The sequence below is a fragment of the Clostridioides sp. ZZV14-6009 genome (genome assembly GCF_020658095.1).
Classification (GTDB): Bacteria; Bacillota; Clostridia; order Peptostreptococcales; family Peptostreptococcaceae; genus Clostridioides.
Window position 1 is genome coordinate 1 of record NZ_JAGWDG010000003.1, and the last position, 57,671, is coordinate 57,671.

The 57,671-nt window shown below is 28.4% G+C and carries 50 protein-coding genes and 1 rRNA gene (1 of these 51 running past the window's edge); 8 read left to right on the forward strand and 43 right to left on the reverse strand.

The window, feature by feature from the left end:
* Positions 1-469 (reverse strand): 16S ribosomal RNA (locus KGF36_RS06135); the annotation flags it as partial.
* 341 nt (positions 470-810) lie between these two features.
* Here KGF36_RS06135 and pdaA point away from each other — a divergent pair.
* A complete protein-coding gene (pdaA, locus tag KGF36_RS06140) occupies positions 811-1,752 on the forward strand; it encodes a delta-lactam-biosynthetic de-N-acetylase (RefSeq protein WP_227854607.1) in 942 nt (313 codons plus the stop codon).
* A 235-nt stretch (positions 1,753-1,987) separates the two neighbouring features.
* On the opposite strand, the gene KGF36_RS06145 is transcribed toward pdaA, so the two are convergent.
* The 7 genes from KGF36_RS06145 to glyA form a co-directional block, all read right to left on the reverse strand.
* Positions 1,988-3,361, reverse strand: a complete 1,374-nt coding sequence (locus tag KGF36_RS06145) for a hypothetical protein (protein ID WP_227827489.1) — start codon at positions 3,359-3,361, stop codon at positions 1,988-1,990.
* Positions 3,362-3,483: 122 nt separating this feature from the next.
* Positions 3,484-4,806, reverse strand: a complete 1,323-nt coding sequence (locus tag KGF36_RS06150; protein ID WP_227854608.1) for a sensor histidine kinase — start codon at positions 4,804-4,806, stop codon at positions 3,484-3,486.
* Entirely contained in the window at positions 4,799-5,503 is a 705-nt protein-coding gene (locus tag KGF36_RS06155) for a response regulator transcription factor (RefSeq protein ID WP_227854609.1), read from the reverse strand. The genes KGF36_RS06150 and KGF36_RS06155 overlap by 8 nt, the downstream gene beginning before the upstream one ends.
* 178 nt (positions 5,504-5,681) lie before the next feature.
* Positions 5,682-6,746 (reverse strand): lysylphosphatidylglycerol synthase transmembrane domain-containing protein, encoded by a 1,065-nt coding sequence (locus KGF36_RS06160; RefSeq protein WP_227842606.1) that lies wholly within the window; start codon positions 6,744-6,746, stop codon positions 5,682-5,684.
* A 2-nt stretch (positions 6,747-6,748) separates the two neighbouring features.
* On the reverse strand, positions 6,749-7,447 hold the full coding sequence (locus KGF36_RS06165; RefSeq protein WP_227840502.1) for a polysaccharide deacetylase family protein: 699 nt from the start codon (positions 7,445-7,447) through the stop codon (positions 6,749-6,751).
* On the reverse strand, positions 7,438-8,535 hold the full coding sequence (locus KGF36_RS06170; protein WP_227827494.1) for an MGDG synthase family glycosyltransferase: 1,098 nt from the start codon (positions 8,533-8,535) through the stop codon (positions 7,438-7,440). The genes KGF36_RS06165 and KGF36_RS06170 overlap by 10 nt, the downstream gene beginning before the upstream one ends.
* Before the next feature lie 247 nt (positions 8,536-8,782).
* Positions 8,783-10,027 carry a serine hydroxymethyltransferase gene (gene glyA, locus KGF36_RS06175; RefSeq protein ID WP_227827495.1) on the reverse strand — a complete coding sequence of 415 codons (1,245 nt, stop codon included), beginning with the start codon at positions 10,025-10,027 and terminating at the stop codon, positions 8,783-8,785.
* A 317-nt stretch (positions 10,028-10,344) separates the two neighbouring features.
* Between glyA and KGF36_RS06180 the strand changes: the two genes are divergently transcribed.
* A complete protein-coding gene (locus tag KGF36_RS06180) occupies positions 10,345-11,133 on the forward strand; it encodes a threonine/serine exporter family protein (RefSeq protein ID WP_227827496.1) in 789 nt (262 codons plus the stop codon).
* Positions 11,133-11,606, forward strand: a complete 474-nt coding sequence (locus KGF36_RS06185; RefSeq protein WP_227434511.1) for a threonine/serine exporter family protein — start codon at positions 11,133-11,135, stop codon at positions 11,604-11,606. The genes KGF36_RS06180 and KGF36_RS06185 overlap by 1 nt, the downstream gene beginning before the upstream one ends.
* Positions 11,607-11,694: 88 nt before the next feature.
* On the opposite strand, the gene KGF36_RS06190 is transcribed toward KGF36_RS06185, so the two are convergent.
* Genes KGF36_RS06190 through KGF36_RS06200 form a run of 3 tightly spaced genes read right to left on the reverse strand, consistent with a single transcriptional unit; the run spans position 11,695 to position 12,887 of the window.
* On the reverse strand, positions 11,695-12,135 hold the full coding sequence (locus tag KGF36_RS06190; RefSeq protein ID WP_227827497.1) for a SoxR reducing system RseC family protein: 441 nt from the start codon (positions 12,133-12,135) through the stop codon (positions 11,695-11,697).
* Positions 12,136-12,149: 14 nt separating this feature from the next.
* Entirely contained in the window at positions 12,150-12,443 is a 294-nt protein-coding gene (locus KGF36_RS06195; RefSeq protein WP_227434509.1) for a metal-sensitive transcriptional regulator, read from the reverse strand.
* 42 nt (positions 12,444-12,485) lie between these two features.
* Positions 12,486-12,887, reverse strand: coding sequence for a hypothetical protein (locus tag KGF36_RS06200; RefSeq protein WP_227827499.1), 402 nt, complete (start codon positions 12,885-12,887; stop codon positions 12,486-12,488).
* Between the two features lie 224 nt (positions 12,888-13,111).
* Between KGF36_RS06200 and KGF36_RS06205 the strand changes: the two genes are divergently transcribed.
* The 3 genes from KGF36_RS06205 (at position 13,112) to nhaC (ending at position 18,089) form a co-directional block, all read left to right on the forward strand.
* On the forward strand, positions 13,112-15,223 hold the full coding sequence (locus tag KGF36_RS06205; protein WP_227827500.1) for a sigma 54-interacting transcriptional regulator: 2,112 nt from the start codon (positions 13,112-13,114) through the stop codon (positions 15,221-15,223).
* A gap of 232 nt (positions 15,224-15,455) precedes the next feature.
* Positions 15,456-16,622 (forward strand): MalY/PatB family protein, encoded by a 1,167-nt coding sequence (locus tag KGF36_RS06210; RefSeq protein WP_227850193.1) that lies wholly within the window; start codon positions 15,456-15,458, stop codon positions 16,620-16,622.
* 24 nt (positions 16,623-16,646) lie between these two features.
* Positions 16,647-18,089, forward strand: a complete 1,443-nt coding sequence (gene nhaC / locus KGF36_RS06215) for a Na+/H+ antiporter NhaC (RefSeq protein ID WP_227827502.1) — start codon at positions 16,647-16,649, stop codon at positions 18,087-18,089.
* Between the two features lie 361 nt (positions 18,090-18,450).
* Here nhaC and KGF36_RS06220 read toward each other — a convergent pair whose 3' ends face one another.
* The 3 genes from KGF36_RS06220 to KGF36_RS06230 form a co-directional block, all read right to left on the reverse strand.
* Positions 18,451-19,878 carry a cell wall-binding repeat-containing protein gene (locus tag KGF36_RS06220; protein ID WP_227850194.1) on the reverse strand — a complete coding sequence of 476 codons (1,428 nt, stop codon included), beginning with the start codon at positions 19,876-19,878 and terminating at the stop codon, positions 18,451-18,453.
* Between the two features lie 109 nt (positions 19,879-19,987).
* The gene (locus tag KGF36_RS06225; RefSeq protein ID WP_227854610.1) at positions 19,988-20,923 is read right to left on the reverse strand and encodes a DUF1177 domain-containing protein; all 936 of its coding nucleotides are present in this window, start codon (positions 20,921-20,923) and stop codon (positions 19,988-19,990) included.
* A 299-nt stretch (positions 20,924-21,222) separates the two neighbouring features.
* The gene (locus tag KGF36_RS06230; RefSeq protein WP_227850196.1) at positions 21,223-22,284 is read right to left on the reverse strand and encodes a DUF917 domain-containing protein; all 1,062 of its coding nucleotides are present in this window, start codon (positions 22,282-22,284) and stop codon (positions 21,223-21,225) included.
* 171 nt (positions 22,285-22,455) lie between these two features.
* On the opposite strand from KGF36_RS06230, the gene KGF36_RS06235 reads away from it, so the two are divergent.
* Positions 22,456-23,325, forward strand: a complete 870-nt coding sequence (locus KGF36_RS06235; protein WP_227827506.1) for a LysR family transcriptional regulator — start codon at positions 22,456-22,458, stop codon at positions 23,323-23,325.
* A 122-nt stretch (positions 23,326-23,447) separates the two neighbouring features.
* Here KGF36_RS06235 and KGF36_RS06240 read toward each other — a convergent pair whose 3' ends face one another.
* The 22 genes from KGF36_RS06240 to KGF36_RS06345 all read right to left on the reverse strand — a co-directional run bounded on the left by KGF36_RS06240 (position 23,448) and on the right by KGF36_RS06345 (position 48,386).
* Positions 23,448-24,254, reverse strand: a complete 807-nt coding sequence (locus KGF36_RS06240; RefSeq protein ID WP_227840493.1) for a nitrilase-related carbon-nitrogen hydrolase — start codon at positions 24,252-24,254, stop codon at positions 23,448-23,450.
* Positions 24,255-24,267: 13 nt separating this feature from the next.
* Complete coding sequence (locus tag KGF36_RS06245; protein ID WP_227434502.1) at positions 24,268-25,500, reverse strand: cytosine permease; 1,233 nt, start codon at positions 25,498-25,500, stop codon at positions 24,268-24,270.
* A 704-nt stretch (positions 25,501-26,204) separates the two neighbouring features.
* Positions 26,205-27,047: a PTS system mannose/fructose/sorbose family transporter subunit IID gene (locus KGF36_RS06250; RefSeq protein ID WP_227854611.1), complete on the reverse strand. Its 843-nt coding sequence runs from the start codon at positions 27,045-27,047 to the stop codon at positions 26,205-26,207.
* Positions 27,031-27,789: a PTS mannose/fructose/sorbose/N-acetylgalactosamine transporter subunit IIC gene (locus KGF36_RS06255; RefSeq protein WP_227827510.1), complete on the reverse strand. Its 759-nt coding sequence runs from the start codon at positions 27,787-27,789 to the stop codon at positions 27,031-27,033. Before KGF36_RS06255 ends, KGF36_RS06250 begins: the two co-directional genes overlap by 17 nt.
* A 17-nt stretch (positions 27,790-27,806) precedes the next feature.
* Positions 27,807-28,277: a PTS sugar transporter subunit IIB gene (locus KGF36_RS06260; RefSeq protein ID WP_227434498.1), complete on the reverse strand. Its 471-nt coding sequence runs from the start codon at positions 28,275-28,277 to the stop codon at positions 27,807-27,809.
* Entirely contained in the window at positions 28,277-29,020 is a 744-nt protein-coding gene (locus tag KGF36_RS06265) for a BtpA/SgcQ family protein (RefSeq protein WP_227854612.1), read from the reverse strand. The genes KGF36_RS06260 and KGF36_RS06265 overlap by 1 nt, the downstream gene beginning before the upstream one ends.
* Positions 29,021-29,023: 3 nt before the next feature.
* The gene (locus tag KGF36_RS06270; protein ID WP_227434496.1) at positions 29,024-29,437 is read right to left on the reverse strand and encodes a PTS sugar transporter subunit IIA; all 414 of its coding nucleotides are present in this window, start codon (positions 29,435-29,437) and stop codon (positions 29,024-29,026) included.
* A 24-nt stretch (positions 29,438-29,461) separates the two neighbouring features.
* Positions 29,462-30,214, reverse strand: a complete 753-nt coding sequence (locus KGF36_RS06275) for a GntR family transcriptional regulator (RefSeq protein ID WP_227850199.1) — start codon at positions 30,212-30,214, stop codon at positions 29,462-29,464.
* Positions 30,215-30,550: 336 nt separating this feature from the next.
* Complete coding sequence (aspS, locus tag KGF36_RS06280) at positions 30,551-32,338, reverse strand: aspartate--tRNA ligase (RefSeq protein ID WP_227854613.1); 1,788 nt, start codon at positions 32,336-32,338, stop codon at positions 30,551-30,553.
* Positions 32,339-32,411: 73 nt separating this feature from the next.
* Complete coding sequence (hisS, locus tag KGF36_RS06285) at positions 32,412-33,674, reverse strand: histidine--tRNA ligase (protein ID WP_227827514.1); 1,263 nt, start codon at positions 33,672-33,674, stop codon at positions 32,412-32,414.
* Positions 33,664-35,223, reverse strand: a complete 1,560-nt coding sequence (locus KGF36_RS06290; RefSeq protein ID WP_227854614.1) for a coproporphyrinogen III oxidase — start codon at positions 35,221-35,223, stop codon at positions 33,664-33,666. Before KGF36_RS06290 ends, hisS begins: the two co-directional genes overlap by 11 nt.
* 91 nt (positions 35,224-35,314) lie before the next feature.
* Positions 35,315-35,929 carry an MBL fold metallo-hydrolase gene (locus KGF36_RS06295; RefSeq protein WP_227827516.1) on the reverse strand — a complete coding sequence of 205 codons (615 nt, stop codon included), beginning with the start codon at positions 35,927-35,929 and terminating at the stop codon, positions 35,315-35,317.
* A 14-nt stretch (positions 35,930-35,943) separates the two neighbouring features.
* Positions 35,944-36,393: a D-aminoacyl-tRNA deacylase gene (dtd, locus tag KGF36_RS06300; protein WP_227827517.1), complete on the reverse strand. Its 450-nt coding sequence runs from the start codon at positions 36,391-36,393 to the stop codon at positions 35,944-35,946.
* A 24-nt stretch (positions 36,394-36,417) separates the two neighbouring features.
* Entirely contained in the window at positions 36,418-38,625 is a 2,208-nt protein-coding gene (locus tag KGF36_RS06305; protein ID WP_227827518.1) for a RelA/SpoT family protein, read from the reverse strand.
* Positions 38,626-38,698: 73 nt separating this feature from the next.
* The gene (locus tag KGF36_RS06310; RefSeq protein WP_227827519.1) at positions 38,699-39,211 is read right to left on the reverse strand and encodes an adenine phosphoribosyltransferase; all 513 of its coding nucleotides are present in this window, start codon (positions 39,209-39,211) and stop codon (positions 38,699-38,701) included.
* A gap of 12 nt (positions 39,212-39,223) precedes the next feature.
* Complete coding sequence (gene recJ / locus KGF36_RS06315) at positions 39,224-41,674, reverse strand: single-stranded-DNA-specific exonuclease RecJ (RefSeq protein ID WP_227827520.1); 2,451 nt, start codon at positions 41,672-41,674, stop codon at positions 39,224-39,226.
* A 12-nt stretch (positions 41,675-41,686) separates the two neighbouring features.
* Positions 41,687-43,351: an ABC1 kinase family protein gene (locus KGF36_RS06320; RefSeq protein ID WP_227827521.1), complete on the reverse strand. Its 1,665-nt coding sequence runs from the start codon at positions 43,349-43,351 to the stop codon at positions 41,687-41,689.
* Positions 43,352-43,632: 281 nt separating this feature from the next.
* The gene (locus KGF36_RS06325) at positions 43,633-44,127 is read right to left on the reverse strand and encodes a gamma carbonic anhydrase family protein (protein WP_227824277.1); all 495 of its coding nucleotides are present in this window, start codon (positions 44,125-44,127) and stop codon (positions 43,633-43,635) included.
* Positions 44,128-44,155: 28 nt separating this feature from the next.
* Positions 44,156-45,535, reverse strand: coding sequence for a thioether cross-link-forming SCIFF peptide maturase (gene scfB / locus KGF36_RS06330; protein ID WP_227854615.1), 1,380 nt, complete (start codon positions 45,533-45,535; stop codon positions 44,156-44,158).
* Between the two features lie 356 nt (positions 45,536-45,891).
* Positions 45,892-46,038 carry a cyclic lactone autoinducer peptide gene (locus KGF36_RS06335; protein WP_227434483.1) on the reverse strand — a complete coding sequence of 49 codons (147 nt, stop codon included), beginning with the start codon at positions 46,036-46,038 and terminating at the stop codon, positions 45,892-45,894.
* A 3-nt stretch (positions 46,039-46,041) separates the two neighbouring features.
* Positions 46,042-46,650 (reverse strand): accessory gene regulator ArgB-like protein, encoded by a 609-nt coding sequence (locus tag KGF36_RS06340; protein ID WP_227827523.1) that lies wholly within the window; start codon positions 46,648-46,650, stop codon positions 46,042-46,044.
* Positions 46,651-46,955: 305 nt separating this feature from the next.
* Positions 46,956-48,386, reverse strand: coding sequence for a DUF4116 domain-containing protein (locus KGF36_RS06345; RefSeq protein WP_227827524.1), 1,431 nt, complete (start codon positions 48,384-48,386; stop codon positions 46,956-46,958).
* A 343-nt stretch (positions 48,387-48,729) separates the two neighbouring features.
* On the opposite strand from KGF36_RS06345, the gene KGF36_RS06350 reads away from it, so the two are divergent.
* Entirely contained in the window at positions 48,730-49,395 is a 666-nt protein-coding gene (locus KGF36_RS06350) for a hypothetical protein (RefSeq protein ID WP_227840118.1), read from the forward strand.
* 442 nt (positions 49,396-49,837) lie between these two features.
* Here KGF36_RS06350 and KGF36_RS06355 read toward each other — a convergent pair whose 3' ends face one another.
* The 7 genes from KGF36_RS06355 to KGF36_RS06385 all read right to left on the reverse strand — a co-directional run.
* Positions 49,838-51,115, reverse strand: a complete 1,278-nt coding sequence (locus KGF36_RS06355) for a DUF4830 domain-containing protein (RefSeq protein ID WP_227854616.1) — start codon at positions 51,113-51,115, stop codon at positions 49,838-49,840.
* A 311-nt stretch (positions 51,116-51,426) separates the two neighbouring features.
* Positions 51,427-53,139, reverse strand: coding sequence for a phosphoenolpyruvate--protein phosphotransferase (gene ptsP / locus KGF36_RS06360; RefSeq protein WP_227842596.1), 1,713 nt, complete (start codon positions 53,137-53,139; stop codon positions 51,427-51,429).
* Between the two features lie 261 nt (positions 53,140-53,400).
* Complete coding sequence (locus tag KGF36_RS06365; protein WP_227827528.1) at positions 53,401-53,661, reverse strand: HPr family phosphocarrier protein; 261 nt, start codon at positions 53,659-53,661, stop codon at positions 53,401-53,403.
* Between the two features lie 191 nt (positions 53,662-53,852).
* Positions 53,853-55,064, reverse strand: a complete 1,212-nt coding sequence (locus KGF36_RS06370; RefSeq protein WP_227827529.1) for a patatin-like phospholipase family protein — start codon at positions 55,062-55,064, stop codon at positions 53,853-53,855.
* A gap of 230 nt (positions 55,065-55,294) precedes the next feature.
* Positions 55,295-57,028: an Eco57I restriction-modification methylase domain-containing protein gene (locus tag KGF36_RS06375; RefSeq protein ID WP_227827530.1), complete on the reverse strand. Its 1,734-nt coding sequence runs from the start codon at positions 57,026-57,028 to the stop codon at positions 55,295-55,297.
* A 39-nt stretch (positions 57,029-57,067) separates the two neighbouring features.
* Positions 57,068-57,466, reverse strand: coding sequence for an RrF2 family transcriptional regulator (locus tag KGF36_RS06380; RefSeq protein ID WP_227434474.1), 399 nt, complete (start codon positions 57,464-57,466; stop codon positions 57,068-57,070).
* Positions 57,466-57,671, reverse strand: partial view of a GGDEF domain-containing phosphodiesterase gene (locus KGF36_RS06385; protein WP_227827532.1) — the final stretch only. It continues 1,345 nt past the right edge of the window; the window shows 206 of its 1,551 coding nt (coding positions 1,346-1,551); its start codon lies beyond the right edge, outside the window; it ends in the stop codon at positions 57,466-57,468. The genes KGF36_RS06380 and KGF36_RS06385 overlap by 1 nt, the downstream gene beginning before the upstream one ends.

Below are 57,671 nucleotides of genomic sequence, written 5' to 3' on the forward strand. Positions count from 1 at the left end.
GCCGGGGCTTCCTCCTCAAGTACCGTCATTATCTTCCTTGAGGACAGAGTTTTACGACCCGAAAGCCTTCATCACTCACGCGGCGTTGCTGCATCAGGCTTTCGCCCATTGTGCAATATTCCCCACTGCTGCCTCCCGTAGGAGTTTGGACCGTGTCTCAGTTCCAATGTGGCCGATCACCCTCTCAGGTCGGCTACTGATCGTCGCCTTGGTAAGCCGTTACCTTACCAACTAGCTAATCAGACGCGGGTCCATCCTGTACTGGCTCACCTTTGATATTCAAGAGATGCCTCTCAAATATGTTATCCCGTATTAGCATACCTTTCGGTATGTTATCCGTGTGTACAGGGTAGGTTACCCACGCGTTACTCACCCGTCCGCCGCTCTTTACCGAAGTAAATCGCTCAACTTGCATGTGTTAGGCACGCCGCCAGCGTTCATCCTGAGCCAGGATCAAACTCTCAAATAAAAGTTTATCAGGCTCAGATACTATTGTTATCAAAATATCTGGCTTTATGGTTTGTTTCTTGTTTTATAAATTAACCTACTGTTTAATTTTCAAAGTTCATTTTATTAAATCAATCATTTTGTACTCATTATTTTCTTGTTCCTTGTTGAGCACATTTATTATAATAACACCTTATCATAATATGGTCAACTACTTTTTTACATTTTTTTTTAAATTTATTAATTATTCATATTTTATAATACTATTGCGACTTTATTTTCAAATATGTAACTATTATTAATAACAATTTCCAACTATAATAATACTATATAATTACTATTAATTTAGAAGGGAGCTATAAAATGCTTAGAAAGATACTCTACTTTTTGACAATACTTTCTATATCTATTTTTTTCATTGTTGGATGTTCAAACTCACAAAAAAAACAAAACACAGACCAGAATAGGGAAATATCAACGCAAGAAGATTCTCAAAATGTTGATGATAATAAATATACTTCCAATATAACTGTTTCAGATGGAACAGACAGTCTATCAAATAAAGATACTGTGAACAATGATAATGAAAAATTAGACGTGTCATCTTTGGACAATACCGCTCTTGATTGGTTTTATATACCAAATACTAAACATCAAACTCCAGAAGTAAATACTGATATCAAATTTAATTTTTCTGACTATAGTGCTATATATAATGGTCCCATCAAAGATGGTCAAAAAACATTATATCTTACATTTGATGAAGGTTATGAAAATGGATATACATCAAAGATACTAGATGTTTTAAAAAAAAATAAAGTAAAGGCTGTTTTTTTCGTTACATCTCCATACATAAAAGAAAATAAAGATTTGATAAAAAGAATGGTTGCAGAAGGTCACATAGTTGGAAGCCACAGTAAAACGCATCCTTCTATGCCAACAAAAACAAGCAATCTAAAAAGCTTTAATAATGAATTTGAAGATGTTGAAAAACTTTATAAAGATTTAACTGGAAAAAATATAGTTAAGTTTTTCAGACCTCCTATGGGTAAGTATTCAGAAAAAAGCTTAGCAATGACTAAAAATCTAGGCTATAAAACTATATTTTGGAGTTTCGCATATAGGGACTGGGACACTGAAAAACAACCATCACATGAGGAAGCCAAGAAAAAAATAATGGATAATTTACACGATGGTTCTATCTTATTACTACATGCTGTTTCTAAAACTAGTACAGAAATTCTAAGTGATTTTATATCAGATGCTAGAAAGCTAGGATACAATTTTGAACTTCTAAATTATTAACATTTAGAAGTATATTTAAAAGCTATACTTTAAGTATAATATTTATATATTAATTTACATAAACGATTTCAAATTAAATACTTCCAATAAAAAATAGATGTATAGTTTTTACATAAACAAAAGTCTTTTGATAGGTAATAACTGTGCATCTATTTTTAATTTATATAATCTTTTATTTTTAATTTATATATAAGTTTTGTTAATCTACAAGTAAAATAATATTAGTTTTTATTTGCTAAATAATGAATACTGCTACTATAGTTGTTACAATGAGTCCTGTTATAACAGGAATAAAATTCCTTTTTGCCAACTCAATAGGACTAACTCCACAAATTGCGGCTGCTGAAATAAGCCCCCAAGGAACTAGACATCCTCCACCAACCCAAATACCACTAATTTGACCTAATGCTGCTAATGCACCAACACTTGCATTAATAGCAGTTCCAAATACAGATGCAAGTGAACCAACTAATGAAATTCCAGAGAACCCAGAACCATCAAGCCCAGTTATTGCACCTACTACAGTTTCTATACCTGATACTGCAAATTTATTAAGTGGTATCGTTTGAGAAAGAGCTATCCCTATATCTGATAATAATCCTTGAGAACCAGGGGTTAATACCTTTCCAAATACACCAGTTAAAGGTGCAACTTCTCCCATGTAGAAAAACGCTGCTATTGGTATAATCGCACCAAATATCTTTATACCAAACACAAAACCATCTATTATATTTTCACACACATTTTCAAGACTATCTTTGCCGAAATTTATAGTATTTATAATAATTATTAGAAACACTGCTGTTCCTCCTAAAAGAGCTGATGCATCTCCTCCTTTTAGGTCAAACATATACATAGCAATTATATCAGCAAGAAATCCTAAAGCTACTAAAATAGTTGCTATCTTAGATTTTCCATTAAATTCTTTTACTTCTTCACTTTCAAAATCTTTAAGCTCTTCTCTAAACATTCCTTTATTGATATCCCTTTTTAATGTATAAAATGCCATCGATATCGTTACAATTCCCATTACCCAAAATAAAATCATACCATCATTTATGACATATGATACTGCTACTCCTGCTGCACCAGCTGTTATACTTGGAGCTCCCTGAATAACAAAGTCTGTAGATAAGGCAAGACCATGACCAAATAAGTTTAATGCTACTGCAACACCAATCGCTGGTAATCCAGCTCTAATAGCAACAGGTAAAAATACAGCCCCAACTAAGGCAACAGCTGGAGTTGGCCAGAAAAACCAAGAAAGAATCAACATTACAAATCCAGTTACAAAAAATGCTGTGTTAGAATTTCTTATAACTTTGGAAAATGGTCTTACCATATACTGTATGGCATTATTCGCTTCTAGAGCTTTAGATAAAGCTACCATAATCGCTATAATTAAAATAATCGGTCCCAACTCATTTAAAGATATAATAAACGAGTTAAACACTGCTGTTATAGCTCCAAAGATATTTTTTTCAAAGAATAACCCCATGAAGAAAACACCTAATATACATGGTACTATAGTATCTTTTTTCATAAGCATAGTAATTAAGATAATTACCATAAATACAATGTAAATATAATGCGCTCCTGTTAAAACCATATTATTATGTCCCCTTTTTTTAAGATAATAATATTATATGGTCTTACAAGTAAACTTGTTACTTGGTCATAGGTACATAACAATTAACATATGCAGTACTTAGCAGTACTTAATTGAGACATTTATGATTCATTTACTGGAATAGATATTTCAATAGAAAACTCTTTGTCACCTGAGTTTACATTTATACTTCCATTGTGATATGCAATTATCTTTTCACAGTTTTTTAAGCCAATTCCAAAACTTTCTACATTTTTATGAATGTTACTAACTTTGTTTTTTTGTATAATTAGCAACTTACCATCTTCAACTTTAATTAAAAATACTATTGGTCTATCCCTTCTTGCATACTTTATTATGTTAGAACATAAATTATCAAATATTCTTCTAAATTGTGTTACATCTACATAAATATGATATTGGTTATAAAGTTCATTCTCTATTTTTATATGAAACCCCTTTTCTTCCAATGTATATGAACTATCTAAAAGCAGTTGAAATATAAATTCATTTGCATTAATCTTTTCATACTTTTTAGACACTTCTTCTTCCGAATTAACAAAATGTGTAAAAAGGTCATCTGTCAAATCTTTTATCTGATATGCCTTTAATCTTACATTTTTTATATATTGCTCCAATTGCTCAGGGCTATTATACTTATGATCTTTAATTAAATCCAAATAGCAAATTACTGATGTCAATGGAGTTCTGACATCATGTGATATAGAAGTTACTATATCTTTATTTTTATTCTTCATTTCTCTTTCTTTTATAAGCTGATTATCAAGTGCTTGACTCATCTCATTAATACTAGATGCAAGTGATGATAATTCATCGTTCCCCTTAACAGGAATTCTATACTTTAAACTACCACTTTCTACTATCTTTATACCCATCTCTATTTTTCTTAGATATTTAATCTTTCTACTCAACAACAATAAAAATGTTACAATAAATGTAATTGCCATAAATGTGATAGAAACAGCATCTATAAAGTTTTGAAATCGAAATCTAAACAGTGCTACTATAACTACACTAGCTTTAATATCAGAAAATTGTATCTCATAATGTCTAGCCATAGAGCTACTATAAAATTCATTTTCTTCACTCTTATCAGGTAACTCATTTGGGTAGTACAATGTATCATAAAAAATCTTATCTCCTTCATATACTTTCATAGATACAAACCAATTGTCATTATTCCAATTTGATATATCTTCTACATCATTTGAACTTATATTTTTATCATTCACATAGATTTGAAAATCGTCCATTAACTGGTCTGCTTCTCTTTTAAAATATGTTTTACCTTCTGATACATCCTTTACTATTGACTCAACAGCAGAATAAAATGGTATATTTAAAATAAAAGCCACCCCAGCTGAGATTACTACATATACCAATAGTATGACACCCAACTTTGATGGCTTAATTTTGCTAATCAATATAGTACCCCTTTCCCCATGCAGTTTTTACATATTGTGGATTTTTCTGATCTTTCTCTAGTTTTTTTCTTAAATTTCTAATATGTACCATTATAGTATTATTTGCTGTATAAAAATATTGCTCATTCCAAATACTTTCATATATATTTTCAGACGAGAAAACTTTTTTTCTATTTTTTAGCATAAGAACTAATATGCTATATTCTATAGTTGTCAAAAATATAGTTTCTCCATCCAATATGACATCTTGAGTATCCAAATTTACACATAAACCTTTTGTTTGCAATATATTTGGCTCCTTATTCTTTTCCTTCCCCTGATATATATAATAACGTCTAAGTAGTGACTTAACTCTTGAAATTAACTCAGAATATGAAAAAGGCTTTGATAAATAGTCATCTCCTCCTGCTGAAAACCCAATAACCTTGTCGGAATCTTGAGTTTTCGCAGTTAGAAATAATATTGGAGCTGTTGTTTTTTCTCTAATCTCATTACATGCAACAAACCCTGTCTTTACTGGCATAACAACATCCAAAATAATCAAATCAATTGTACTGTCTACTAAATTTACGGCCTCTTCTCCGTTCGTCGCCATAACAACTTCATAACCTTCGCCAGTCAAAAGTATTTCTACAATTTCCCTAATTTCTGGATTATCATCAGCTACTAAAATTTTTTTTGGAATCTCTTTTATCATCGCTAAGCTCCTTTTTACTATATTTCTTAAATATTTAAAACTATATAAAATATTATACTTTATTAGTAAAAGCTTAGCAATGTCATACGTTTTAATACTTTCTACTATTGTAAGCGCTCTTAAAGTTTAATCAAAACGTATACACATATCACTTATATAAAAAATAAACTATACAATACTATCTTACATAAATAACTTCTTTTACTGACTTAACTTTTTCAGAAGACTTAACATGTGCTACAATACATACTAAACCACTTATAGCAACGAATGCATAAAAACTTATTCCTCTGCTAAGTAACATCGCTGGCACTAGTAAATGACCTGGGAAAAATATCTTAAATAATATCATAAAACTATTTTCAGATGCTCCAACAGCTCCTGGTAATGGTAAAGATGAAACAGCAATATTAAGTAATGATTGTATTGCTAATATTTCAAACACAGTATATGTTGATAGATGGAAAGCTTTGTATACAAAGAATGGTACTAAAAACATAGCTGTTATTTGCACAATAGTTATAAGTAAAATCTTAATTACTAACTTTGGATTTTGTTTTATATATTGAGCACCTTTAATATATTCTTCAATTTGAGAAGTTATCACTTTTCGTGAACCTTCAACATCTTTTATTATTCTTAGTTTTCCTAATAAATTTGTTATGGATATTATGAAGTTATTTACTAATTTTTTTGAAAATATAACTGCAATTACTCCAACAACAAGAGCAACATTCGTTATTACACCATATATCAATAAAATATTCATCCCTCTTACATTGTTTAGTATAAATTCACGTTCCATAATGAACATTATTCCGCTATATGCCAATACAACAACTTGGTGAATGACAACAATAACTAATAATATAAGTGAAGAGTAAGATATGTTTATATCATCCTTCTTCATGTAATAAACTTGTGCTGGTTGACCTCCAGATGCTGAAGGTGTAATTGAGCTAAAATAAAATCCAACAAACGCATATCCCATACATTTTAAAAAAGTAGTTTTTTGATTTAAAGCCTTCATACCTAAATATATATTTATACCTTCGCAAGCAACATATATAAACATCATTGCAAATCCAATTAATATAAACACAGGACTTGCACCTTTTAATGATTTTATTAACGATTCAATTGATTGACCTCTAAAAACAAAGTATCCAGTTATGCCCATTAGTAAAACTAAGAAGGCTACACTACCTAGGGATTTATTTCTCTTTTCAGTTTTACTTATCATAACTACATCCTTTCTGGTGTTACAAATTTGAAACCACTGGCTTTAAGTTTTGGAATAGCTATCTTTAATGCTTCAATAGTACGTTCAGGTGCTCCAACTGCCCCTCCTGAGTTTTCTCCTGCATCATGCAAACAAATTATAGAATTTTCTTTTGTTCTATCTATTAATTTATTTACTATAATCTCTACTGTGCTATCTTTACTCCAATCTTCTGCCATTACATCCCATAAGGTCATTTTTAAATTATATTTTTTAGCAAATTGATTTGAAAATATATTAGTATGCCCCCATGGTGGACGATAGTAGTTTACGTCTACACCTAAATTTTTCATTATATCTGTACTTTCAATAAAATCTTTTTTAACATAATTATAACTATAAAGCCATGCATTCTTATGTTCTAGTGAATGTAAGCCAACTATGTGATTTTCTCTTAACATTCTTTTTATAATTTCAGGCTCTTTTTCAGCATTCTTTGCCACTACGAAAAACATGGCCTTTATATCATTTTCTTTTAGTACATCCAACAATTTTTCTGTATACCTTTTGTCTGGTCCATCATCAAATGTAAGAGCAATTTCATTCTTCTCAGTCATATTTTTCAATACATCTTTATTTAATAATTTATTATAATATGTAGGTATAATTGAATGGATTAAAAAAATCAAAGCAATAACTATAATTAAACCTACTACATACATTCTCTACACACTCCTTGTCCATCAAATGAAAATAAAATATTTTCTAATGTATTATTATCAAATTGTTTTTTAAGTTTTTTCATATTCAAACTCATTTCTTTAAGTTTAACATCATCATAGATTAAGTCTTTTATCTCATCTACATAGTATTTTTTATTTTTATCAAGTATTTTTCCAATTCCATTATTTAATATAAAATCAGCATTATTTATCTCTTGTTGCAAAAATGGATTGAATGCTAATATTGGAAGCTCTGAATAAATTGTTTCAAATAATGTTATTCCACCTGGTTTAGAAATAATAAGGTCAGCATTTTCCATATATTTGTATACTTCGTTAGTATAGCCTACAACCTCAATATTTTCATATCTATTGTACAATTTATAGTACATTTTTTTATTATTGCCAGTTATTACAGTAGTTTTTACTCCTTCTAAACTATTTAGCTCTTTATAAAATTGTTCTGACTTAGGTAATAAACCTAATCCTCCACCCATTATAAGGATGTTTTTTTTATCTAAATGATTTATATGTTCTATTTTTTTAAATTCTTTTTTTACAGGTATTCCATTAACTTTTATTTTATCTTCATCTATTCCTTTTAAAATAAGTTCTTCTTTAGTAGATTCACTAGCTACTAAGTAACAATCTGTATTTTTACTAATCCATTCTGAATGGCTACTTATATCTGTTATACATGTTATCAAAGGAAGATTTGAGTTATACTTTTCTTTATATCTTGATACTACTTGAGAACAAAATGGAAAAGTTGAAATAACTACTGTTGGTTGTATTTCATTAAGTAACTTGTCTAATTTAGTTAAGAAATAATCTGAAAAGGTAAATTTTATATCCTTTTTTCCATTTTCAGTACACTTGTAAAATAAATTATAAAGACTGCTTCCCCGATTTACAAGAATAGAAAAAGTTTTATACATTTTATCTGAGTAGTTAGGCATAATATATTCAAATATATCTTTAATTATTATTTCAGAATTATTAAATTTTGTTTTTATATCTTCACTTAAAGAGTTTGATGCTGAGTAATGACCCATACCAAATTTTCCTGTAAGAATTAATACTTTCATAAGATTCCCTCCTCATTAGAGCCTTTAAATACCTTTAATTACTATATTTATAAGTATAAACTTTAAATCTTTAGAAAAACCTAGTATAATTCTTAAGAAATCTTAAAGTTTTAATTAAAAAATACAAAACCCAATTAATATTGGAAGCTATCTCCTAATTAATTGGGTTTTATCTTTATATATATATTTAAATATAAATACTATTATTGTAATTATTTAAATATCTCTTATTTAATTATACTTTTAATTAATCCATAATATTATATTCTTCATATAGAGGATAATTTTCAGTTAAACCAACAACCAGTGTTCTTGCTTTAGATTCTTCATCATAAGTTAAACATAGGTCTATAGCCTCGGCAATTATTGCCATATCTTCCTCTTTCATGCCTCTAGTAGTTACAGCTGGAGTACCAAGTCTTATTCCACTTGTAACAAGTGCTCCATTTGGATCAAATGGTATTGTGTTTTTATTAGCAGTTATATAAGCATCATCTAATCTTTTTTCTGCTGCTTTACCAGTTATATTTTTATTAGTTAAATCTAATAATATTAAGTGATTATCTGTTCCTCCAGAAATCAATTTAAAATCTCTCTTAATAAGTTCTTCAGCTAAAGCTTTTGCATTTTTAGCAACCTGTTGTTGGTATGTTTTAAATTCATCACTTAAAGCTTCTTTAAAACATACTGCTTTAGATGCAATTATATGCTCAAGAGGTCCCCCTTGAATTCCAGGGAATATTGCTTTGTCTATAGCTTTAGCATATTTTTCTTTACAAAGGATAACTCCTCCACGAGGCCCTCTTAAAGTTTTATGAGTTGTTGTTGTAACAAAATCAGCTACTTCACATGGATTTTGATGAAGACCAGCAGCTACAAGACCTGCTATATGAGCCATATCTACCATAAGTAATGCTCCAACCTCATCAGCTATTTCTCTAAATTTTTTAAAATCTATCTCTCTAGGATATGCACTTGCTCCCGCAACTATCATTTTAGGTTTTACTTCGTGTGCTATTTTTCTAACATCATCAAAATCTATAAGTCCACTATCTCTATTTATTCCATATTCATAAAATTTATAATATTGACCAGAAATATTAACTGGAGCACCATGAGTTAAATGCCCACCTTGAGATAAATTCATTCCCATAACAACATCACCTGGTTTTAGCATAGCAAAATATACACCAATATTTGCATTTGCTCCAGAATGAGGTTGAACATTAGCATGTTCTGCTCCAAATATCTTTTTAATTCTATCTATTGCAAGAGTTTCAACTTCATCTATGTACTCACATCCACCATAATATCTTTTGCCTGAGTAACCTTCTGCATACTTATTAGTAAGATGACTTCCCATAGTTTCCATTACTGGAACTGATACTATATTTTCAGATGCTATCAACTCAATATTCCTTTGTTGTCTTTTTAACTCTCTTTTCATACTTTCATAAATCTCAGGGTCCGCTTTTTTCAAGTTCTCAAACATATTACTCCTCCTAGTTATTATTTAAATTTTACTTTTACAGACATTTCATAATTTTCATTTTTATCAATATGATAATTTATTATTATAGTCTTTTATAAATTAATAGTCAAGTGTTTTACTACTTTTACATGTTTACTTTCTGTATTTTAAGTTAAAATATAATAAATAATATTGTCTAATTCTTTTAATTGGATATAATTTAAATGTGACTATTTTTAAATAAAAAAAAGATAATATAATTTATATATATATAAGGAATATTACTTAAAAATTTGATATAATTTCAATATTATGTTTTTTAATTTGGAGGTGTATTTATGAATCAAAATGAGGAACTTGAATATAAAAAAAATATTCTAAAATTAGCTCTATTTGTAGGGGAACTTATGATAAAAAATGGAGCTGAAACATCTAGGGTTGAAGACAGTGTCCTTAGAATCTGCAGGTCAAGAGGATTTTATCATGTAAATATTTTTACAACTCCTACAGTAATAATTATTTCAGATGAAAAATTTGACGGTTTTTCGTTTATGAAAACGATTCAATCAAGGGGTATAAACTTAAATAAGATTTCCTTATTAAACAGTTTTTCTCGAGAATTTGTAAATGATAAAGAGTATGATATTGATACTGCTATTGCACGTCTTTATGAAATACAAGAGGTAAAACCTTATCCTTTATGGTTGTTTTACTCTTGTACAGGAATTGCATCTGCTTGCTTTGCTTGCTTGCTTGGAGGGAATTATATATTAAATTTTATTCTTACATTTATAATAGCAATATTTGCTGCAATTACTTATGATAAAACCATGAAGATAAGTGCAATATCTGCATTTTCATGTTTAGTATCTTCTTTTTTAATAGCACTTTCAGGAGTTTTACTAGTTGAAATAGGTATTTTGAGTGACCCTAAAATGCTCATAGTTGGAGCAATAATGCCACTACTCCCAGGAGTTGCTTTTATAAAAGCCATCAGAGATTTAATATCAGGTAATTTAATATCAGGAATTTCTCGTGCTTTCGATGCTGCTATGATTATTATTGCAATTGCTTCTGGAGTCGGTTTTGTCCTTGATACATGGTATAGAATTGGAGGTTCTTTCTAATGACTGATATGTCGATGATTTTACATTTTTTATTTTCAGGCATTGCAACTGCTGGATTTGCTGTCTTTTTTAATGCACCACTTTATCTACTTCTTCCAGCTGGAATAACTGGTGGAGTTGGTTGGATTGTGTATGTATATTTATTTAATTTCACTACGAACTCAATTTTTGCGGGTTTTATAGCTGCTGCTTTGGTTTCAGCGTGTAGTGAGATATTGGCTAGAAAACTAAAGCAACCAGCTATTGTATTTGTAATTCCAGGGATTCTTCCTCTGATACCAGGAATTGGATTATACAATACAATGTTATCTTTAATTCAAAAAAATTATGATTTAGCGATGTCAAAAGGTACTGATGCACTATTTTTAAGCGCTGCAATATCGCTTGGTGTATTGGTTGTAACTTCTTTTGTAAGAACATTAAACCTTTTGAAAATACGAAAGAATTTTATTCCTCAAAGAAAATCAAAATAAAAATATAAAAATAGCAATGTACCTAAATCCTATAAATATACATTAAGCATTTATAAGAGTACATTGCTATTTTTAAATTGTAATCATTTTAAAGGTCAATTAATATTCTTGTGATTACTGGTATAAATTCTCTACTATCTCTAAATTTTTTATCATTTTTCTTTAGATACAAATAACAAATTACTGTAAGACAAATCCCAACTAATCCACTTATAGCTTCAACCCCAGAGGTCATGCCAATTGCTTCCAATATATAGTATGTTCCTATTGTTCCAACAAGAAGCGCTACAAGAGGTATTATATAAGCCATCGCAGCTGCTTTTAATACATTCATGTTATCCATACTCACTTCTACATGGTCACCAACCTTCGCACCAATTGTATTGTCTACCTCTACTAATATCTCTTTTGACTCTGATGAGTCAGCAGTAGCACATTTTCCACAAGCAGCACAAGCTGAGTGTCTTTGCATTTTTAATTTTGCAGTTCTATCATCAACAATCTCCATAATAAATCCTTGTTGATTCATACCTAACCGCCCCCTTATTTTGTAAATTTATTTATGGTATCCATAAGTTCTTTTATCATCTCTTCAGTTTTTTCACTATCATCATGTTTGATACTTTCTGCTACACATCCTTTTATATGATTTTCCAAAATAATTGTGCCTACTCTATTTATAGCAGACCTTATAGCGGATATTTGAACTAATATATCAACACAATAACGCTCCTCTTCTACCATCTTTTGTATTCCTTTAACTTGACCTTCTATTCTTTTTAATCTTTTTATAAGAGCTTCTCGCTCATTGTTTGGTGCTAATTTTCTTTCTTCCATAAATTCACCTCATACTCTTATGATGTTCTATACAATTATGATTTACTTACCAATTTGCTTAAAATATAATACAGTTATTACTATTATAAATGCTAAAATTGATATTGCTATAGACCTGCTCTGATGCTTAGTTTGCTCCATACTTAATTTACCATTCATTTTAAACCCTGCTAATGGAAATAAAAATATAACTAATGCGTCAATTCCAAGTACAATTTGGGCTGCAATAGTCCATTTGCTCAAAAAGCAAAATATTCCACCTACACCTAAAAGAACCTCTAATATATTTATAAACTTATACGTAGGTTTTTTTATTATATATTCTTCAATTTTTTCCTTACATTCTGTACGACATGGATATATATCGGTATTGTCATCGTATTTTATAGCCAATTTATTATTTGGTGACTTTATATCCCTGTTACAGTAAAGACATTTTTTCATCTTATGTTCTCCTCATAGTATTCCTCTTAAGAAATTTTATCTAAATTATTATCGTTTCAATACTATTATACCAAATAGATACAAAAAACAAAAATAAAAGGACTCATTTTAGCTATTTCTTTTATATTACTACTTAATTTATAATAATAGTTAGACAAAATTATTTATATTTAGTTTAATTGTTATATAATCTAAAATAAGTCAAATTTGTATGAGAGGTTAAAATGAAACAAATAGAATTAGCTATTGTAAGCTTAAAAAAAGATGCTGGAAAAATTTACGAAGACCAAATAAGACAATTTCTAGGTAACAATATAAAAATAAACTTATACTCATTTGAAGAGGGAAATCTAAAATTTTTTAAAGAAAAACTAATCCTTTTATCTGCTTATTTAAAATATGATGAAATAGCAAAATTATCTCATCATGATGCTCAAATTATCGTTCCTAAGTTGACATTTGAAAAGAATAGTATAGATATGATATCTAAATTAGAAAAAAATAAAACTATTTATGTATATAATCTAAGCAAGGATATGTCTATAGAGACAATCTCTTTAATACATAGACTAGGAATAGATAATATCAATATCTTACCCTGTTATCCAGAAATAGAATTTACTCCTACAGATGCCATAATTCTAACTCCTGGAGAAAAAATCTTGCCTAATTTTAAAAATTGTGAAGTTATAGACTTAAAATATAGAATAATAGATTTAAGTTGTATTGTTGAAATTGCCACAAAAACTAAGTTAAAACATCTAATAAAAGATGACTTAATAAAAAAATATGTAGAAAAAATAATTCCTACAAGCTATAGTACAGGCGAATTATTGTTAGATGCAAATAAATTTGAAAGGCAATTTGATTTGTTGTTATCTATAATTGATGATGGAATTATATGCACAAATAATGATGGAATTATACAATTTTACAATCATATCGCTAGAAAAATTTTATCTATAAATGCAAATGAAATGATTGATGTATTTATTGGTGAATGTATAAAAGATATCAACTTTCAAAACATATTAAATAATAAAACTCTATTTTATGAGAAATTAATTAAGATAAATCATATTGACATAAATTTAGAGATTAAACATATACAATTGAATGTATTTGATGGTTTTATATTAAAGATGACGAAGTTTTCTCAATTAGAAAAAAAACAAGCTAAGTTAAGAGCACAACTAGTAAACTCTGGTAATATCAGTAAGTATACTTTTGATGACATATTAGGTTCTAGTATACAAACTATTAATACTAAAAAAATTGCCAATAAAATGGCTCAATCAAACTCATCAATCTTAATAATTGGTGAAAGTGGTACTGGTAAAGAATTATTTGCACAATCTATTCACAGTGCTTCTAAAAGAAATTGTGGACCTTTTGTAGCAGTAAATTGCAGCACTTTTCAAGAAAGTTTATTGCAAAGTGAATTATTTGGTTATGATGAAGGTGCCTTTACTGGAGCTAAAAAGGGCGGAAAAATGGGTTTATTTGAATTAGCAAACAATGGAACTATATTCTTAGATGAAATTGGTGAGATGGATTTAAATTCTCAATCTAAATTGCTCAGAGTTATACAGGAAAAACAAGTAAGGCGTATTAGTTCAAATAATGTTATTGACATTGATGTAAGAATAATTGCTGCTACTAATAGAAATTTAAAAGAACTTGTATCTAAAGGTAAATTTAGAAGAGATTTGTATTTTAGGTTAAATGTTCTTCCTCTTAAAATACATCCTCTTAGAGAAAGACCTGCTGATATATTTGAAATCTTCGAATCACTAACGTATGATATACCATGCAATTTTAATCTAAGTGACGAAGTTAAGGAAATTTTCAAAATATATAAATGGGAAGGAAATGTAAGAGAATTAAGAAACTTAGGAGAATATTTCTGTTATCTAGGAAAAGATGTTATAGAAATATGTGACTTACCTGAATATATATTAGATACTATAGATGAAAATTATAGCAAAACTGTTTGTAATAAAGTAACAGAAAAAATATCTAAATACCAATTTAATATTAATAAAGACAAAAACTTCATCAAACATGACTATAATTTTAAAAGACCATTAGATGAATATATCTTTATATTGGATAATTTAAATAAAGCTTACGATTTAAAAGAACGAATTGGTAGAAAAAGCTTATACAAAATAGCTTTAAACGAAAATAGATTTTTGACAGAACAACAAATTAGAAATATACTTTTGGAATTACAAGAATTTGGATTTGTAAATATACTTGTTGGTCGTGGTGGTTCAGTTATAACCCTTAAAGGAATCGAGTTTCTAAAAAAAATAAATGGGTTTAATAATTAAAACAGTTCAACCATTTAAACCTATTTAATTGTATTTTAATAAATTTAACAATTTTTTAAAATAACCTTTTCCAAATAAAATTAAATAAATTTAATAATTTCATATCTTCCAACCTCTGGTATTACTTAATATCACGAATTAATTTTTAATTAAATATTTTTAATATCTATTTTGGCATATTGCTTGCTAAATACTATAAGTATAAATTTAAAAATTACTGGAGGTATTTATAATGAATTACAATTTTAATGAAATTATTGATAGAGGTAATAATTTTTCAGCTAAATGGTCAGAGATGGATAAAAAATATGGTACTAATGATTTACTTCCTATGTGGGTAGCTGATATGGATTTTAAAGCTGCTCCGTGTATAATTGATGCCTTAAGACATAGGCTAGAACAAGATATTTACGGTTATACAACAAGACCAGATTCTTACAATGAATCTATAGTGAATTGGTTGGATAAAAGACATAATTGGAAGATAAAAAGTGAATGGTTAGTTTATAGCCCAGGTGTTATCCCAGCAATAAGCCTTTTAATAAATGAGCTTACAAAAGAAAACGATAAAATAATGATACAGGAACCAGTTTACAGCCCTTTTAATAGTGTTGTAAAAAATAATAATAGAGAACTAGTTATAAGCCCACTACAAAAATTAGAAAATGGAAACTATATAATGGACTATGAAGACATTGAAAGTAAAATCAAAGATGTAAAATTGTTTATACTTTGCAATCCTCACAATCCAGTTGGAAGAGTATGGACAAAGGATGAACTAAAGAAACTAGGAGATATTTGCCTTAAATACGGTGTAAAGGTTATATCAGATGAAATACACAGTGATATTATATTTAAAAATCATAAACATATACCTATGGCATCTATATCTAAAGATTTTGAAAAAAATACAATTACTTGTATGGCACCAACTAAAACTTTTAATATAGCAGGTCTTCAATCTTCATATGTTGTACTACCTGATGAAAAAGATTATAAATTGTTAGATAATGCATTTACTAGAATTGATATAAAGAGAAATAACTGTTTTAGTTTAGTTGCAACAGAAGCTTCATATAACAATGGTGAGCCTTGGCTAGAGTCATTCTTAGAGTACTTAGAATCTAATATAGATTTTGCTATAAAATATATAAATGAAAATATGCCAAAACTTAAAGTCAGAAAACCAGAAGGTACTTATTTATTATGGGTAGATTTTAGCCAACTTGGATTAAGTGATGAAGAATTAGAAAATCTATTAGTAAAAAAAGGTAAAGTTGCCTTAAATCAAGGAAGTAGTTTTGGTATTGGAGGAAGCGGATATCAAAGAATAAACTTAGCTTGTCCAAGAAGCATGGTTGAAGAAGCTCTTATAAGAATAAAAAATGCAATTAACTAAAAACATTTAAGGAGAATTTGCGCTATGAAAATAGGTACAGAAAGAAAAAGACCTTCATTTAGATATTCGTTATTAGTAATGCTTGCGATAATAGCTTTAACATCGGTTGGTATAGTTCTATTTAAAGCTTCTATAACTACAATGTTTTTACTTTCATGGCTTATAGTAGTTCCAGCAGCTATGAGACTTGGTTATACTAATGAAGAAATAGAAGCTTTTGGATTTGAAGTTGGTAAAGATGCCTTTCAATCAAATTTAATTATACTTTCTGTTGGGGTACTAATAGCTGCTTGGATAGCTGCTGGTACAATCCCAACAGTAGTATATAGTGGTCTGACAATAATAACACCTAAGTATTTTTTACTTACAACATTAATAGTCTGTTCACTTACTTCTGTTGCTACTGGTACATCTTGGGGAACACTTGGAACGTCTGGTATAGCAATGATGAGTATTGGTACTAGTATGGGTATTCCCCTTGGCTTAACAGCTGGTGCAGTCATATCCGGTGCTTTTTTTGGAGATAAAATGTCTCCTCTATCCGACTCTACAAATCTAGCTGCTGCGGTTTGTAAAACAGATGTAATTACTCATATGAAACACATGGTTTACACAACAGGACCTGCATATATAATATGTATCGTTTTGTACACTGTAATTGGGCTTAAGTATTCAAATAATACTATTGACTATGTTCAAATAAATCAAATCAAAGATGTATTAAATTCAAACTTTCATATTGGTTTAGTAGCAATGATTCCAATACTATTCTTATTATTACTTTTATTGTTACAAAAGCCTCCTATTATATCTATATTAAGTTCAGCTATTATGGGGCTTATTATAGCTGTAATTCAAGAAGGAGAAAAAATAGGTGATGTCTTAAATTATATGTTATCAGGATTTACTATAGACACAGGATTTGTTTATGCTGATAAATTATTAAATCGTGGTGGAATAATGAGTATGGCTGAAACCGTTTTACTAGTCTTTGTAGTTTTCGTTATTGCTGGAATTCTCCAAAAAACTGGATTCTTAGAAGTATTACTTCAACCAATGATAAATAAAATAGGAAAATCAAGAACTAAGTTAGTTGGCTCTACTTTCATAGTAAGCTACTTTGCAAATGCATTTAGTTCATCCATGATGTTCACATCGGTATTTGTTGGAACTTTAATGTCCCCAATATATAAGGAATTTAGGCTAAAACCACAAAATTTATCTAGAATTATAGAAGATACAGCAACCCTTGGCGGTCCATTAATACCATGGAATTCAAATGCTGTTTTCTGTGCCCAAACTCTTGGTGTAAGTCCACTTGAATTTATTCCATATTGTTTTCTAAGTTGGATTACGCCTATAATTTCATTTATTTATGGTGTCACAGGTTTTACCATGCTTACATATACAGATGATGAAATAGAAGATTTAGAAATATCTACTACTATGCAGAGAAGAGTTGATTAAAATATGCATTTTAAATACTATTACTTAATCCAAGATATTATAGGTGTATTATTGGCATTTATAGGGCTTCGAATGACCATTCTCAGTTTTAAAATAATATCGATAAAGGGTATTTCAATAAATACAATTTTAATCCTAATTAAATACTGTTTATTTACAATTGCAGGGATAAATCTATTGATATTCAATTTTGGCATTAAACATTGGATTTTAAGTATTTGTATGTTAATAATATCTACAATAATAACTCCTAGAATTAAGTTATCAAAATAGAAATCATTATTAAAATCAACATTTCATAATAATAAAGAGACTGCCATTAATATTAAGACAGTCTCTTTATTATTTATTATCTATAAGTTTAGATAACTGGTGTATCAGATAGGTAATCATTACTTACATAACCATATCCACCATTATATTTTATTTTTACCCATCCAGTAGCAAACATTTCTACAGTTTCTACCTTACTTCCATATGGAAGTTGTCCTATTTTTTCATCTTCCGTACTTGGTCCTTTTCTAACATTTAGACCATCTTTTTCTTTTACATATTTTATCTTAACATTTTCACTATTATTATTAGGTTTATTATTTGTTAGATAAGACCCACTGACATATCCAATATCGTCATTGTATTTTATCTTAACCCATCCCGTTTTTAGTACTTCTAAAACTTCTACTTCATCACCATTATTTAGATAACCTACTACAGAAGCTTCTATTGTAGCATCACTTCTTACATTTACTTTATCTGTATTAGCTACATACATTACTGTCTTACCAGTACTACTCTCTTGTAAATCTTTTAGCTCTGCAAATGCATTTTCATTTCCACCACTACCAACTTGAGTTATAACAGCCGCCTTTTTATTTGTAAATATACTCTTTTGAGTTGCACTCAATTTATCTCCTACTATAAGTACTGGAGAATTTTCTTTTGATGCTAATACACCTACTGCTAGAGCATCTATAAGTTGATTTTGTTTTTTCATTCCATCTTTAGCTACAAATACATTATCTAAATTATTTGATGTATAAAATTTTTCTATTACTTTTCCATTTGTTTCATTTCTATCTGCTCCACCTATTCTTTCTGAATTTGGCAGACTTTGTTTTATTTTATCTGATACAGCATTAGTAGAGCCTATTATGTATGACTTACTTATATTTTTAGAGGCTATAAAATCCTTAAAACTAGACACTCCAGATGCATCAGAAACTGGAAGTATAACCATACCATTAGTAGCAGCTACAGAAGCTATACTAACTGCATCTGCAAGACCTGTATATCCATTTATCACAGCTATTTCTGATATGTCTTTTAAACCTTCTATCTTTTTAGCTATGTTCAAAGCTGTCTGATGTCTGTCACTACCACCAATTCTATCAACTGTTAGGTTATTAGATTCTAGTTGTTTTTGTACATTGTCTGATACAGAACCAGATAGTCCAATTATATAAACTTTTTTAACACCTAATCTTTCTAATTCTTTCTTAGTTTGCAAATTTAAATTATTTTTTTCTGTAAGTAGTATTGGAGCGTTCTTTAATTTAGCAAATGGTGTAACAGATAATGCATCTACAATAGATTCACTATTAACTATTATAGCTTCATTTGCACTACTCCAACCTTCTTTACTTACTTCAATAGCTGTCTGATATCTATCCTTTCCTATTAAAGTATTTTCTGTTGCCGTTCTTCCCATTTCATTTGCATATGATATTGATGATAAACTTAAAACTAGAGATAAACACAATACTGATGATATTGATTTTGTTAATTTCATATTAACTCCCCCTAAAATTATTGTATCTACAATTTTTATTTACTCTAAATATTATATCACAATAATTTAACCTATATCATCTATTCTAAAGCATCAATAAAATACAACTTTATTCTTCTCCAAAAGTTTGAAACTTATCTAGGCTTCCATATCTATTCATTAGAATATCCCATTCATGCTCATCATAAAACTCACAATTTCCACTGCTATAGTATTTTGCTACTTCAACAACAAATCTTCCTGCACTTTCTAAATCAGAATAATTACTTGCTCCAGTTGCACATCCAGCAACTGTTGTCTCAGTTGTTATAGCAACTCCTACTACAGGTGCTCTTGTAGCTACAGCTGGCTGAAGAATACTATTTATATGATATAAACCATTTCCATATGGAGTTATATCTTGTATTGACACAGGAAATACATAAGGAAGTCTTCCTGTAGTAGTCTGCATTATATCTAATAAATCATTACTTGTTTTTAGAATATATCCTTCTTTTATTGTAGGAGATATAGCAAATCCTCTTGTATTTATAACTCTATTACCTTTAGTTGTATCTATTGATAATATAGCATCACAACTTAAATCAACTTCGTTTTCATTCATAGTTCTCATGTCAATTGGAGAATCCATAAATGGAACTGGTTTATGTTCTTTAGTAGGTGCATCTGGACATATGTGAGTTGAAACTATTACATCTCCATCAATAAAATCTCCCTTATTATGCATGTCCAATAATTTTGCTCCTACTGCTATTGCTACTAAAGCTCCATCAGCATCAGAAACCATACCTATCATTTCTGGTCTCGCTCCAATACCTCCTAGTCTTCCTAAGACACCTAATGTCTTAGCTGTTCCTCCTGATGATTTTCCATTTTTACCTTGTATTGTAAACTTTACTAAATCAGTAGACCCTTTTCCCGTACTTAAAGTTTTTACTAATATATTCTTCCCACCATAGCTTTCCAAATATTTTTTTACACATTCTCCATCTACTTCTGCGCTATCAATAATATCATAAACTTCCAAAATTTGTTTTAACATCATATTTGCTCACCATCCAATTTTATTTCTTTTATTTATAATTTTTGTGTAAATATTTTTCCTTTTATTTTTATAAATATTACAGCATTTTTTTCTTTTATTTATATCTTTATAAACTTTTTCCTATTGTTTCACTTATTTTATTTGAGCTCTTATAAACTTTTTCTTATAATCTTTCATATCTTATTTATTTTTATAAACTTCTTCCTAAGTATTTGTTTTATTTATAATTTTATAGGTATTGTATTGCTCTTTAAATTTAATTAATTTTAATTCTTCAATCAATTAAATTACTACACATCCTAATTAGCTCCAATTATTTTTTTATTTAATATATCTTCTATATCTTTTAATAATTCTTCTTGTGTCATTGTTATTGAAAGTTTTAAATTTTCTTTAGAAGTTTTTATTAAAACTATCTCTTGCCCTTCTCTGATTTCTGCTGATGTAACAGGCATACTTGTGTTTTTATCAAAAGTCATAATTAAATCTGGAAACGTTGCTATTCTATTATTATCTTTATCTATTGTCATATATTCATTCCAAAAAGTTACCTCATAACCATTTACAATCAATTTACCTACATCAAATCCACCTGTAGTTTCTAACTCTAAAGTTTCTATTGTTCCTTCTGAAACTACCTCTCCATTCAAAAATTCGACAACGTTGTTTATTGCTTTATCTTTTGATATTTCTAGACCTAAGTAGAACTCTTTACCCAAATCTATTGCATGACTTATGCCTCCTATAGCAGCATTTTCTTTTACAACAGAAGCTTTTACAGGATTTCTAGCTACAGCAACTAGTCCTTCTGCTGCTACAGCACACTGTCTAACAAGTCCTGCTGTCTTATTTAAAGAACCCTCTACAAATCCCTCTATATGATTATCAAGTTCTGGATTTCCACCAGACACAGCTTGATAAGACTTATATGTTTTATCTCTATGTAATCCAAGGCTTCCCATCAGGCCTGTTGGATGTGCTCTACCATTACAAGGTGCATCTATTAGTGGTATTTTAAGCACAGAAGACTGAAGCCATCCATTTATTGTTGCACACCCTCCATTTTCATTAGTAATAATACCTTGTATATCTAATCCTAGTTTATCAATAAATATTTTGACTGTGTTTATATAATCATCATTATCAGCATACTTAAGTGGTGCTGCTGGAGCTCCTACTGCAGATACATTTAAAACAATTGCGTCATCATGTAATTCATCTATACTTATTAGCTCTGGAAACCCATATTGTAAGGCATATTCCCCCATATCTCTTCCACTTTCCTTTGCACCGCCACCTCCTCCACCTAAAATTGTACCTCCTATTAAAGCATATTCTAATATTTCCTTAGTTAACTTCATATTAAATATCTCCTTTATTAGTTAGATTATGTAAATATATTAGTAACTATTTAAATAACTTTATGATATATTATAGTTTATTATACAAGCTTTGTATTATAATGTATAATATATAATTAATTATCAAATTTATATAATTCAAGTTATATTAAAAGAGGTGTATTTTATATTATGGATTTATTGCATCTTAAGTATTTTCAAACTGTCGCTAGAATGGAACACATAACAAAAGCATCACAAAAACTAAACATAGCACAACCAGCTTTAAGTAAAACCATATCTTCTTTAGAAAAAGAACTTGGAGTTCAGTTATTCGATAGAAAAGGAAGATATATTGTACTAAATGAGTACGGTAGATTATTTCTAAAAAGGGTGGATAGTATTTTAGATTTAGTAGAAATGTCAAAGAAAGAATTACAAGATATTTCCTTAGAAAACTCTGGTGAAGTAAAAATATTAGCTACAGCAGCTGCTAATGTATTACCACCACTTTTGAGTAACTTTAGAAAACTATATCCTAATATTACCTTTAATGTTTCACATACTCTACCATCTTCTTATAAGAAAAGTGATTTTGATTTGTATATATCTTCTTCATTTACAAAATTAAACTCAGAAAATAATATAACATTAACCTGTGAGGAAATATTATTAGGAGTTTCAATAAACCACTCTCTATCATTAAAGGATGGGGTTTATCTAAATGAAGTTTCAGACGAAAACTTTATCGTTATAACTAAAGGTGAAAATTATAGAGAAATAATAGATATATTATGTGAATCAGCTAATTTCAAGCCAAAAATAGCCTTTGAATCCGATTCTCCATATACAATCTATGCTCTTATAAAATCACTTCAAGGAGTTGGATTTATATGTGGAAAATCATGGGGCTTATCTCGAGACCCTGAAATTAAACTATTACATATAAAAGATATTGAATTTAAAAGATATTTAAATCTTTCATGGTTTAGTGAGAATTATGCATCTAAAGCAGTCTTATTATTTAAAGACTTTCTTATAAATTATTTCAAAAATCTTTAAAGCAAAGCTGGTATTATTAAAGAGGATATATCAAACAGAGTTAATAACTTTATCTTTAACGTTTGACATATCCTCCTATTTTTATTTTTTATCGAAATTGTACCTTAACATATAATGTAAAATTATATATTGTAACTATTTTTTCTGTCCTTTAAGTAGGGAATATCGTTCCTATATTTTTCTATTTCATCTAGGTCAATCTCTTCTAATATATATTTTTCTCTATATGTATCTAATTGACTTATTATAGTTCCTCTAGGATTACATATTTTACTCTTTCCAAACAGTATCAAATTAGGGTCATTACTTACTAAGTTCACTCCTACTGTATAGACAGTATTTTCTAAAGCTCTTTGAGATACGTTTAAATCCCACATATCTTCATCTTGTATTCTCCACGCAGAAGGTATAAATATTATTTCAGAGCCTTTTAATGTCAATTCTCTAGCAACTTCTGGGAATCCTGCATCATAGCATATCATCACACCAAATTTACCAAAGTCTGCATCATATACATTTACTTTTTCCCCTGCTTTAAAGTATACTGCTTCCAATGACCATAGGTGATTTTTACAGTATTCCCCCATCATATTACCCTGTCTATCGAATATAACAGCTGAGTTGAAAACATGTGTAGAGTCCTTTTCTAAAGTTCCATATGGAGATATTAGGTATACATTATTTCTTTTAGCTGCTTCTGACATTGATTCTTCTATGTATTTGTTATGTTCTCTTATTAGGTCTAATGTTTTAATTCCGCCTAAATATTCTAAGTTATATCCTGTAGCAAATAATTCTGGCAAACAAATAATATCTGCACCTTGATTTCCTAAATCATCTATCATATCTACTGCTTTTTCTATATTTTTTTTAACATCTCCAAGTACACTATGTTGTTGAATTATACCTATTTTCACTTTGCGACTCATACAAATTCCCCCTTTATTTATCTTTACTTCCAAAACATTTCATTAGTATATAATAAAGAATCATACTCACTACGATTCCATTTATTGGTGGTATTAAGAAACTTATTTTTGAAGTATAATATGATGCTGCAAAACCAATCAACCAACTTATTACTGCAATCCAATTTATTCCTTCTCTGTGTTTATAAGTTCTTCCTTGTATAAAATAATATTCGCACCACATAATTCCTGCTATAGCTGGAACTGCTATTCCTAAGAAAGATAAGAATGATTGGAATTTGAATATTATACCAGTAGCTGCTATTGTTGTACCTATTAGACCTGCAACCAAAGTTAATACATTTCTCTTTACATTTGGAAAAATAGTTTTTAGTGCCAATCCACCAGAATAGGCATTTGATACATTGGTTGACCAAGATGCAAGTATTAAAATAACAAATGCTATCCATCCAAACCCTAAATTAGCCAATACTTCTGTTATATCCCAAGTAGGAGCACCCATAGACATTACACCTGCTGCAACTTGTTGGAACAATGAAATAATACCTAATCCTAAAAAACCAATTATCCAAATATCTTTTACTCCTCTTGTATATCTTAATTGGTCAGGTGATATAATCGCACCGACTATGATAAGACCAACAACCATATTTAATCCTTCAACCATGCTCATTGTTGTCTGAGGAGTGTAATTGTAAATGGCTTCAACTCCATAAGTAGAAAAAGCTTTAAAAACTCCCCAAGCCATTAATATTATAAGTGGTGGTATAACTAAGTAATTAAACTTAGCCATTGCCTTAAAACCATACAAAGCAAAAACTACCATTAATAATCCAAGTATAACTGTGACTAGTGTTAAGTTTACACTTGGAAATATTTTTTGTACTGATAATCCAGCAACTCCTGCTTGTACACCAAACCAACCAAAGCTAGTTATTCCAAGTAATAGAGATATAAGATATTTTCCACCTATCTCTCCAAATGCCCCCTTAGCTAATACATATGTATTTAACCCTTCTTTGCAACCAATATAACCTTGTATCATAATAATTGCGACTAATATTAAGTTCCCTATAATTGATGTAATAATCATATTGGAAAGAGTCATTCCTAAAATTAAGGTTCCTCCAACCATTAATTCTGATATGGCTATATTAGAGCCAAGCATATTAAATAATGGAGCTAACCATCCAACTCTTTCCTCTTTTGGAACTGGATTTAAAACTAATTCTTCTCTCTCTTGCAAGATTATCCCTCCCTTTCTTTGTAAAAGAATCTTTTCTACTTTTTTCTACATTTTTTTCATGCTTGATAGTTTTTTTTCTTTCTATAATTATAATTCTACTCTACAAAAAAGTATAATATATAGTTTATTATCAATTTGATATAATTTAAGTTATAGATAGATAAATGGTCTAAAATTATTATTTAAATTTAGACTATTCACACATATTTTAAATTTATTTCAGTTTTATTAGAATTATACTTTTTTTATTAAAATTTTATAACATATAATTTATTCTCAAATATTTTTTATAAACGCTTATAAATACTTCTAATTTAACCTATTCTAACTTATTTTTAGTGAATTTATTACAACTTTACTAATCAAATTTAGTCTAAATTTTCTGATTATTACTATAAAAATAGTTTTTCAAACAAAATTTACTTAAAAACGAATTCACGATAAAATTTTTAAATATAGTATTTTTGTTATAGTGAATATAAATATAAAGAAAGATGTGTAAGATTATGGTTAAAAGACCAAAGATAAAGATAACTTTAATAGATAAAAAAGAAAAAGGTGCTTGCCACTATGGGCATAAAATTAGTAATTCTTTTGGATTTATTTTTTATTAAAAAAGGGAGTCGCCTATTTTTTAGTGCGACATCCCCTTTATAGGTTTCAATTGTAGAAAAGATTATCAAAAATCATATTCATAATTTTATTTATACTACCCCAACTGCAGCTAATATTATACAAATAACCATAACTGAAATTAATATCGTAGTTGTCTTGACTTTTTTTCCTAATAACCAATACATAATTCCAAATATCATAGCTGGAAGCATACATGGCATTATTTGGTCTAAGTAAGTTTGAATAGGCTCTGCCCATTCCCCACTACCTACATTAACACTAAGTTTTAGTATTACATTAGAGGCAGTCATACCTCCAATTACCATAAGCCCTAGCATTGATGCTGCTTCCATAACTTTTGAGACTATATTTGAGCCACTTACATCTTTAAAAAATTGAGTTCCATACTTAAATCCTTTATCTAGACATATATAACGAATAATAAAGTGAGGAACATTTATTATTAGAAGAAATAAAATTGGACCCATTATATTCCCCTGAGAAGCTAAAGCTATACCAACTCCAGCTGCTATAAGCTTTAATGTTCCCCAGAAAAATGAATCTCCTATTCCAGAAACTGGTCCCATTAAACTTGACTTAATTGCATTTATACTCTTTGCATCAAATTCTTCATTCTTTGCATTTTCTTCTTCCATAGCTCCAGATATACCAACCAAAAGAGTACTTATATGAGGTGTAACTGACATAAATTCAAGATGTCTTTTTAAAGCTTGAGCTTTTTTTTCTTTATCATCTTTATATAATCTACGGATTATTGGTGCCATCATATATGCATATGCTATATTTTGCATACGTTCGTAGTTCCAAGATGAATCTAATGTTAGAGATCTTCTAAAACATTTCCAAAAGTCTTTTCTTGTTATTTTGCTATCTGGCGAAATTGTTTCTAATTTTTTAGAATTCGTTGTCATCCACTACTACCTCCTTTTCTCCTACAAAGTTAACATATATTAGAGCTACTGCTAATCCAAATAATGCAACTCCTGTTACTGTTATTTTTAAATAAGCAACCATTATAAATCCTAATAATAAGAATGCTATCGTTTTCTTGTTAAGCATCATTCTAGCTAACATGGCAAAACCTATTGCTGGTATCACGCCTGCTGCAACATCCATACCATGAATTACATATGATGGTATAAATGAAAGTATCTTTTCTATTACTGGAACACCTAATGAGAATCCTATACCTACTATTACTGCTAGTATTAATTTATTACCTATACCAAATAATAATTGTATACGTTCTACACCTTCAATGTTACCATCTTCTGCATAACGGTCAGCAAGATGAGCTCCCCATGTAAGTACTACTGTCATTAAGAAGTTGTCTATAAGTAATACTAAAGTTGCTATAGGAACTGCAAGTACAACTGCTGCGGATACATCTTGACCAGTTAATATTACAAATGCTGTAGCAATAATAGAACCAGATACAAAGTCAGGAGGATTACTTGCTCCAACTGGGAATGCACCCATAAATACTAGTTCTAATGTTGACCCTATTACTATACCTGTACGTAAATCTCCTAGTGCTAAACCAACAAGCGGTGCAACCACTATAGGTCTATTATGCATTGTAGAACCTACAAAACAATGCATATATGCAAAGAATGCAATTAGAGTTATTAGAATAACTTGTGTAAATTCCATTTTTATCCCCCTAAAAATTATATTAATTTCATTACATTTGTAGCATCATCATCAGGAACTAATTGTACGAATACATTTACACCTTCTGAATCTAATTCTTTAATCATGTTTATATCATCCTTTGATACATGAACTGCCTTAGATATATTTTCACGATTATCATCTGATTTTGTTCCACCAAGGTTTATTGATTTAATAGATTTAACTTCTTTAGATAGTCTATAAACATCTTCTACAGATTCGCAAAGTATCAAAAGATTGTATTTATCAGTAACACCTGAATTAAGTGCTTTTATAGAATCTGCTATACTTTTCATTACAAGTTTGACATTAGATGGCTTAGCCATTTTAAGCCCTGCCATTCTTAAATCATCCTTTAATAATTCATCACTTGCTATTAGTATGCAATCTGTATTTAAAAACTTTGTCCATGTAAATGCTACTTGTCCATGTATAAGTCTGTGGTCTACCCTTACTAATTTAATCATTATAATTCCTCCCTAATTCTTTTTATTTCATCCATAAATGTTTTTACGTGTTCTGCACTAACATCTCCAAAGTCTTGGTAATTATCTTTGAAGTAACTTCCTATTATTGCCATATCCCCTATTTCAAGTTGCTTTTTTGCGTTTTCTAATGTAACTCCAGCTGCAATAACTAAAGGGAAATCTCCTACATTTTTACGGAATAATTCTATTTTTTCCATTGATGTTTCTTGCCCTGTGGCATTTTCTGTAACTGCTATAGCATCACATCTTGTCATCCCTATTTTTAAATCTTCTTCAACAGTATTTTCTGATAAAACTGGTTGGTACTTAAAACGTACCCCTCCAATTAAATAAGCTTGACACTTTGAGCGGTGTAATTTGAAAAATTCTTCTAAAGTAGCCTCATCTCTAGGTTTAACATGACCTACTACAGAATCAACTTGTACATATCTTGCATTATATCTTGTTGCTAGTTCAAATCCCATAGTATCAATGTTTAAGCAGTTTACTCCATATGGTATTGATAAATTGGCTTTTGATACATATTCAAGTATTCTTTCTAAATCATAGTAATTGCCGTAGTAATTTTCTAACATTATTCCATCTACACCATTTTCTTCTAAGATACTAATTTCTTTTTTAGCTCTTTCAAAAATATCATCTGAAGTATCTCCCTTTAAGTGTATCATTGCTATAATTGGTTTTTTGTTTTTAAAAACTGATAATATTCCTTTATTGTCCATAAACTAAAATACCTCTTCTTCTTCATTTATTTGTAATGTTACATTTTGTATTCCCATTCTAGATTCTTTTGCTAACTGTTCTGCATCTTCAGTTGTTAATTTATCAGAAAATCTTGTAAGAAGCTCTAATACCATATTTAAGTTCATTCCTGAAAATAACTTAACATTATGTAACTTAGTTAACCTTAACATAGCAGTACATACACTTGCTCCGTATAAATCAGATAAAATTATATATTCACATTCTTTATCTTCTACTATTGTTTTTTCTAACTCTAAAGCAAAATCTGAAGCGCTTTGTCCAGGATATAAACTGTATGAATTAACGCAATTTGCTAAATCTCCTACTATCATTTTCACTGAATCTAAAAGCCCTTTTGAAAAGTCTCCATGAGACGCTAATATTATTTTTCTCATATTTATTCCTCTCCTAAGTGTAAATTATATTTCTGCTGATACTGCATATTTATACTTATCACTTCTTATAAATTGTTCATTGTAATATAAAACATCATTATTCTCTGTATATACTAATTGTCTTACTTTTAATAATGGCATATTGCTTGCACATTTAAGGTGGTCAGAATATTCTTTGTTTGAGTGTTTTACTTCAAATATATTTTCCACACGATTAGGCAATGTACTTATATTGTTGGATATAACTTCCATTAAAGACTTATCTTCCAGCTCTTCTTTTAATAAAAACATGTAATCTATTCTAAAGAAATCAACTTCAAAAATAACAGGTACTTCATCTATTAATCGAAGTCTTTTAATACATATTATCTTCTCTTCTAGTTCAATATTTAAAGCTTCAGCCACCTGCTTATCAGCTTTTTTTATTAAAATAGAGATTATCTTAGTACTTGGTTTTGCATTAATACGATGACAAGAATTAGTGAAACTATTTCCCGCACATGTTGCTTCTATTCTCTCTGGTATAGTTACATAAGTTCCTTTTCCACGCTTTTTACATAATATATCTTCTTTTACAAGTTCATTAAGCGCATTTCTCACAGTTATACGACTTATATTAAACTCCTTACATAAGTCTACTTCAGATGGAAGTTTATCTCCTGGTTTATATATACCAGCTGCTATTTGTTTTTTTATATTGTCATATAGTTGTTGGTACAAAGGAATAAATGAATTTACCTCTAAGTCCATTTCTTTTTTATGCTTTTTTTCATCCATTTTAGTCACCTCCTCATGTAGTATTTTTATAACATTATATAACAAGTTCTTTATTACATATTATAACAACTTGAAATCGTTGTCAATTTATTTTTAAATAATTTTTAATTTGGTAATTTTTTGATTTTTTTGTCTAATATGATATTTTATTGTTTGTAGTATCAGGTAGGAATAGTTTGACTTTTACTAATCTAACAGAATTCTTTTTTAGGATTGTGTAAACAATAGTTAATGGTACTTTTAATTGACAATTATTACTATTAGATAGTATAAAAAAAAGACGTCGCCCTATTTTTTAGTGCGACAGTCTTTTATATATTATCTCTTATTCATATATTACTCTTTATCTTTTATATCAACTTTTATACTTAATTCATCCAATTGCTCATCATCTGCTACTGTAGGAGCATTTGTCATAGGACAAACAGCATTTTGATTTTTAGGGAATGCAATAACTTCTCTTATATTTTCCGCTCCTGCAAGCAACATAACAAGTCTATCAAGCCCAAAAGCTAGTCCAGCATGAGGAGGAGTTCCATATTTGAATGCTTCTAATAAGTAACCAAACTTCTCATTAGCTCTTTCTTCTGTAAAACCAAGTGCTTTAAACATTCTTGATTGAACATCTGAATTTGATATTCTAACACTTCCTCCACCTATTTCATATCCATTTAATACAATATCATAAGCTTTAGCTCTTAAAGATGATTTATCTCCATCTTCTAGTTTATCTAAATCTTCATCCATAGGTGATGTAAATGGGTGATGCATTGCTGCAAACTTACCTGTTTCTTCATCTTCTTCAAAAACCGGGAATTCAGTTACCCATAATAAGTTATATACATTCTTATCTAGTATATTAAGTCTATTTGCCACTTCAAGTCTAACTTGTCCTAAAGCATCAAATACTATTGAGTTTTTATCAGCTACAAATAAAAGTAAATCTCCTACTTCTGCATTCATTCTTGTAAGTATAGCATTCATTTCCTCTTCACTAAAGAATTTTGCTATCGGAGAAGTTACTCCATCTTGACCTACTTTCATCCAAGCAAGTCCTTTTGCTCTATATGTTTTAGCATGTTCTTCTAATGAAGATATTTGTTTTCTAGTAAAATCGTCAGCTTTTCCTTTTACATTTATACCTCTCACACTTTTTCCTGGTTGTGTAGCATCAGCAAACACCTTAAATCCACAATTACAAACAACATCAGATATATCTGTTAGCTCATAACCAAATCTAGTGTCTGGTTTGTCTGAACCATATCTAGCCATAGCTTCTGCATAAGTCATTTTAGGAAGTGGAAGTGTCAATTCTACATTTAAAACTTCTTTAAATATAACTTCAAGCAAACCTTCAATCATACTCATAACATCTTCTTGTTCAACAAAAGACATTTCACAGTCTATTTGTGTAAATTCTGGTTGTCTATCAGCTCTTAGGTCTTCATCTCTAAAACACTTAACTATTTGGAAATATCTATCCATTCCACTTACCATTAATAATTGTTTGTATAATTGTGGTGATTGTGGTAATGCATAAAATTTCCCTGGATTGACTCTACTTGGTACAAGATAATCTCTTGCTCCTTCTGGTGTTGGAGCAATTAAAAATGGTGTTTCTATTTCACAAAATCTATTATTTGATAAGTAATTTCTTGTAATATTCATTACTTTGTGTCTTAATTTTAAATTTCTTTGCATAGATGACTTTCTAAGGTCTAAGTATCTATATTTTAGTCTTAGTGCTTCTGAAACATCATCATCATCTTTTATATAAATAGGTGGAGTTTCTGATTTATTTAAAAGTCTAAGTTCAGTTGCAAATATCTCTATATCCCCAGTTGGCATGTTAGGGTTTTTAGACTGTCTTTCACATACTTTTCCTTTTACTGCTATTACAAACTCAGCACCTAATTTTTCAGCTTTTTCAAAAGCTTCTTTATCTACATCTGTGTCAAAAACTATTTGGCATAATCCACTTGTATCTCTTAAATCAACAAATACAAGTCCTCCTAAGTTTCTTTTTTTCTGTACCCATCCCATAAGTACAACTTCTTCATTTATGTTTTTTTCTCTCAACTCTCCACAGTAGTGAGTTCTCTTTAAACCCTTTAAAGTTTCCAAGATACTACCTCCATTTTATTTAATTTTAATGCTATATATTTATCTAATACACAAAACATCATACTTTCTTATTTTACAGCTTTTGCTTTAATTCTTCAACTAATGTACTTAATTTTACAGTAGTTTGCTCTGATGTTTTCATATTTTTTAATGTTGCAGTGTCATTTTTTAACTCGTCATCACCAATTACTATTGTAAATTTTGAATTTATTTTATCTGAATACTTAAATTGTGCTTTTACACTTCTTTCTATATGGTCTTTATCCGCACTTATATGATTTTGTCTCAAATCTTTCAACAATTTAAAGCTTCTTGTATTTGCTTCTTCACCTATAGTTACTATAAATATGTCTGTAGATTGAGGGTTTTCTATTTCAATTCCATTGCCTTCAAGTGTAAGTAAAAGTCTTTCAATACCTAGTCCAAATCCAATTCCACTTATACCTTTTGGACCCCCTAGTTGTTCAACAAGACCATCATATCTACCTCCACCACATACAGTACTTTGAGCACCTATATCATTAGATATAATTTCAAAAGCAGTTTTTCTATAGTAATCTAATCCTCTAACTATTGTTTTGTCAATTACAAAGTTTATATTCATTTCCTTTAAGTATTCTTGAAGTTTATCAAAGTGAGCTTTACAATCATCACACAAATGGTCTGCAATAAATGGTATATCTTTGATATTTTCTTTACATGTAGGGTTTTTACAGTCTATAACCCTCATTGGATTTTTTTCTCTTCTCTCATTACAAGTCTCACATAATATATCTGCTTTTGAATCAAGATATTCTTTTAATAAAGCATTGTACTCTTTTCTACAAACTGGACAACCCACTGAATTTATACTCACTACCAAATCATTTAATCCAACTTCATTAAAAAATTGAACAGCTAGTGCTATTATTTCAGCATCCATTGAAGGAGTATCACTTCCAAGTGCTTCTATACCAAATTGATGAAATTGTCTCTGTCTACCAGCTTGTGGTCTTTCGTATCTAAAACAAGGTGTAACATAAAATAATTTTGTTGGTTGAGTATCTGCATATAATTTATTCTCTATAAATGCTCTGACTACACCAGCTGTACCCTCTGGCTTTAGAGTAATTTCTCTATCCCCTTTATCTTTAAAAGAATACATTTCTTTTTGAACTATATCTGTAGTATCTCCAACACTTCTCTTAAAAAGTTCTGTATGTTCAAATATAGGAGTTACCATTTCCTCATACCCATATAAAGCACATATTTCTCTAAATTTATTTTCTACATAACGCCATTTATAAGCCTCTTTTGGAGTTATGTCTTTAGTTCCTCTGGGAGCTTTAGTCAACATTTTTATATACCTCTTCTTTCTTCCTTTTTATCATTTCATCTACTCTATCAATGTATTGTTCAACATTCTTTACATTTTCTACTCTTTCAATTCTATCTTCATCTACATAAACAAATTTTGATATAGCACCTGCACCCAAGGCATAGTTGCTTTGTTTTTCCTCCATAATTTGTATATTGTAAATACACTCATATCCTTCTTTAGCATAACCTATATTTTCTAAGTTACCTAGCATATGTTTTTGTCTGTACATATAATATGGATTAAGTCCCATATCCTTAGCATATTTCATTGATAAATCTATCATTTTTATCATTTCTTCATACTGAGTTAAATGTTCTTTGTACTTATCCATATTTATATTTAGGTTAGAAGCTCTTTTTATAGCTAATGTATGAACTGTAAGACTTTCAGGAGAAAGTTTTTTTATTTCCTCTAATGTATTTCTTACCATGTCTAAGTCTTCATCTATAAGTCCTAAAATTATATCCATATTTATATTGTCAAATCCCATATTTCGAGCCATAATAAAACAATCTACTAAATCAGAAACTTTATGTTCTCTTCCAATTTTAACCAAAGTCTCATCATTCATAGTTTGAGGATTTATACTAATTCTACTTACATTGTGTTTTTTTAATACACTTAATTTTTCTTTGGTAATAGTATCTGGTCTACCTGCTTCTACCGTAAACTCTTTAATTTTGCTTAAATCCAATTCTCTAAATAGAGCATTTATAAGTAAATCCAATTCTTCCTCATCCAATGTAGTAGGAGTTCCACCACCGATATATAGAGTTTCAATTTCTTTATTAGTATCCTCAATAACCTTGGCAAATCCTTTAATTTCTTCAATCAATTTATAAACATATTCTCTTTTTAAATGGCCAAATTGCTTTAATGAGTTTGAGGGAAATGAACAGTATACACATCTAGTTGGGCAGAATGGAATACTTACATAAAGAGAAATTTTATTTTTATCTATTGGATACATAAATAAGCGTTCTCTATTAGCTATTTCAAGAGCTAAATCTATTTTCTCATCCATTATAAAATAGTTATCTTTTAAAATAGTTCTTATACTATTATCATCTAGTTTTTCATCCATCAGATTGTGGACAATTTTGACTGGTCTGATACCAGTCAAAATGCCCCATGGAACATAAGAATTAAATATTTGTTTAAGTACTATAAACATACTTTTTTTAATACTTTCTTTGCATAATTTTCTAATCTTTCTCTTACTTTCATTATCTAGTCTATCTAAAAACTCTTCAATCGTCTTATTATTACAAAATCCATTTAAAAACTCAGTATTTATATCTTTAATATTTTGCATTGATTCATACTTTAAGTTACCACCTTCATAATACTCAGTAATTGAAAGTAAAGTATCATTTTCATAAACCAATCTATTTATTAAGTATCTTGACTCCATACTATTGATACAATCAGCAAAGTCATTAAATTTAAATTCACTAGTAAACAATTTTATAAGTTCTGCTACTTCATACTTATAATCATGTCCTTTTAAAAAAACATCCAACATCAACTTAACTCCTTCTATTAAACACTAGAAGAACCCCATCACTGATACAGTTATTAAATATTTGATACTATTTTTAAATATTAATATAAAATTACATGTAAGGATTTGTCTTCTTTTCAACACCTAGAGTACTAGTTGGTCCATGACCAGGGTATACTCTAACAGCATCTTCATATTTACATAATTTTTTAAGTGATTTCTCCATTTGGTGGAAATCTCCACTATATAAATCAGTTCTACCAATACTTCCAGCAAACAACGTATCTCCTGTGAACATGTCATCTTCAACTCTTATACACATACACCCTTGTGTATGACCTGGAGTATGCAAGAAAGTCATTTTTAGTTCACCAAGTTCAAGCTTATCTTTATCATTTACATATATATCTGCATCAAATTCTTGTGCACCACATCTCATTGTATAACTTAAGTTTTTATTTTTATCATTTAATAATTCTTTTTCATCAATATGTGCAACTACCTTAGCTCCAGTCTTCTCTTTAATATCTTTAACATACCCTATATGGTCACCATGTCCATGAGTAAGAATTATATATTCAACATTCAATCCATTTTCTTTTACAAAGCTTAATGTATCTACTAAACTTCCTCCTGGGTCTATAACTACACATTTTTTAGTTTTTTCATCACCTAATACATAAGTGTTTACTCCAAAATAACTATCTACAAATTTTTTTATAACCATTAAAGTTTTCCCCCTTAAAAAGATTTACTTGAGTCTAATAGTATTGTTACTGGTCCATCATTAGTTAATTCTACCATCATATGAGCTCCAAATTGACCTGTACCTACTGTTACACCTTTATCTTTTGCTTTTTTTACAAATTCTTCATACAAATCATTTGCAAGCTCTGGTCTAGCCGCGTTACTAAATCCAGGTCTTCTTCCTTTTCTACAGTCTCCATATAAAGTAAATTGAGATACTACTAAAAGTTCTCCACCTATGTCCATTAGAGATAAATTCATCTTATCATTTTCATCTTCAAAAATTCTTAGGTTTAATATTTTATCAATCATGTAGTCTACATCACTTGATTTATCATCATGAGTTACTCCCAACAGTACTAGCAACCCCTTATTTACTTGACCTATAATGTTTTCATCTACTGTAACTTTAGATGAAGATACTCTTTGTACTACTGCTCTCATATTTTCCTCCCTATTATTTTAACTCTAATTTGTCATTCTATAAATACTTTCTACACCAGGAATTGCTTTTAATTTTTTCATTAGAATTTTCAATTCCTCCGTGTCATTAACTTCTACAAGTAGATTTATACTTACAATACTATCTTTTCCTTTTCTTGCATTTATTCCATTTAAGCTAAGTTTATCCATTGCAACAATATGAGTTATTTCATTAACAATTCCTCTTCTGTCAGCAGCCTTTATTTGAATCTCAGCTTCAAACTTGCCTTTACCTGCTGAACTCCATGAAACTTCCACTAATCTATTTTGGAAGAAATCTCCATTATTATTTGCATTTGGACAATCCGCTCTGTGTATAGCTACACCTCTACCTTTAGTGATATACCCCACAATCTCATCTCCTGGAAGTGGATTACAACATTTAGCAAACCTTACTAAGATATTATCAAGTCCTTTTACTATAATACCTTGTGATGAATTTTTCTTTCTCTTTTTGCTGTATTCTGTTTCACTCATATTGTGTTTATTTAAATCTTCTTCTTGCATCTGTTGTTCTTTTTTTACTTTTTTAATTTCTTTTAAATACAAATCTTTTACTTTAGATACAACTTGAGATGACATTATACCACCATAACCTACAGTTGCAACTAAATCTTCAACACTTGGCTGATTAAATTTCTTGGCAACTAGTGCCATGTATTTTTCAACAAGAGGGTCTTTCTGTGGTATATCATGTTTCTTAAATTCTCTTTCTAATATGGTATTCCCACGGTCAACATTTTCTTCTCTTCTTTCTTTCTTGAAAAATTGTCTAATTCTACTCTTTGCATTTGGTGTTTTTACTATGTTAAGCCAGTCTCGACTTGGACCATTAGAATTAGATGATGTAAGTACTTCAACAATATTACCATTTTGAAGCTTATAATCAATAGGTACTATTCTTCCGTCAATTTTTGCTCCAACACATTTATTTCCTACATTTGTATGAACTCTATAGGCAAAATCTATAGGAGTTGATTCTGCTGGTAATTCAATTACATCTCCTCGTGGAGTAAATACATAAACCTGACTATTAAATACATCTTCTTTAAGTGCATCCATAAATTCTTGTGGGTCTTTTAAATCTTTTTCCCACTCCATCATTTGTCTTAACCACTGAAGTTTCTCTTCAACTTTTACTTCTTTGCCAGAAATACCTTCTTTATATTTCCAGTGTGCTGCAATACCATTTTCTGCTATATTATGCATTTCATGAGTCCTTATTTGTATCTCTAAAGGCTCTCCATCAGGCCCTACAACAGTAGTGTGTAATGATTGGTACATATTTGGCTTTGGCATTGCTATATAGTCTTTAAATCTACCTGGAATAGGTCTCCATAATGTATGAACTATACCAAGTACAGCATAACAGTCTTTTACATTATCTACTAGTATTCTTACAGCTGTTAAATCAAAAATTTCTTCAAAAGTCTTGTGTTTTTTCTGCATTTTTCTATAAATGCTGTAAAAATGCTTTGGTCTACCATATACATCACATGGTATACTTAAATCTTTAAACTTATCTTTAAGAAGCTCAACAATCCCTTGTATATAGTCTTCTCTTTGACTTCTCTTCATTGACACTCTATCAACTAATTCATAGTACCCTTCTGGGTCCATAAACCTTAATGCTCTGTCTTCTAGTTCCCACTTTATCTTAGATATACCTAATCTGTGGGCTATACCTCCATAAATCTCTAGTGTTTCTTTTGCTTTATACTTCGCTTTTTCTGGAGGCATGTATTTTAATGTTCTCATATTATGCAATCTATCAGCAAGCTTTATAAGTATAACCCTTATATCTTTTGCCATTGCTAGAAACATTTTTCTTAAATTTTCAGATTGAGTTTCTTCTTTTGAACGATATTTTATCTGACCAAGTTTTGTTACTCCATCAACTAAATCCGCTACTTCTTTCCCAAATTCTTTTGTTATGTCTTCATAGGTATATTCTGTATCTTCTACAACATCGTGAAGCAAACCTGCTGTTATAGTTTCAATATCTAATTCCATCTCTATTAAAATATTTGCCACTGCCAATGGATGAATAAAGTATGGTTCCCCAGATTTTCTATATTGTCCATCATGCGCTTTTTTTGCAAGATTGTAGGCTTTTTCAACCTTTTCAAAATTTGCATTAGGTGCATAAACTTTTATCTTTTCAATTATTTCTTGTAATTCTTTATCATGCATATAACCACCTATTTTGTATAAAATTTTAATATATATGAAAATAGTTGGTGCTATACCAACTATTGTAAAAGTACTAGTATTTTATAAGAGAATTAACATCATAGTTAGATAACTTTTCTCTCCCATTTAAGAATTCTAGCTCAATTAAAAATTGCATAGAAACTACTTCTCCACCTAATTTTTCTACAAGCTTAGCAGCAGCTTCCATAGTTCCACCAGTAGCCAATAAATCGTCTACTATTGCCACTTTTTGACCTTTTTTAATTGCATCTTTATGTATTTCTAAAGTATCCGTACCATACTCTAATCCATACTCATAACTCTCAACTTCTCCAGGTAACTTTCCAGGTTTTCTAATTGGAATAAATCCTACTCCTAATGCATATGCTACAGGTGTACCCATCAAAAATCCTCTTGCTTCTGGCCCTACTACTAAATCCACACCTTTGCTTTTCAATTCTCCAGCCATAGAATCTACTGCATATTTAAATGCCTCTCCATCTTTAAATAGAGTTGTAACATCTTTAAAATCTATACCTGGCTTTGGGAAATCATCAATATTCCTTATAAAGTTTTTTAAATCCATGGGAAACGCCTCCTAATAACTGCTATTGTATTGTTTTTCTAATTTTTTTAGATTATTGAGTATTAAACTCTCATTTAAATCTAATTTTTTCTGTGGTTTTGGCAATATTCTTATGAATACAGAATTTTTTTCATAATTTAAATTAAAGTCAAGTAAATTTAATTCTCTAAACACATTCAATATCGTAAAAAACTTTAATGGAATTACATTAAAAGTTCCCTTTATATTTACCATATCTAAATCAATTTCTTTTTTTATAAGTGCTTGTTTATAAATTGTTATAAATTCATCTCTTGATGGAACTATATTACTAACTACATTCTTTAAATATAATAGGTCTGTTTTATTATAATATTTTATAATTTCACTTTCTTCTCTTTTATTCTCATATATATACGAATATTCGCCTTTATTGTATAAATAATCATAAAGAATAATATTATTATATCTTTTTAAGTCTATTTTATCAATATTAGGAGAAAATATAAGCTCTAATTTATCAGTATTTTTGTTAATATCTTCAATAATATTGTAATTTATGTTAAAATCCAAGTCTATGAGTGATACATCTGATATGGCTCTATAGAATCCATTTATAGAATTAGATATTATCAATGTCTCTTGTTCAAAATAATCAAATATATTTATATCTGTATTTCCATCAAACAATTCAAAACCAGACTCAGATATATTATACAAGCTTTGTGAATCTTTTGGTATTATTTTTGACATTAATTTTAGCGAAAGTTTGTCATTACTTGCACTTTTAGGTCGAGCTAATCTAATATCTTTAAGTAAAAACTGCACTTTCCTATTTCCCATATAGTTATTTTCATCTAGTTGGAACAATACATCGACTTTATCTCCTACCTTATACAATGATTTTAAATGACTCATATTGAACCCTATACATTCATAGCACTTTTCATTTTCTACGCTTAATTTCAAATGTTGTTGATTTTTACCTATGATTTTTAAATCTTTTAGAATATAATTTCTAACTATAAATCTAGGATTAGGATTATTTAATCCAAATGGTTCTAATTTATGTAATTCCTCCACAAGATTTAAACTTATTACATTTTCTTGTAGTTCAAATTCAACATTTACATTTTCTATCATATCATCTTCAGTCAAATTATAATCTGCAAACTTATTTATTTCATTAGCCAAAGCTTCCACATTTTCTGAATTTAAAGACAATCCCGCTGCTTGTTCATGCCCACCAAACTTAGTCATTAAGTCTTTGCACTTTACAAGAGCCTCAAATATATTAAATCCTTTTATTGACCTTGCTGAGCCAGTAGCTTCTCCATGTTCTACACCTAAAAGAATCGTTGGTTTGTAGTATTTTTCAGTCAACTTAGATGCTACAATTCCTATTATTCCATGTTGCCAACCTTCTTTAGCTAGAACTAATACTTTATCATCATTATATCTGCTATTAGACTTTAACATTTCCTCAGCTTCATGATACATCTGAGCCTCTATCATCTGTCTTTCGTTATTTTTTTCTTCCAATATATTAGCTATTTCAACAGCTTCATCTTTAGATTGAGTAGTAAATAACTCAACACCCAAATAAGAATATCCTAAACGTCCTGATGCATTTATTCTAGGCCCAATTGCAAAACCTATATGAGAAGAACCTATTTTATCACTTTCTACACCACAAACTTTTATAAGCTCTCTTAATCCAATATTTTTGCCTTCTTTCATTAATTTTAAACCATTTTTTACAATTATTCTATTTTCATCCACAAGTGGAACAATATCACAGATAGTTGCCAATGTTACTATTTCTAAATAATCGTACATGCTAGCCTTAAAATCTTCTTTTGGAGTAAGTGCTTGTATCATTTTAAATGCTACACCACATCCACATAGTGCATCAAATGGATAGTTACAATCTTCTTGCTTTGGATTTATTACTGCAAAAGCTGAGGGAATTTCATTTTGGCATTCATGATGGTCTGTTATTATAACATCTATACCCAAATTATTTGCTAGATTAACCTCAGATACTGATGTAATTCCACAATCAACACTTATAATCAAATCACATCCCCTAGAGCTTATAAGCTTTATAGCATCTTCATTTATACCATAGCCTTCTTCTAGTCTATTTGGAATATAGTAATCCACATGATATCCTATACTATTAAAATATAAGCATAAAATAGAAGTAGAAGATACGCCATCAACATCATAATCCCCATAAATCCAAATTTTTTCTTTTTTATCAATAGCTAACTTTATTCTATCTACAGCCTTTTGCATATCTTTCATTAATAAAGGGTCTCTTAAATAGTCTAAAGATGGATTCATGAATATTTCTGAATCTTTTTCAGTATATATACCTCTATTTTTTAAAATTTGGCAGATTTCCGGGGAAATATTAAGTTTTTTGCTAAATTCACTTTCCTCTATCTTCCCTTTGTATTTCAGTGTCCATTTTTTCAAATTTAATTCCCCCTAATCTTTTTTGTATTTTGACCTAATACTTCTTATAACTAAGCATAGCCCTATTATAAAAGAAATAAAGAACCCTGCTATAGCAGTAAATTTTATCCATATATTATTTTCTATATTTGGTGATGCAATTATAAGTGAAGAACCTACTATAATCGATGCTAACACTAAACTCAGTGATATTTGAGACGTTAACTCTAGTATACAATTTTCTAATCTTATCATTTTAACATCTTCAATTTGCATTTTTATATTATTTCTTTCTACATTTCTTAAGATTGCTTTTAACTGTTTTGGAATAGTTTTTACATCAAGTAATATCTCTTCTACATTTTGTCTTGAGTTTAAAACTACATTCTTTGGATTGAATTTATTTTTATAATGATGCTTCATAAATTCTTTTCCCATAGAGCCAAGAGAAAAATCTGTATTTAAAGTTCTACTTGTACCCTCTAATGTTATAATAGTCTTTGCAAGTGTTACAAACTGTGCAGGCATAATTATCTTATACTGTCTAAAAAATCTAAACAATTCATTTAATATATCTGTCACATTTATCTTTTCTATAGAGATATCATAATAGTAATGTATTAGATACAGTAAATCCTGTCTAAGACCTTTAACATCAGCTTCTCCATTTAATGCATCCATTTCTATTAACAAGTATATTATTTTATCAACATTTTTTTCTACACCAGCTAATGCAATTTCATTTAATTGGTTCAAAGTTTTGTTATCAATAATTCCAATCATTCCAAAGTCTATATATGCTATCTTGTTTTTACCAACTATAAATATATTACCTGGATGTGGGTCTGCATGAAAAAAACCATGTGACAATACCTGTATAAAAAAAGACCTAACACCTATTTCAACAATAGTTTTTGTATTGTAGCCTAATTTTCTTATTTTTTCTACATCACTTAACTTTGTACCTTTAACTTTCTCCATTACTAAGATTCTCTTACTGTTATATTCTGAATATACTTTTGGTATATATACTTCATCACTATTTTTAAATATCCTAGAAAATTTAGTTGCATTTATAGATTCAAAATTGTAGTCAAGTTCTCTCATTAATTGAGTTTGAAATTCTTCTATCATTTGTTCTAAATCTAAATTAAAGTCTTTTTTTAAGTCTTTTAATGTATGCGCAATAGTTCTAAGAATCTCCAAGTCAGATTTTATTATCTTCTCTATATTAGGTCTTTGAATTTTTACAATTACTTCTTCTCCTGTTTTAAGTATTCCTTCATAAACTTGACCAATTGAAGCTGCTGCTATTGGTTCTTCTTTAAATTCTGAGAATACTTCCTCTATGCTTAATCCTACTTCTTCTTTAAATATTTCAATGGCTATATTTGAATCAAACTTCTCTACATCATCTCTAAGCTTTGATATTTCATCAATTATATCTTGGTCTAACAAGTCTTTTCTTGTACTCAATATTTGACCTATTTTTACATATGTAGGTCCTAGTTCTTCTAAGACTCTTTTCATTCTCTCACCAGTTGTCATATTTTTTATTTCTTCTGGTGGGTCAAATAGTGGTATTTTATATGCTATGCCCTCTATATTTAATCTTTCTACAATAAAGCTAAAACCATACTTTATCAAAATATATCCAATTTCTCTATATCTCTTTAAATTCCTATAACTTATTCTCAAATTTTTTCACTCCTAGAATAGGTATACCCAAAAACTTACACCTTAATTTATCTATGCCTACGACATTATTTTACTAATTGATATACTAATATCTTATATCCTCTTTAATATTTAATTTTATCACATATACTAGTAATTTTATTAAATTTCTTTAACTCAGTTAATTTTTATTTTTGACATTTCATACCTATTCTAAACAACTGCTTTCTCAAAATTAAAATAAATTAGTGGTTGCCTCAAAACAAATTTAAGCATGTTTTGAAACAACCACTCTTTAATTATTATTTTTGATTCTGTGCTGCTTCTAAATACCATTGATATGACTCATCAATATATTTTTTATCTTCTTCAGTAAGTTCTCTAACTACTTTTCCAGGAGAACCCATTATTAAAACTCCTGGTGGAAACTTTTTATTAGATGTAATTAATGTACCTGCTCCTATTAAAGTGTATTCTCCTATTTCAGCATTATCTAGTATTATTGAACCCATTCCAATTAAAACATTGTCACTAATCTTGCAACCATGAACTATTGACCTATGTCCTACTGTCACATTATTCCCAATTACAGTATTTTCATCTCCATGTACTATTGAACAATCTTGTATATTAGTATTTTCTCCAATAGTTATTGGCCCTTCATCTCCTCTAACTACTGCATTGTACCATACACTTGAATCTTTACCGATTTTAACATTTCCAATTATATCTGCTGATTTTGCTACAAAGACACTTTCATCAATTAAAGGTTTATCTTCTAAATAATCTCTAATCATATATAAACAACTCCTTTAAGATATAAATTTAATTATTTGCTCCTTCTAACATTAATTTTGCTTGTATCATAATAGAACATTCTGTACGCTTTCTTTGCATTTCACAGCCCAACTCATATGGTTTTGATATGTCATTGTTGAAATTTATTGCATTGGCATGACATCCACCTGAACAATAGAACTTATTCCAACATTTTTTACACTCTTCCTTAGTATATACATGAGCTTCTCTAAATGTATTTTTTAACTTTTCTGGAAGTACAATTTCTTTATCCAATATATTTGCCATTTTAAATTCTTCATTTCCAACAAATTGATGACATGGGTATATGTCTCCACTTGGTGTTACAGAAAGATACTCATTTCCAGCACCACATCCAGTTATTCTCTTTATTACACATGGTCCTTGATTTAAATCTATCATAAAATGGAAAAATTTAAATCCATCTCCTTGTAATTGTCTATCTGCATACTCTACAGCAAATTTCTCATATTCATCAAATATCTTCGGTAAATCTTCCTCCCTAAGTGCATATGGATTACTTTCATCTCCAACAACTGGCTCTACAGATGTTAATTTAAATCCTAAATCTGCAAAATGCATAACATCTTTAGAAAAATCTAAGTTATCTCTTGTAAATGTACCTCTTATATAATAATATTTATCTTTTGCTCTTCCTTCTACAAGTTTTTTAAATCTTGGCAATGTAATATCATAACTACCTTTGTCATTTAAAGTTGGTCTCATATTATCATTGACTTCTTTTCTTCCATCTAAACTTAAAACTACATTATGCATATTTTCATTTATATAATCTATAATTTCATCATTTAACAGCAGACCATTTGTAGTTATTGTAAATCTTATATTTTTATTATAATCCTTTTCAATACTTTTTCCATACTCAACTAATTGCTTTACAACTTCAAAGTTCATTAGAGGCTCTCCACCAAAGAAATCTATCTCTAAGTTTTTTCTACTTCCTGAATTGGCAATCAAATAATCTATTGCTGCTTTACCAACTTCAAAACTCATAAGTTCTTTTTCTCCACCGAAATCCCCTTGAGCAGCAAAACAATACTTACATTTCAAATTACAATCATGGGCTACATTTAAACATAGTGCTTTTACTACAGGCTCTCTATGTACAAAACTTGGATGATATTGATATGTATCTTCTGTATATAAAAGACCTTCTTTTTCTAAATTTAATATTTCTTCATATGCTTCATTTATTTTTTCTTCTTGATATTTAGATTTTAATATATCTAGCACTTCTTCTTTACTTTTGTCTTTATAAAAATCTAATAAATCATATGCAACATCATCTAATACATGAACAGCTCCTCCATTCACATCTAAAACGATATTATATCCATTCATAGAAAATTTATGTATTATACTCATAACCTACCTCCTAAACTACTATCTATACTAAAGTTTTTTACTGTTTTAATTAAACTTTACCCTTCATTATATCATACAGTTTGCTTAAAATACATACAATACAAAAATGACTTACTACTAGTAAGTCATTTCAATGGATACACTATATCCCCCTAAATTAGCACACTTATACATTACAAAATAAAGTATATTATGTGCTCATAAAATAAAATATTTGTTCATAATTGCTTGTTTTATATTTATTAAAGTATAACAATTTCTTTTTTATAATAATTATATGTAAGTAATTTACTTGTTTTATATTTATTAAAGCATAATATTTTTTATAATGATTTCACATGAATAATTGCTTGTTTTTAATTTATCTTTTTTAAATTCTTAATTTCTTTTGGTACCTTAGGTTGATGTATAATCCATGGACAAGTGCTATTTGCTGACAAAATTGCAGTACTCAGTGCTAATGAACTAGCACACTTCATAATTTTCACAATAAACTTTTTCATAATTTAATTCTCCCTCATACACATTTTACTTATACTTTTTTTAGATTTTAATTTACCTAATACTAGCATTATACAAATCCAAAACATTGCAAAAGCACTATATATAAAGTAATCCATAAACACATTTAATGAAAAACTTGAAACTGTCATTAACAAGACTACTGTAGATATAGATATAGCAATTTTTTTATAAGTTAACTTTTCTACCTCACTTATAGGATTACTTTTATGCTCTACTGGACACATAATACAAATTCCAATCCAACTAATACTAGCAATAATCATAATAATATTTTTAAATAAATCTACATTTAGATTTTCTATAATAAATATTGTAGATAAAATTATAAAAACAAAGGTTAATAGACATCTAAAATAGTTATTTGCATGATACCCTCCAGAAAATTGTCTTATTGGACAGTAACATATTAAAAAAAATAATATATATGTAAATTTCCCAAATAAAAAACCTAAGAGTAGTATGGTTGTTATATTAACTATAAAAGCAATTAATATTTCAAATCCATAAGAATACACCCTAGATTCATTGCTATCTATCATATTTTTATAAATTAAAACAGATGTCATTTTATCAGCATATCTCTTAAACATTATTACCTCCAGAAAAAAATTTTACATATATAGAATAGCGTCTTTTTTGAGAAAATTCAATATATTTTTCAAAACTAGTTATTGAAATTGTAAAACTGGTCAAAAAAAGACCTATATAATCATTTTGTTATTTTTTATATAATAAAAAAGTTATAATAAAAGAGTTTTATTAAGCTTTATATGCATAAAAGCACATAACTTATAGCGTATAAGTTGTGTGCTTTTATTTTTATTATAAATCTTTAATTTTATATTTATTTTTATGATATATCTTAGCTTTGCTTTTACTTTCATAATATATATGTTTAACTTTGTTTTTGCTTTACATATTGGAGTGCTTTTCTATTCTGTTTTACTGCCTCTAAACAAACTTTTTCTGTTTGATTTTCTACATATTCCAAAGCTCTGTAATTCTGTTTTACTGCTTCTAAGCATAGCTTTTCTGTTTGATTTTTAACATATTTCAGCATTCTATAGTCTTGTCTTACTGCTCTTAAACAAACATCCTCTGTTTGTTCTTTTACATATTTAAGTGCCTCAAAACTTTGATTTACTGCTTCCAAGCAAACTTTTTCTGTTTGCTCTTTTACATATTGTATAGCACTGTAATTTTCTTTTACTGCCTCTATACACATTAATTCTGTTTGCTCTTCTATATATTTAAGAATATTTCCATTTTGCTTTACTGCCTCTACACATATTTTTTCTGTTAGTACCTTTATATAGCTCAATATCTCTTTTATTTCAAAATCTTTAAATGAGCCCCTTATAGCTTCTATACATATTTCTTCGGTCTGTTTCTTTACATATTGTAATACTTTTCCATTCTGTCTTACTGCCTCTAAACAAATGTCCTCTGTCTGCTCTTTTACATATTGTAGTGCTCTTCCATCATTTCTTACTGCCTCTAAACAGATTTCTTCTGTCTGCTTATTTACATATTGAAGAGCCATATAACTTCGTCTTACTGCTTCTATACATATTTTTTCTGTCTGTTCATTTACATAATACAAGGCAAAATCATTTTGCTTTACTGCTTCTATACATATTTCTTCTGTCTGTTCTTCTACACAAGGCAATGCACTATAGTTTTCCTTTACTGCTTCTAAACATATACTATCATTTTGTTCCTTAACATAAGCTAAAGACTTTCCATCTTTTTTTACTGCTTCTAAGCATATTGTTGGAGTTTGCTCTTTTATATCCTTTAATATTTCTGCCACATCATTTTTTGATGCCCTTTCTATTAATTCTAAGCATACTTCTTCTGTCTGCTCTTCTACAAATCTAAAAACTTCCATAACATCATGAGTTGATGCACTTCTTATAGCCTCAATTAATATATTTTCTGTCTTGTCATTTATGTAATATAAGGCTCTGTAATTCTGTTTTACTGCTTCTATACATATAGCTTCGGTTTGATTTGTTATGTATTTGAGAGCTTTATAAGTCTGTTTTACTGCCTCCATACATACCCTATCAGTCTTATCTTTTACAAATTCTATTATTGTACCATCTTGCCTTACTGCTAGTAAACACATTTCTTCAGTTTGATTTTCTATGTCTTTTAATTCTCTATAGTCATATTTCACTCTGCTTAAGTCATTTAAATGCACATTATTATCTTCTTCTGAATTATCCTCATTAATTTCTATATCATCCTCAAATTCTTCATCATCTAAATAGTCATCTTTTTCTGGCAAAAACATAGATTTAATTTTATTTTTTATATCCATAAAATTAACCTCCTTTAATACGATTTTATCATTAAAGTAAAGCATTTTTAAGTATTTATTTAATTAATTTTATATTAAGTTCTTTTAAAAGTCCATTCATTGTTGATAGATTCTATTTTATATTAATAATTTAATTATAAACATGCGGGGTAATAAAGTTAATAGTGGACATTTTCCATCCCATTAGTGTACACTATTTATATTTAATACTCATTTATAGTTATTTTTTTCAATTTTTTCATCATTTACCATATCATATTCATTTAATTTATGATATTATTTAAATATAATATAAGTTTTATAAAGTATATTAAATATATTATAAGATGGAGGTCGAGTAATTTTGAAAGGAAACATAGTACAATATAATTTTGCAGATATAGAGGAAGAAGTATATTCATTGGATTATGCTATAGCATGGAATACAGACGAGGAAAACGTAAACATTATACCATTTACAAATAAATTCTGTAAAGAATCTATAGAATCTTTTTGTTTAGGTAAAATTGACAACTTTGTTGAAATATTAAATGAAGGCTTTGTTGAAAATCATCATTATGTACATTTAGATAAGATGGTAAGTGTTCCTAAGAAAAAAGTTAATTTAGTATATCAACAAGACACATATGGTTCTCTTTTAAGAGATAGCAATAGTAATCTTATTCCTGTAAAAATAACTTCAGAACAATCTAAGTCTATATCAAATAAGGTTGATTTATTTTGTGCTGGTGAAGAAAAATGTTTAATTAATATATTACTAAAGGCTGACCCATCATATGTTTTGGATGTAGATAGCATAAAAGATAAGGACATCTTAAATTTAGGTTATAAATCTATTGATAGATACAAAGAATACAACTTTGATGATGATAAGATTTTAATATTTTTTATCAATAAAAAGCGTTATTCTGTAATTATGAAAAAAACAAATAATTCTAGTGGAGATTTAGCTACTAGAAACAATCTTATTAAGGAGTTATTTGCTAATAAAGCAGGAAATATCAACTAATCTTAGAATTTTAATGTGCTACTTTTTAATTAAATAATAATATACAAAGTGGGAGTAGAAAAATCTACTCCCACTTATTTATAATAAACAAATAAATCCATAAATCTATTGAGTGATTATAATTTTTAGATTGTACTAACTTACATTTTTAAATTTACATTTTAAAATTTAAGGTGCACTTTCTATTCTAAACTTTAATCTCTACATCAATATCATCAACTGTAACAACTTACAATTAAATCTTTAATAATCAAACCTTAGACCATATATATTAAAACTCAAATTAAATTTAGGATTTATTTGGATATCACATTAAAATTATACATTCATATTCAATATCTTAAGTTCTTAATTTATTTTACCCTTAATTCTATTATTAAATACTTTTAATTATTTTTCAATACAATATCAAATTTTAACATTAATAATTTTAAGTTTAAATTTATTTCGTAAATCCAGATACTTTCCACACTCCACCATCATTTATAACATCAATATTAATGTCAGAAAAACCTAATTTTCCACCAGCCTTTTCTACCCCATCATTAGCAAATATTACATTATAACTTTTTTTATCTTTTTCTTCTTCTTCTCCTAAATCCATTTTTTCTATATATACAATTGTATCGCTATTAATATAATCTGGTAAATTCATTTCAAATCTAGTATCATTAAAAAGTTTACGATTATCCAAATTAATAAATAAAGTACTTATCTGACTTTCTACATCCATAGTTGCTAACAACTCATTTGTATTATTTTCTTCCATAGCCTTAAGATGCATTCTTATTAAATCTTCATTACTCATTTTTGATATATCCTTATATAGAGAATTAGTTTTATCTATACAGTTATCAACTATCCACACATTTAAATCTTCTTTTTTTACTTCTTTAAAAGTATGTCTTTTTAAACTAATAGCCTTTCCTTCATGTCTGCCTGAATCAATGTATGCTCCTACAATCCTTCCATCATGTCTTATTACAATTCCTCTAGCATCTAATAAAGGTTCAAATGAGTCTGGTAATGGTTCAATTAAGCTATATATCTCAGCAGTAATGTCATTTGAATTTAAATTAGAAAAATCTAATCCTATATCTTTAGACAGTTCCATATTATAAGCCCAATATATTTTCTCTGTTGTATTTTCTGATGAATATTTAAAATTGTTGGGAAGTGTTTTTCTTTGAGACGATATAAGAAAACTTGGTGTCCAACTATACTTTTTAAAAAGTTCATTCACATCATTAGGAACTTTTGTATTTTGAGGTTTAAATTCATCAAGAGAGTTTATTAACCTGAAAAAATCATATGGTAAGTTAAATTTCTCATTATTGTATTTAATCTCTCCAAAATTATGTAGATTATCATATGAGTAGTTTATAATTTTTTGCTCATTATTGCTATTATAAAAACTTATCTTTTGATTCTTTACAGCTACCCCACTCATATCTCTATCCTCAAAATCAGTTACCTTACTCATAAAACTTAATATCTCATTTATTAATTTTTCATCTGTAACTACAATTGGTTCATAGTTTTTTTCAGCCTCTCTATTAAACTTATGATAAATTTCTATTCTCTTTGTATCTTTCAAATCTGAATATATTTTGTTGTACTGCTTATTATCTATTAAGCTACGTTCTGTACTTAAAAATAATATTACAAAAGCTAAGACAGGTAAAATTATGATAAATAGTTTTGTTTTTGTAATTTTCAAATTGTATACCTCCATTAAATATATACTCTTTAAACCATTCACCCTTAATATATATTACCATATTTCAAGAGTACATCCACATAACATTAATACATATTCAGGTGCAATTACCTAAAAAATAAGTCTACAAAAAACACAAACTATAATTAAGGTATTATAAATTTTAATTTATAATAATAAAAAAGCCATAGCGTATAAAATAAACTATGGCTTTTCTTTACTTATTGAGTTATTCATATTATTTATAACATATCTACATGGATATTTTATATAATATAAGTTTGTAAATTACATATTATATATTTTATAAATTACATGTTAAAAGTTGTTTCAATATATCTTTTTATTTCTTCAGCAGTACCCATATTAAGTACTTCATCAGCTAATTTTTTCATATCGGCTTCTTTAACTGAAGTTATTAATTTTCTAGCAGGAAGTATTGATATTGGAGACATAGAAAACTCGTCTAATCCCATACCTAAAAGTATTGGTATCATTTTTTGGTCTCCAGCAGATTCTCCACACATACCTGCCCACTTACCTTCTTTATGTGCATTATCTATAACTGTCTTTATAAGTCTTAAAACAGCTGGATTAAATTGATTGTAAAGATAGCTTATCTTTTGGTTCATTCTATCAACTGCACAAGTATATTGGATTAAATCATTAGTTCCTATTGAGAAGAAATCTACATGTTTAGCAAGTACATCAGATATTACAGCAGCAGATGGTACTTCTATCATCATACCGATTTCTACATCTTTAGCATAAGCTATACCTTCAGAATCAAGTTCTGCTAACACTTCTTTTACAACTTCTTTAGCTTGTAATAATTCTTCTAAAGATGAAATCATAGGGAACATTATTCTCAATCTTCCATGAACACTTGCTCTATATAACGCTCTTAATTGAGTCTTAAATATATCTGTTCTATCTAAACAAAGTCTTATTGCTCTGTAACCTAAAAATGGATTCATTTCAGGTTCCATAGTCAAGTAACTTAACTCTTTATCTCCACCTATATCTAATGTTCTTATAACTATAGGTTTACCTTCCATTCCTTCTAATACAGCTTTGTAAGCTTCATATTGTATTTCCTCAGTTGGGAAAGAATCTCTATCCATATATAAAAATTCTGTTCTATAAAGACCAACACCTTCAGCATCATTCTTTATTAGACCTTCTATATCATTAGGAGTTCCTATGTTACCAGCTAATTCCACATGCTTCCCATCAAGAGTTACTGATTGCTTTCCTTTTAATAATTGTAATGCTTTTCTTTCTTCTTCATATTTAGCTTTTAACTCAGTATATTTGTTTATAGTATCTTCATCTGGATTAACGATTACTTCACCAGTATCTCCATTGAAAACTACAAAATCTCCATCTTTAACGTTTGAAGTTATATCACTTAGTCCAACGATTGCAGCGATTTCTAAAGTTCTAGACATTATAGCTGTATGAGAAGTTCTTCCACCTATATCAGTTAAAAATCCTAAAACCATTTTTTTGTTCATAGTTGCTGTATCTGATGGAGTTAAATCATGTGCTATTAATACTACTTCTTCACTTAAAGCAGATAAATCAACAACTTTGATTCCTAATATATGTCTAAGTATTCTATTTGTAACGTCTTTTATGTCTGCTGCTCTTTCTTTCATGTATTCATTGTCCATAGACTCAAACATGCTAACAAACATTTCTTTTATTTCATTTAAAGCATATTCTGCATTTACATTTTCAGTTTTGATTTTATCAATTGCAGAACCAATTAATTCTGGGTCTTCTAAAACTAATAAATGTGCTTCAAATATTTCTGCTTCTTCTTCTCCTAATTCTTGAGAAGCCTTTTCCTTAACTTTTATTAATTCTTCTTTAGAAACTACAACTGCATTTTCTAATTTAGCAACTTCCGCTTCAACATTATCTATAGATTTTTTCTCAATTACTAATTCACTATGCTCAACTACTAACGCTTTCCCTAAAGCAATACCAGGAGAAGCTCCTATTCCTTTGTAAGCCATAACCCTACCTCCTAAAAATATCTTCTGTATTTTGATTACAAATTTATAATTAAAAATATCTTACTTATTTCATCATTTAAAATATTTGTATTTTCATACCCAATTAACAATAATCTTAATCTTCTGATTAAATAAACATGAAAGTAACAAAGAAACTAAATATTTACAAACTTTTGTCTGTATATTTTTAATGTTTCTCTGTTACTTTTACTCTAAGCAATGATTAGATTATAAATGCCAAATTTTTAGAAACTATTATATCTACTCTCCAAATCCACTTTCAACTAATTCAACCATTGCTGCTAAAGCTACTGCTTCATCTTCTCCATTTACAACTAATTTTAATTCTTCTCCTTGAGCTAAACCTAAACTCATTATTCCCATGATTGATTTTGCATTTACAGTTTTGTCTTTTGCTACAACTTCTACTGTTGATTTAAACTCAGCAGCCTTCTTAACAAACATTCCTGCTGGTCTAGCATGTAATCCACTTGCATTTTTGATACTAACTACTTTTTCCATTTTTTAAATCCTCCTATAAACCTAACATTTTATATTTTTTAAAATTGTTTTCCTATTTTTTACTTTAATGGCACTTAGTGGTACTTTTTTGTCCTATGGTACTTTTTTGTTCCCACTAGTGCTACAAAAATATTATACTACTAATATACACTTTTTTCGAGTATAATTACAAATTTTTTTTTGTTTTTTATTTAACTTTGATTTTTTAAGTCTTTTATAATACAATTTGTCAATAATTTTGTGTTTTTGTTCTTTTTAATACTAATTTTAGGTCTAATTTCAAAATTTGATGCTAAATTCTTATTAGAATCAATATTTGTATTTACAACATCTATAACCTTGTTAAAATCATATAATTTTACCCTATTTATACTATTTTCTTCAAGTTTTTTCTCATATACACAGTAAAATAAATCTTTATATGAAAAATTTTTGGGTAAACCAAGTGTCTCACCAAGCTTTGGTATTACATTTTCCATAACAGTTCTAAGCGAAACATCTCTTTTTATATTCAATAAGTTACAAATACATTGTATTGTTTCATTACTCATTCTTCTAAATCTATCAAAACAATACTCTTCATCGTACTTATATTCTACATCAAAGTAATATTTAATACCATCGCATCTTTCATAAGCTTTCATAGTATCTAAATATCCTAATCGAATATTTTTTTCTACATTATCTCTATCTTTATTAAGAGAGCCACCTAAATATTCTGATGGTATTATGGTTTTTATATTTATATTCTGATGTTTGTTTAGGTTCATTTTTCCAAGAAAATCATCAATTAACCTAATTACAACAACATCTTCATATCCTTTATCTTCTAAAAGCCCTATTGGCATATTATCACAAAACATTCCATCCAAATACAATTTATCATCCATTACATTTGTTTGGAAAATAGGCAAACTAGAACTAGCAATTAAGTAGTCAACCAATCTCCCTTGTGGCATATCTTCTATATACAATGGATGAGGATTAATTTTTTTATCCCACCAAACCGTAACAAGTCCAAAGTCTTTTTTTGATTTTCTTATTATATCTTCATTTAATGTAGTTTCCATTAAGTGTCTTAATGGGCTTATATCTATACCTTCATTTTTTCTGGCTTTATTTATAAGTTCAAAAACTGCATTGATATTTTTCGTAGTGAAATCTACATTTTTAAATCTCTCATAGCTTTCTTTGTCAATATTCATAAAATGAGTATAATCATAGTTTAGCCAGATATCTTCCATTACCTCAATATCATTTTGAATTATATATGCTCCATTTAAAGCCCCAATTGATGTTCCTGTTACTCCTTGAAATTCTATACCAAGTTCTCTTAAAGCTTTATATGCGCCTATTTGATAAGCTCCTTTTGTTCCTCCACCTTCTAAAACTAATCCTTTCATATTATCACCTACTATTTAAAGCGTTCCTGATTTATATTCCTCAGCAAATATTAATTCAAAAAACTACTTTTAGTTATTGGAGAAAAATAAAATTGCACAAATTTATTTTTATTTTATCAAAAAAATATTCAAAAGTATATATTTTTAATATTTTTTATATGGTTAACTTTTTCTTTATAAATTTAGATAAATTATTAACATTCAACGTATTTTTTCATAGCCATATTTATTTATATACCCAAAGAATCTATTACTAATTTATCTATTTTTATCTGCAATTTTTCTACTTTTTCTTTATCTATTTTTTCATTTAATAAAATTGATATTATTTGTTTTGATAAATCCTCTATTTCTTCATAATTATTATCTCTAAAAATTCTTATCTTCATAACCTTATTAGGATAATAATCATATATATTTTTACTCATTTTTTTGGCTGTTATTTTAAAGTATTTATCATATACACTAGAATTTAAAATTCCAACTAAATATTCATATGAAAATTTATCTAAATACTCATCTTTTATGAAAAAAGAATATACATCTGCACTTGAAAAATTATTATCATAATCTATAGCAAATCTATTTTCTTTGGATTTATATGGATACATTATCTTTTTTCTTTCGAAAAAAAGCTTTTCTCTACCCCATTGAAGTTCATACCACTTTCTTATTCCACTTTTACATTCTCTTCTATTTTCTAATTTTGTCTTATATACTCCTATAATTTCATCAAGTATTTTCTTGTTTTTAACCTCATCATCTATATCATTTGAGTATATTAGCTTATATTCACTCTTCTCTACTACATACTTGTTTATATTTTTGCTTTTTATCCAATCTTTTAAAAGCTTCTCATCTACAAAATCTAATTTTGAATCCCCTTCACTTAAAATAAATGCTTTATCACATCCTGTAATTATACCTTGAAAGCTTACAGCTATATCTTCTAGGCTATATTTACCTTTTTCTTGTATTTTATTATAAAAAGATTCATTATCCTTATTTACAATTATCCATTCATCAGAAAGCAAGTTTTGATTTATATTAAAATATTCAAATTTACTACTGTTTAAAAGTTCTTCTAGTGTTTTAAATTTATTTATAGATACATCTTCATTCTTTATTCTAAATATATCTATAGGTGTATCATTCAATTTTTTTTTATTAAAAGTAAGAATGCAACTAGAAACACCTATGTTTTTAAATATATTTGCACCCAAAAAATCTACTATTTCTTTAATATTAACATTTGACTTAATATAATCTCTCAAATCTTTTCCCGATAAACTTTCTAAGAAATACCTTGGAGTTATAACACTTCCTGTTCCTCCACATTTTAAGATATCTATAATCTTTTTATAAAAACAAAAATATAAGTCAGCTTTATCTTTATAAACCTCACTGTATTTTTCTAAAAGAAATTTTTTATATTTTTTTTCAAGTTTTTTATGTCCAATATACGGAGGATTACCGACTATGTAATCAAACTTATATCGCCAGTTTTTCTTTAGACTATCACAACAAAATAGGTTGATTTTAATATCGTCATATTTTAAATCAGTTCTTGTCTTTTTGTTTTTTAAGCTATCTTTTAGTATATTTATAGCATTTTCATCAATATCAGCACCATATATACAATGGTTTAATATATGATTGTGTATATTATCAATCTTCCAATAATTTTCATCGTATTTATTTTTTAATTCATAAATATTTTTTTCAAATAAGTCATATAAAATATCATATACTTCTAAAAGAAAGTTTCCACATCCACAAGATATGTCAAGAATTCTCGGATATGGATTTTTAATTATATCGTGATTTCTCAAGGTTTTTTTAACAATATAATCGACAATGATTTTAGGTGTATAGTATATTCCACCTGCTTTTTTAGTATCTACATCTAAACTATTCTCATACTCTTTAGATAATAGAAAGTTATCTTGAGATATATCATCCATAACTGAAAACCTCCAACTATTAGCTAAGCTAAAAATTTATTATTCTAATATCTGTCTTATAGATTTTCTTGATAAAAGTTTATAGATTTCTTTTTCTATCTCTAGTAATTCCTGATTTACCTTGCAACCTTTTAAACAATTACTACAATTAGATACATATCTAGTACATTTATTTATATATATTTTCCCATCTATTATTTCTACAATCGTTCTCAAACTTATTGTATCCAATGATACATTTAACATGTATTTCTTTCCATCTTCTTTATTAAAAGTAAGTAAGTTATTTGCACAAAGTTTTCTAAGTAGTTTATATAATGTTAATATTGGTATATCTTCATTTTTTAATATTGTTTTGACATCTATTGGATTGTTTTCTCCATTATTAAATATAGCTCTTACAATTCTTATTGCATAATCTACGTCTTCTGAAATCATTATTCCACCTCCTCAACTGCCATATATTCTTTCAAAAGACTCTCTTCTAAACTTATATTACTTCTTCCAGTAAGAAGTTCCTTGTAACTACATTCATCTATTGGTTTAGAAAATACATAACCTTGTATAAAATTACATCCCATACCATTTAAAACTTTAACTTGTTCCATATCCTCTACACCTTCACATATAACAGTTAAATTTA

Bases quoted from the DNA above. Each gene is read 5' to 3' on its own strand.
- KGF36_RS06370 (WP_227827529.1), bottom strand. From the start codon at position 55,064: ATGAAAGGATTAGTTTTAGAAGGTGGAGGAACAAAAGGAGCTTATCAA.
- KGF36_RS06160 (WP_227842606.1), bottom strand. From the start codon at position 6,746: ATGATAAGTAAAACTGAAAAGAGAAATAAATCCCTAGGTAGTGTAGCC.
- KGF36_RS06225 (WP_227854610.1), bottom strand. From the start codon at position 20,923: ATGATGTTAAAACAAATTTTGGAAGTTTATGATATTATTGATAGCGCA.
- KGF36_RS06325 (WP_227824277.1), bottom strand. From the start codon at position 44,127: ATGATTAGAGATTATTTAGAAGATAAACCTTTAATTGATGAAAGTGTC.
- KGF36_RS06345 (WP_227827524.1), bottom strand. From the start codon at position 48,386: ATGGATATAAAAAATAAAATTAAATCTATGTTTTTGCCAGAAAAAGAT.
- KGF36_RS06230 (WP_227850196.1), bottom strand. From the start codon at position 22,284: ATGAAGTTAACTAAGGAAATATTAGAATATGCTTTAATAGGAGGTACA.
- KGF36_RS06180 (WP_227827496.1), top strand. From the start codon at position 10,345: ATGAATCAAAATGAGGAACTTGAATATAAAAAAAATATTCTAAAATTA.
- KGF36_RS06170 (WP_227827494.1), bottom strand. From the start codon at position 8,535: ATGAAAGTATTAATTCTTACAGGAAAATTTGGTATGGGTCATTACTCA.
- KGF36_RS06295 (WP_227827516.1), bottom strand. From the start codon at position 35,929: ATGGTTATAAAAAAATTTGTAGATAGTTATTTTGGAGTAAACACTTAT.
- hisS (WP_227827514.1), bottom strand. From the start codon at position 33,674: ATGTTGACTAAAGCTCCCAGAGGAACTAAAGACATAACTCCAAAAGAG.
- KGF36_RS06235 (WP_227827506.1), top strand. From the start codon at position 22,456: ATGGATTTATTGCATCTTAAGTATTTTCAAACTGTCGCTAGAATGGAA.
- KGF36_RS06255 (WP_227827510.1), bottom strand. From the start codon at position 27,789: ATGGAATTTACACAAGTTATTCTAATAACTCTAATTGCATTCTTTGCA.
- KGF36_RS06375 (WP_227827530.1), bottom strand. From the start codon at position 57,028: ATGGATGATATATCTCAAGATAACTTTCTATTATCTAAAGAGTATGAG.
- KGF36_RS06200 (WP_227827499.1), bottom strand. From the start codon at position 12,887: ATGAAAAAATGTCTTTACTGTAACAGGGATATAAAGTCACCAAATAAT.
- nhaC (WP_227827502.1), top strand. From the start codon at position 16,647: ATGAAAATAGGTACAGAAAGAAAAAGACCTTCATTTAGATATTCGTTA.
- KGF36_RS06155 (WP_227854609.1), bottom strand. From the start codon at position 5,503: ATGATAAAAGAGATTCCAAAAAAAATTTTAGTAGCTGATGATAATCCA.
- pdaA (WP_227854607.1), top strand. From the start codon at position 811: ATGCTTAGAAAGATACTCTACTTTTTGACAATACTTTCTATATCTATT.
- KGF36_RS06335 (WP_227434483.1), bottom strand. From the start codon at position 46,038: ATGAAAAAGTTTATTGTGAAAATTATGAAGTGTGCTAGTTCATTAGCA.
- KGF36_RS06260 (WP_227434498.1), bottom strand. From the start codon at position 28,277: ATGATTAAATTAGTAAGGGTAGACCACAGACTTATACATGGACAAGTA.
- scfB (WP_227854615.1), bottom strand. From the start codon at position 45,535: ATGAGTATAATACATAAATTTTCTATGAATGGATATAATATCGTTTTA.
- glyA (WP_227827495.1), bottom strand. From the start codon at position 10,027: ATGTTTGAGAACTTGAAAAAAGCGGACCCTGAGATTTATGAAAGTATG.
- KGF36_RS06185 (WP_227434511.1), top strand. From the start codon at position 11,133: ATGACTGATATGTCGATGATTTTACATTTTTTATTTTCAGGCATTGCA.
- KGF36_RS06195 (WP_227434509.1), bottom strand. From the start codon at position 12,443: ATGGAAGAAAGAAAATTAGCACCAAACAATGAGCGAGAAGCTCTTATA.
- KGF36_RS06240 (WP_227840493.1), bottom strand. From the start codon at position 24,254: ATGAGTCGCAAAGTGAAAATAGGTATAATTCAACAACATAGTGTACTT.
- KGF36_RS06165 (WP_227840502.1), bottom strand. From the start codon at position 7,447: ATGTATGTAGTAGGTTTAATTATAGTTATTGCTTTGATTTTTTTAATC.
- KGF36_RS06270 (WP_227434496.1), bottom strand. From the start codon at position 29,437: ATGAGAAAAATAATATTAGCGTCTCATGGAGACTTTTCAAAAGGGCTT.
- KGF36_RS06265 (WP_227854612.1), bottom strand. From the start codon at position 29,020: ATGGACAATAAAGGAATATTATCAGTTTTTAAAAACAAAAAACCAATT.
- KGF36_RS06340 (WP_227827523.1), bottom strand. From the start codon at position 46,650: ATGTTTAAGAGATATGCTGATAAAATGACATCTGTTTTAATTTATAAA.
- KGF36_RS06205 (WP_227827500.1), top strand. From the start codon at position 13,112: ATGAAACAAATAGAATTAGCTATTGTAAGCTTAAAAAAAGATGCTGGA.
- KGF36_RS06290 (WP_227854614.1), bottom strand. From the start codon at position 35,223: ATGTTGGATGTTTTTTTAAAAGGACATGATTATAAGTATGAAGTAGCA.
- KGF36_RS06250 (WP_227854611.1), bottom strand. From the start codon at position 27,047: ATGACAACGAATTCTAAAAAATTAGAAACAATTTCGCCAGATAGCAAA.
- KGF36_RS06275 (WP_227850199.1), bottom strand. From the start codon at position 30,214: ATGGATGAAAAAAAGCATAAAAAAGAAATGGACTTAGAGGTAAATTCA.
- KGF36_RS06210 (WP_227850193.1), top strand. From the start codon at position 15,456: ATGAATTACAATTTTAATGAAATTATTGATAGAGGTAATAATTTTTCA.
- KGF36_RS06310 (WP_227827519.1), bottom strand. From the start codon at position 39,211: ATGGATTTAAAAAACTTTATAAGGAATATTGATGATTTCCCAAAGCCA.
- KGF36_RS06380 (WP_227434474.1), bottom strand. From the start codon at position 57,466: ATGATTTCAGAAGACGTAGATTATGCAATAAGAATTGTAAGAGCTATA.
- KGF36_RS06220 (WP_227850194.1), bottom strand. From the start codon at position 19,878: ATGAAATTAACAAAATCAATATCATCAGTATTGTGTTTATCTCTAGTT.
- ptsP (WP_227842596.1), bottom strand. From the start codon at position 53,139: ATGGCTTACAAAGGAATAGGAGCTTCTCCTGGTATTGCTTTAGGGAAA.
- KGF36_RS06145 (WP_227827489.1), bottom strand. From the start codon at position 3,361: ATGGTTTTAACAGGAGCGCATTATATTTACATTGTATTTATGGTAATT.
- KGF36_RS06190 (WP_227827497.1), bottom strand. From the start codon at position 12,135: ATGAATCAACAAGGATTTATTATGGAGATTGTTGATGATAGAACTGCA.
- KGF36_RS06365 (WP_227827528.1), bottom strand. From the start codon at position 53,661: ATGGAAAAAGTAGTTAGTATCAAAAATGCAAGTGGATTACATGCTAGA.
- dtd (WP_227827517.1), bottom strand. From the start codon at position 36,393: ATGAGAGCAGTAGTACAAAGAGTATCTTCATCTAAAGTTACAGTAGAT.
- KGF36_RS06305 (WP_227827518.1), bottom strand. From the start codon at position 38,625: ATGCATGATAAAGAATTACAAGAAATAATTGAAAAGATAAAAGTTTAT.